Raw genomic sequence first — 53948 nt, 5'->3', positions numbered from 1 at the left:
AGGGGATTTTGGGGAATTTTGCAAAGGTCTCAGCTTTTTTAAAACTTCAAAATCTAGCTTTCCAAAACGCTAAAAAGGCATAACTTTTATACCCAGAAAATCAGAGATTTTCTGATGGTGTTTGATACAGGGTTTGGGGATTGGCTGTATCGGGGATTTCTGCCGGAGAGGATTGTGGTACTGCTACCGGTTCGGAAGTGGCGTTACTGTCCACCAAGTCGTCGATGTCGATGTTGTCGTCTTCGCTTTGAGGGAGTGTGCCGCCGGTTTGTTGGGAGCGGACTTTCATGTAAAGGTCGCGTGTGTAGCTGTATTTGTCGATGGCTGCGCCTTCGAGGCTGTCGGTCAGGTCGAGCAGTTCTTTACGGGTATTGATAGCTTGCAGGCCGGTTGTGCCCCAGCGTCCTGCTCTGGTGTGGAAGACGGCGTTTTTAACCGGATAGACGGTGGTAACAGCGTTACCGACGGTATCGCGTACGGTCGACGGGCCGAGTAGGGGGACAACGAAGTAGTTGCTGTTTTTCCAGCCCCATGAGGCGAAGGTGTCACCGAGTGTGTTTTTATTGCTGGGTACGCCGCCTGCACCGGCTACGTCGATTAAACCGCCAAGGCCGAAGGTGGTATTGATGCCGACGCGGACGAGGTCTTCGCTGGCGCGTTTGACGTCAAGGCGCAGCACATTGCTGCCGAAGCTGACGACATCGCGCAGGTTGTTGAAGAAGTTGCTCACGCCGGTACGCACCGGTTTGGGCGTTACTTTGCGATAACCGCGTGCGACGGGGGAAAGGACGTATTTGTCTGCTTTGTCGTTGAACTTGGAAACGGTACGGTTGTAGCCTTCGTAAGGGTCGGCCGGATTGCGTTCGGCAAGTGCGGGAGCGGAGGCTATGCTGATGAGGAGGCAGAGGGAGGCAGTGGTTTTTTTCATGATTGCAACCAGTCTTTGATTTCGTAAAGTTCGGCCAGTGCGCGGACGGAATCGGGAATGTTTTGAATGGTCGGTTTTTTGTCTGTCCGGCGCAGAGCGTTGAGCAGCAGGGAAACGCAGGCTGAATCTGCTTTGCCTACTTGGCTGAAGTCTATGCTGTCTGTTTCTTTCAGACGGCATTGTTGTTCGTAGCGCGCAAAGGCGGAGGCAGTCAGGGTTTTGACGGTAACGTCGCCGCTGATGTAGAGCGTGCCGTTGCGGATTTCTGTTTGCATGGTGTCTTTATGATGTAAGGCACCATGCCGTCTGAACATCAGGCGGCATGGCGCGGGGGTGGATTATTTACCGCCGTTTTTAGCTTTCAAGTCGGCAATCAGGCCGTCGATGCCTTTGGCTTTAATGGTTTCGCCGAATTGGTTGCGGTATACGGTAACCAAGCTTGCGCCTTCGACTGCAACATTGTATGCGCGGTATTTGTTGCCGCTTTGGTAGGTGGTGAAGTCCATGTTGACCGGTTTTTGGCCGGAAACGTTGATTTCGGCGCGGACAACGACTTCTTTACCGCCTTTGTTTACGACGGGGTTGTCTTTGATGTTGACCCTGGCGTTTTTGAATTTCAGCATGGTGCCGGAGTAGGTGCGGATCAGTAGGGTTTGGAACTCTTTGGTCAACGCTTGTTTTTGTGCGTCAGTCGCAGTGCGCCATGGGTTGCCGACGGCCAAAGCGGTCATGCGTTGGAAGTCGAAGTAAGGGATGGCGTAAGCTTCGGCTTTTTGGCGTGCGGTGTTGGCATCGCCGCTGTTGAGGATTTTCAGCACTTGAACGGAGTTTTCACGGACTTGGTTGACTGCGTCGGCAGGAGAGGCAAATGCCATGCTGATGCTCAATACGCCGATGCTCAATGCGCTGATGAAGGAAGTTTTTTTCATGGGAGTGTCCTGAATATTGGGTTGATATGTGTTTATTGTTTGTTTTGACCGGCAGATTCACTGTCTGCGTTTTTCTCGGCAAAGTTGGTCATGAATTTGCCGATAAGGTTTTCCAAAACCATGGCGGAGCTGGTGACGGTAATGGTGTCGCCTGCCGCCAAAGAATCAGTATCGCCGCCTTGTTGCAGGCCGATGTATTGTTCGCCCAACAATCCTGAAGTCAGAATTTGTGCGGAAACGTCGCTGCTGAAGTGATATTGGCTGTCCAGATTGAGGGCGACTTTGGCCTGATAGGATTTAGGGTCGAGCTGAATAGAGGCAACGCGGCCCACCAGTACGCCTGCGGATTTGACCGGAGCGTTGGTTTTCAAGCCGCCGATGTCGCTGAAATCGGCATAGACGGTGTAGGTTTGAGAGGATTTACCGAACGATTGTCCGCCGGCGGCGCGGAAGGCGAGAAAGCCGATAGCGGCCGCGCCCAGTAAGACAAACAGTCCTACCCAAAATTCCAAAGCATTTTTTTTCATGTGCTATTGTCCTTGTTTCATTCTTTTTAAGTGTCGTTTCAGACGGCCTTTAGTCGGTAAACATCCATGCGGTCAACATGAAGTCGACAGCGAGGATGGTCAGGGAGGAAGACACTACTGTGCGTGTACTGGCGCGTAAAATACCTTCGGAAGTCGGTACGCAGTGGAAGCCCTGATGTACGGCTATCAGCGTAACAGCTACGCCGAAAGTGGCGGATTTGATTAAGCCGTTGAGTACGTCGTAATGGAAAGTGATGTTGTTTTGCATTTGCGACCAGAAAATACCGCCGTCCAAACCCAGCCATTCGACACCGACCAAATACGCGCCGTAAATACCGGCAACGTTGAAAATCGAAGCCAGCAAAGGCATGGAAAACACGCCCGCCCAAAAGCGCGGCGCAACCACACGTGCAACAGGGTCGACTGCCATCACGTTCATTGCTTCAAGCTGCTCGGTGGTTTTCATCAAGCCGATTTCGCTGGTCATGGCACCGCCCGCGCTGCTGGCAAACAGAATGGCCGCCAATACGGGACCCAATTCGCGCAACAGGGAAGCGGCAACCATATAGCCTAAAATATCAGCGGATTTGAATTTTGCCAGCTGCGTATAGCCTTGCAAGCCCAATACCATGCCGACGAACAGGCCGGACACAGCAACAATCAGGACAGACAATACGCCTGCAAAGTAAACCTGGCGGATGCTCAGGCGCGGGCGGGTAAACGCCGTACCTGATTTGGCCAGGATCTGCAGGAAAAACAGCGTAATGCTGCCCAGCGATTGGATGAAGCCGAGGGTTTTTGCCCCGACGGAACGGATAAAATTCATAGGTTTCAGTTGATTGGTTAAATGGTTTTCAGACGGCCTTGATTGATTAAGTTTTAGATTGTTTGAAAGGTGGAGAGGAGTTTAGATTTTACCACCATAATATGCCGCTAGTTTATTTAGGCATTTGCGAACACAGGCTGATGTTTTAGGCATATTTTTTAGTTTTTCCGCAATAGGTGGTGAAACTTTATAATATGCCTTTACCAAAACCTTACCTAAAGTATTGGTTAAAAGTGTTTCATCACGGAAGCGGCGTAAGGCAATAACTTCTTCGGCGAATGAATCTCCATAAACTGCTGTAGCAATAAAGCAATTGCTAAAATTTTTATAGACACTGCCACAGTAGGGACAAATAGAATGGCTAATACTGCCTTTACGCATAATAATCCGTGGAGTCATTTTTTTGTTGCAAGTGTAGCAATTTACCCTTGGATCGTTTTCGTCACGTTTAGCTTGTTTCTCAGCCGCTCTTTTTTCTGATGCTTTTTCAGTAATAACGACAGTACCTGCAACCGGTCCTCGTTTGCTTGTACGTGCTTCAAAAGTAACGGCATCGCCGTTATGTGGCAACTCTGCCCCTTGAATATGTTTCACTGTGAAATAGTATTCTTTTCCTTCTTCAGAAACGATATATCCGTATCCTTTACTTTCAGAAAACCATTTAACTTTGCCGTTCATACAATGAGCCTTTAAGGTTTAGATTGCGTGATGACAGGCCGTCTGAACATCAGCCCAGCAAGTCTTGTTTTAAAGTCGTTTGCGCCGGATAGCGGTATGCGACAGGGCCGTCTGCCAAACCGCCGACAAACTGGCGTACCCAAGGCGAGTCGAGTTCGCGCATTTCTTCGGGCGAGCCGGAGAACATGATTTCGCCGTGTGCCAGGAAAATGACTTGATCGACGATTTCCAACGATTTTTCAATATCATGCGTTACCATGACGCTGGTTGAGCGCAGGGCCTTGTTGGCACGGCTGATGAGGTGGGCGATGACGCCCAGAGAAATCGGGTCGAGGCCGGTGAAAGGCTCGTCGTACAACATGATTTCAGGGTCGAGCGCAATCGTGCGTGCGAGGGCGACGCGGCGCGACATACCGCCGGAAAGCTCGGAAGGCATCAGGTTTTCAACACCGCGCAAACCGACTGCATTCAGTTTCAACACCACCAAATCGCGGATGACCGCTTCGGGCAAATCCGTCAGCTCGCGCATGGGGAAAGCGATGTTGTCGAAGACAGATAAGTCGGTGAACAATGCGCCATGTTGGAACAAAACGCCCATGCGGCGGCGGTGTTCGTACAGCTCCTGCGCCGAAAATGCGGCCAAATCGCGCCCTTCAATCAGCACTTTGCCCGATTGCGGGTGGATTTGACCCGTAATCAGGCGCATCAGCGTGGTTTTACCGCTGCCCGAACCACCCATTACGGCGGCGAAATTGCCTTGTGGAATGCTGAAGTTGATGTTGTTCAGAATAGGACGGTCGCCATATGCAAAGGCAACGTCTTTCATTTCGATGAAGGGTGTGGAACTCATGCAGGAGAAGGGTGTCGAAAAATGTATTTTAATTACGGGTATTGTAAAGGGTATTGGATATTCGGGCAATTTTCAGACGGCCTACGCTTAGGAATAACGGGTAAAAACGTGTGAAAGAATGCAGAAGCGTTGGTGATACGGTCGTTTTGTCGCGTGTTGTGTCAAACATACAGACAGCTGTGTAGGTATATAAAGAGGCGGGCAAACATGCCCGCCTTGTTTTTAATATTTCTGCAAACCTTCTACCTTGATTTCTTTGGCATTGGCATTGATGAAGGCTTGAGTCGCTTTCATCGTGGCTTGGATGCGCGGATCGTTCCAGCGCACGATTTGGTTGTTTTCATCGCGCTTGTCCGACCAGATAATCACGCCGTCGGTGTATTTTTTGCTGATTTCGAGCATTTTGCGCCAGCGGACGGGGTCGATGAACTGTTTGAAATAAGGACTGTTGGTGGCCGAATAATATTGCGGCCAAATGTAGCCGATGATTTTTTTGTTGGGAAAGCGTTGATGGATGTCGTTAACGGCGGTTTTCACGTCTTTTTCCCATTGCACCAAATCGGGGGAAGTGATGTAGAACACAGGATTGGCATAGTCGCTGATGGCGGCGGTGGGCGCACGGCGTTTGCTGACTTGCCGCCATTTGGCCAAGATGGTTTCGTTGTCAACGTTGGGGCGGTAGTGGCGGATGCCGTGCAGGTGTTCGGAAGGCATGCCGTAGTTGCTGATGACGGCGCGCGGGTTTTCTTCTCTGAAGATTTGGTACATCCGTGCGAAGTCGGTTCTCAATTCATCGGGTGTCAGCAGTTGGCCGTCTTTTTCGGCAAACCAGCTTTCGATGTCGGTGGAAATGGTGCGGTAGCCTTCACGGCGCGATTGCTTGGCCAATTCGCGGATGCGCTCTTCGTTGAGTACGCCGTGTTTGCGTTTGCCCGTTGGATCGGGTTTGACCAGCTCGCTTTCGTAAACCAAGAACACTTTGGAGAGTTTGTCGGCGGTCAGGTCGGGTTTGCCGACGTAGTCCATGCGGTCGTAGATAATGAAATCTTTGGCATGGGCGGAGAGGGCGGTCAATAAGAGGACGAGGGGCAAAAGGCGGTTGGGTTTCATATTTTTAGGCAGATAAGGGAAAAGGGCCATTGTACGGGAAGCGGTGTTAAAGTGAGTCAAAGGCCGTCTGAAAGGATAAAAGTTCTTTCAGACGGCCTTTGTTGGATTGGGGTATTCAGTTTTGAGGCTGGTGTGATTTACTGCGCTGCAGTTTTTTCCAGCAATAGGAAAGTCTCGGCTTTGTTGCGCGGTCTTGCGCCTTGCCACAAGGTTTGCCAGCCCGAAGGTGCGCCGATGTTGGCGGCTTGGCGGATGAGGCGGTAGCGGCAGGACGGGTTGTCGGTCGTGGTTTTAATATGGCTGTATTGTGTCCATGCGATTCGTGTGCGCTGGTCTTGGCCGTCGATGCTGATACATTCGAGGCCGTCTGAAAGTTTCTGTTTCAATTCGGAAGAAAGTGCGGCTTCCATTTGGTGAACCACCGGCGCATGGCTTTTGGCGGCGTTGAGCCACGGTAAAAACAGGGTCATCAGCAAGGCCCAGGCCAAGGTAACGCCGGCCGCCCAGTTGGTTACGGCTTGGCGGCCGCGGATGTTTTTACGCGTAATCGCCCAGAACCACAACGGGGTAAACAGCAGGGCGACGGCCATCGGAATCGGGTCGATGTCGGGGATGTAATATGGGCTGAAATAGGCAGCGCGTTCGGCCAGTTTGGCAGGCCAGCCGTAGTTCATGGCGAAGAAGCCCAGCCACAGGAACACGGCAATCAAACCAAATGCCATGATGCCGAACCAGTTGATAAATGCCGCTGCGCCGCGACGCAGGCCGTCCAGTTGTGCCGCGCCGAGCAGGGCGAGCGGCGGCAACAGCCAAACGAGGTTGTCTTGCAGGCGTTGCGGGTTGATGGCGAGCAGGGCTGTCATGACAACCAGCCACGACAGGCTCAGAATGCCCCAGTTTTTATCGTGGATACGCGTGCGGCTGAGCGTCCATGCCGCCAGCGGCCAAGCAGGCAGGGTAAACCACAGCAGGTTTTTCAGATAATAGGGTAGGTTGAAGGCCGTCTGAATCTGATGGAAGCCGCCGAATACGCCTAAGGAATAATGGTTGAACCAAATATCAAACCATTCTGGATTGGTTTTTGATAAAATCAGTGGATACAGAATCAGCAGGGGCAGGGAAACGACGATGGCGCCAATCAGGGTCAGCAGATAGCGTTTGCTCTGCCAAGTGGAATGGAACGACAGGGCAAGTGCCAAAAACATCATGGCCGAGGTCAGCAGGTAGCCTGAGGAAAGGGAGAGTAAAACCCAGCCGCTGCACAACAGCAAAATGGCGATAATGACACGGCGGCGTGCCAGTGAAAAGCCGCACAGAATCAATCCAAACGCGGCAAAAGTGGCCGACATGGGATTGAGGAAGTGGGCGATGGGCAGCAAACCGATGCTGCCGATAAGGATTAAGACAACGCTGCGGCCGTGGTGTCTGCCGAGAAAGTTGAAGCCGGCAAAACCGCAGGCGGTCAGTCCGATAGCGGTGAATACCACGCCGGCAAAACGCGCGGCATCATAGGTATCGGCCGCCCAAGGCGAAAACAGGGTTTGGAATGCGGTTGCCGCCCACAAAAAAGCAGGGGAGAGGGTGAAATCGGGTTGACCGAAGATTTGTGCAACCAACAGGCTGCCGCCGTTTTTCATGGACTCGGAGGCGGTAAAGAGGGAGGGTTCGGCAGGGTTCCACAAGTCATGCGAGAACACGCCCGGCCACAGCCAGGCAAAGGCCATCAGCAGCAGAAGCCATGGTTTTTCATGGGTTTTTTGGGGGCGGCGCGGATCGGGCGGTGTGTAAGTCAGCATGGAAGGTCAAAAAACGGTTGGTTTGAATAGCAATGGTACAGGGTTTGACGGGTTTGCGCGATATGCCGGACCGGAGAGCTTTGTAAAATAATGCTTACGGCTCGTTTTTGTCGGGTGTTTGGAATGATATGGCATTCGGTATGACGACAAAAAGTTCAGGCCGTCTGAAAGAAATATTTCAGACGGCCTGAATGCAAAAAAGACTGCACGAAGCAGTCTTTTTGACAAAGCGGCAATTAGCGTTTGAACAGGTTGCCGAATTTGTTGTTGAATTTGTCCACACGACCGGTAGTGTCGACGATTTTTTGAGTACCGGTGTAGAAAGGGTGGCACAGAGAGCAAACCTCAACGTTGAAGCTGTCTTTTTCCATTGCGGATTTGGTCACGAATTTGTTGCCGCAAGAGCAGGTAACGTTGATTTCGTGGTAGTTCGGGTGAATACCTTGTTTCATTTGATTTCCTTTCGATTAAGCGGGCACAGGGGTTTTGCCTGTACTTCAGTTAAGCGTGGAATTTTCGCTATTTTTGGCTGTTTCGTCAAGAGGATATTTTGTAGCAGGGCAGTTTCGCAACAGACAAGAACAGTTTAGAATAGACTCTCGAACCAAATATTATGCGGTCAGATTGTAATCTCACTGAAAAGAGGATGTAAAACCTCCTCTAGATGTGAAACTTTAAGAAGAATAATAGTCTGAATAATATTTACGCTTGTACGAACAGGAGACGGAATCAATGTGGAAAAGGATATTGACGTGCATTTTGCGTGTTTGGGGAGGAATGTTGCCTCCGTCTTATTGCAAACCATTCGGCCGGATTGCGCAAAAATTCCGTGCTGCTTTGGCTGCGTGCATTTCTCCAAACATCGGTAAAAACGTCAATATTGAAAAAGGCGGATACGTTTTTCCGGATACGGTAGTCGGCGATAATTCGGGTATCGGTGTAAATTGCGAAATCTGCCGCGGTTTGACCCTCGGCAAGAATGTGATGATGGGGCCGGAATGTCTGTTTTATTCGACCAACCACAAATTCAACCCTGAAACCCGCCGCTTTGAAGGTTATACAGACATCAGCCCGATTGTGATTGAAGATGATGTTTGGATTGGTCGACGTGCGATTATCATGGGTGGCGTTACCATCGGCAAGGGCGCGGTAATCGGCGCAGGTTCGGTGGTTACTAAAGATGTGCCGCCTTATTGCGTGGCTGCGGGCAATCCTGCGATTGTTCGGAAAAAACTGCTGGATGAGCAAGAGCTTGCAGCCGAATAGTGTGAACAAAATAGCAAAATAAAAGGCCGTCTGAAATTCAGACGGCCTTTTTTAATATTGATTAAGCGGCAATTTTTTCGCATTCTTTAATGCAAGCCAAGCAAGATTCGTAGCAGGCTTTGCATTCAGCGTGGTGGCCGGCGTGTTCTTTGCAGGCGGCAGCACATTGTTTGCAGGCTTCGATGCACACTTTTGCCAAAGACGGAGTCAGGCGTGAATTTTGGGCGGCAAGGTTTTGCAATGTGCTGCACAGTGCCAACATTTGGTTAGCGCCGGTTGCGCAGTCTTTCATGGAAGTATCGCCGGAGCTCAACAGGGCGATGCAGTGTGCCAGACAGATTTGACCGGCTTCAACGCAATGTGCGGCTGCTTTGCGCGCGGCTTCGTAGGCGCGCGGTGCAGAATGCGCGTGACCAGCATGACCAGCGTGGTGTGCATGGCCTGCATGGTCGTGAGCACGGGCAAAAGAAGCGGCGGCGGTGAGGGAAACAGCAGCAGCGCTGCCGATAAATTGACGACGGTTCATAAGATAGAGTCCTTTTTGTTTTGTAGAAATATCGGACGAATTATTTCATCCATTATTAAAAGGTTACCATGTTATTCGTTTTTAAACAACAGGCCGTCTGAAGGTATCGATAGCACGTTCAGACGACCTTGAAATGTCAAGGTTCCCGCGTCAGGTTGCAGCCGCTTTCCGTTCATGAATCAGTAAATTCAACAGGGCGGCCGCGCCTGCCAAGACTGCGTCGGCGTACCACATCCAGCCGTAATCGTTGAAGCGCGTGATGACGATGCCGCCGATGTACGAACCCAAAAAGCCGCCGATTTGATGGCTCAACATGGTTAACCCGAAGAGGGTGGCCAAGTAGCGTGTACCGAAAAGTTTGCCGGTAATGGCGGCGGTGGGGGCGACGGTTGCCAGCCAAGTAAAACCGAGTCCGGCGGCGAAAAGATAGAAGTTCAAATCGGTTTTAGGGGCGGCCAGATAAATCAATATCATGGCGACACGCGAAGCATATAAACCGAAGAGGACGTATTTGCCCAAAAATCTGCCGGTACACCAGCCTGAAAAAATACAGCCGGCGATGTTTGCCAAACCAATAATGGCAATGGAGGTCGAAGCGACCGTAGCGGGGAGGCCGCAAAGTGAAATTTCGGTCGGTAGGTGGGTAACCAAAAAGGCGATGTGAAAACCGCAGGTAAAGAAACCCAAATGCAGCAAGATATAGCTGCGGTTGGCGAAAGCCTTGCAGACGGCCTGCTTCAGGGTTTGGCCGCCGTTGTCGGTATGGACGGTGTGAGAAGCATGTTTGCCGCCGGCCAGCCACCAAGAAATCGGCAAAATCAAGATGGCAATGACTGCCCAAACATAAAATGTCCCCGCCCAGCCGACGTGGGGCAGGGCAATCAAACCTTGAACCAACGGCGCGAACAAAAATTGCCCTGCGGACCCGCCTGCATTGACCAGGCCGGAAGCCAAGCTGCGCCGATGAGGCGGCGTTTTGGCGGCGACCTGTCCCATAATGATGGAAAATCCGCCCGAACCCGTACCGAATGCCAACAATAAACCAATACTCAGTATCAGCCCCCAATAAGTCGGCATTTGCGGCACCATCAGACAGGCGGCAATCAACAGAACCGTACCGCCGGCTAAAACCTTAAACGCGCCGAAGCGGTCGGCTAACGCGCCGGACAAGGGTTGCGATATGCCCCACATCAATTGGAAAACGGCAATAATCAGGCTGAACTGGGTCATGCTCAATTCGGTCGAATTGACGACGGGCAGGACAAAAAGCCCTAAAGTCATCCTCATGCCGATGGTAATCAGCAGGATGGAGGCGGCAGCGGCAATCAGCAGCCACAAATTGGGTAATTTTGCAGAAGAATCGGTCATGATGTTTGTGTGTGTAAGGGGCAGGGAATAAAAGCTATTCCTGCCACTATATTATTTATTTGATTTCTCGGCGAGCCGATATATAAACGCGCGATTCTAGCATTGGGCGAGAAACGGCATAAATAACCGTTGGTTCTTTGGATATGGTAAAAAGTGATATGGCTTGAGGATGAATTGAGGATGAATCGGTCAAATATTCTTCGTTTGGTACTGACGGAGCAAGCAAATTGCCGTTGAATTTTCATTTGAGAACAAAGGCCGTCTGAAAAGTTTCAGACGGCCTTTGTTTGACTGACTTACATCAGATGATTTCCAGAATGAAATACTGACGCAGTTTTTCGTACACATTATTTTGTACGTTGATACAACCATTGGTTATGATGCGGTCGGCCACATGAGGGGAGGCGATGCGTTCCATGCGTCTTTCTTGTGGTTTGAGCGTCCATACCCTGTGTAATGCAAACAGAAAGTCATTTTCTTCTTTGAAGCCGATAACCTCGCCACCGTAACCCGGTTTGCTGGTCATCATCGGCGTCATATTGAATTTGCCTTTCGGCGTGGTCTTGCCAATCAGTACCGGATGGCACTGACCGTCATCGGCAAAGCAAAGCTCAGCCTTAGCTGTATTGACCACAACTTTTTTGCGTTGGATATAGTCGCTGACAGCATCGGCAGCGGCCAAAGAGTTCAGGCCTGCTGCCAAGGCTATACCTAATAGGATCCGTTTCAAATTTGTCCTTATTGACGGATGCGTTGAGGAGCTTCTTTAATGATCTCGCGGATGATCACTTGAGGCTCTTGTTTAGGTGTAGGTGCTGGAGGAGGACATACGGCATCTTTAGGGAATACTGGATTCCAGAAGAAGCTGCGTGCAAATTTGTCTTTGTCGAAGATCACTTTGTATTGGCAAGTAGTGATGCCTTCAACGCCGGAAGTGTTTTCAGGGTCAACACCTACGCCTGGGGTGTAGAAGTGGAACAGGTAGTCCCATTCACGCACGCCAACCATGCCTTCGTCGTAGTGAGGACGGCCGAGGATTTTGTAGATGTCGTCTTTGGTCAGGCCAGGACGCATTTGATCCAGCTCGTCAAAAGTCGGGAATGTACCGCGGTCTTTGTTGAAGGTCAGGGAGTAAGGTTTAGGGAAGCGTGGCTCGTCTGTAGTGCCTTCAGGAGTGATTTTGCTCTTAGTAGCACAGGCGGCCAGCAGGCCGGTAGCCAGCAGGACGAAGCCCACTTTTGCGATTTTTTTCATTTGATAATCCTTTTATTGATTTTACCAGCCGAACTTTTCAGACGGCCTGTTAGTGCCGGCAGCGAGTTTGCCGGTTTACCCAAATAATGTTGTGCTTCTTAAAGATGTACCCGACGGTTTGACAAACAGAACATCGGCACATTCCGGCAGGGCATTGCGCCTCATCTCCGTTGTATCCGCCTGAATCGGCAGAACCGTTCAGACGGCCTGACTGACATTTATTGTCACTTTGTAACAATTTCACTGCGAGTAAGGCTTGGGGTTTAGAGATTTCCGGTTTTCGATAAATCAGGTTTTATTGCGTAATACCTTGTTATCTTTGTGCTTTAGTTCTTTTTGGCATTTGCCGGAGATTAGGTACTTAATCTTTCGGGTGTTATCCCTGCAAATTGTATGCCAGTTTTCCTTTATACGCATAATCTGTGTATGCCAGAATGTTGGCTTTATACAACATTCATATTAACGAACCAGAAACGGATTGTACCTTTTCTCATGCCCGATAGTGGTCATGCGGCCGTGTCCGGCGATAACTTGCGTGATTTCGGGCAGGGTTAATAGTTTAGCGCAGATATTGTTTATGAGGTCATCATGATTGCCGCGCGGAAAATCTGTGCGACCAATGGTCTCATAAAATAAAACATCGCCTGCGACTAAAAGTCCGTTTTCGGCATTGTAAAAAACGACTTGGCCGGGAGTGTGGCCGGGAATGTGGAGGACTTGGAAGCTGTGATTGCCGACTTTGAGCGCTTCCCCTTCTTCCAGCCAGCGTGTCGGCGTGAATGACGGAGAAACGGGAAAACCGTATTGCGCCGTTGTTTGCGGAAGGGCTTGGAGCAGGAATTCGTCGTCTTTGTGCGGGCCAAGAACGGGTACGTCACAGGTTTTCAAAAGTTCAACCACGCCGCCTGCGTGGTCAAGATGGCCGTGGGTCAGCCAAATGGCGGTCAGCTTGAGGCCTTTGTTTTGGACTTGTTGCAATAAATAGGATACGTCGCCACCGACATCGGTCAAAACGGCTTCTTTGGTTTCATCATCCCAAATCAGCGTGCAGTTTTGACGGAAGGGGGTAACGGCGTTGATTTCAAATTGGAGTGCCATGGGTGTTCCTAGGGAATGCTTGTTTAATGTTGTTTACGGTTCAGACGGCCTTTTGCTATTATGTATATATAATAAAAAGCAAGTCTGGAAAAGTGTCTTATGAATAATGTAATGCGAACCATGATACCGATTTTTGCGGCTTCTTTCATCTCTGCGGCGTTTGGTGCAAATTTGTTGTTGGCGCAGGAATATAAAAATCAAGATATTGCCGGTTGGGCCATGAGTGAAAAGTTGGATGGCGTACGCGCGTATTGGGACGGCAGGCAGCTGGTCAGTCGTCAGGGTTATACGTTTACACCGCCCAAAGGTTTTACAGCAGGTTTTCCACCGTTTCCGATGGATGGCGAGTTGTACAGCGGACGAGGGCGGTTTGAGCAAATTTCCGCGACGGTGCGTTCTGCCTCGGGAAATTGGGACGGCATCCGTTTGCATGTTTTTGACGTGCCGCAGGCGCAGGGTAATCTGTATCAGCGGCTGGAAACGGCTTCGAAATGGCTGAAATCACACCCGTCGGCACGGTTTACGGTTATTCCGCAAGTCAAGGTGCGCGACAAACAGCATGCTTTGGATTTTTTGAAACAAGTCGAAGCGCTGGGTGGGGAAGGTGTGATGCTGCGTCAACCTGAAGCCCGTTATGCAGGCGGTAGAAATGGGCAGCTGTTGAAGCTGAAAAGTGAATATGATGATGAATGTACGGTGACGCGTCATTATGAGGGCAAAGGGCGCAATGTCGGGCGTTTGGGTGCGGTAGGATGCAAAAACCAATATGGCGAGTTTCGTATCGGCAGCGGTTTTAAGGATAAAGACCGCGACCATCCGCCGAAAATCGGTGCGCTGATTACTTACCGTTATCGTGGTTTTACGCAAAAGGGAACGCCGAAATTTGCAACATTTGTCAGGGTGCGCTCGGATCGATAAAACAAATGAAAGGCCGTCTGAAAATAGGTTTCAGACGGCCTTTTATATAGATGTTGTATAGCCTTTTATAAGGTTTTCCAATACATCAGGCAATTCGGCCAAGCTGTTGAGCATGGCGACATGGGGCATGGAGGAAAGCTGTTGGGCGGTATGTGCACCGGTGGTAACTGCGATGGCGCGGATTTTAGCGTTGGCGGCCATTTCTAGGTCGTGGGTGGTGTCGCCGACAACGACGGCCTCTTCCGGTTCAACACCCAGTCGGTCGCAGAGGGCGAGTACCATATCGGGCGCGGGTTTGGACGGATATTCGCCGGCGCAGGCGGTTTCCAGCCAAAAGGCTTGGGTGTCGGTTTGTGCGATGGCTTTGTCCAAGCCGCCTCGGCCTTTGCCGGTTGCTACTGCAAGCCAATAGCCTTGTTGTTTCAAGCGTTGCAGGCAGGGCAGGGCTTCGGGGAACAGGGTCATGTTGCGGTTGTTGGGATTGAGGTAGTGTGCGGCATAGGTCTCAATCAGGGTTTCCTGAACGTGTTCGCTGACGTTGTGGGCAAGGCGGCGGATGATGCCGGAGAGGCTGTATCCGATGAGCGGGCGGATTTGGTCGGCTTCGGGAACGGGCAGGCCGCAATCGGCAAAGCTTTGCTGAAAGGTGTGGATGATGGGGTTGGTGGTGTCGGCAAGTGTGCCGTCCCAGTCGAAAATAATGAGTTTGGGTTTCATGGGTTTCCTTTCAGACGGCCTTTTCCTGATTTTCCAGCATTAAAACAAATTGCGCCAATTCTTGCGGCAGGGGCGCTTTTAGGATCAGTTTTTCGCCGGTCAGCGGATGGGCGAGATGCAGCTCGGAGGCGTGCAGGAACATTCTTTTCAAACCGAGTTTTTGCAGGCGTTTGTTGGCTTGATAGTCGCCGTAGCGTTCGTCTCCGGCAATGGGGCAGTCTTGCGATTGCAGGTGGACGCGGATTTGGTGGGTGCGGCCGGTTTTCAGGGTGGCTTCGACAAAGATCAGGTCGGATAGGCCGACTTGGTGCAAAAGGCCGTCTGAAAAACGGTTTAACACGCGGAAGATGGTGTGGGCGGATTGGCCGTCTTCGCTGACGCGCACCATTTTTTCGCCTTGTGCGCCGGTGTATTTGAACAGGGGGAGCTTGACGTGGAAGCGGTCGTTCGGCAGTTTGCCCACGCCCAGTGCGAGATAGATTTTTTTCGGATGGTCGTTGCGGATGGCTTCGTGTAGTTTTACCAAGGCGCTGCGTTTTTTGGCAATCATCAAAAGGCCGCTGGTGTCTTTGTCGAGGCGGTGGACGAGTTCGAGATAACGCGCTTCGGGACGGGCGCGGCGGATTTGTTCGATGACGCCGAAGCTCACGCCGCTGCCGCCGTGGACGGCAACACCGGAAGGTTTGTTGATGACCAAAAGCGCATCGTCTTCGTAAACGATGTCAAACTCGCGCGCAGGCGCGGCCTGGCTTTCAGACGGCCTTTGTTTTTCGGCGATGCGTATCGGCGGAATGCGGACGGTATCGCCTGCCTGAATGCGGTTGTCGGGTTTGCAGCGTTTTTTGTTCAGCCGCACTTCGCCGGCGCGGATAATGCGGTGGATATGGCTTTTCGGGACGCCTTTGAGGATTTTTATCAGATAGTTATCAAGGCGTTGGCCTTCCTCGTGTTCGGCAACGGCAATCAGGCTGATTGAATCTTTGCGTATTGCGTGCATTTTCTCTATAATCCCAAACGTCCGTTTCGGGACCCGAACCTGCCGTCGCAGGCCGTCTGAAACGGATTTATTGTTAAAACGAGATTTTATATTAAAAACGCACTCCGCAAAGCATTTCCTTGTGTTTGTTCAAAGCCGGCAAACGCAATCCCGTAATTAAGTTTGAATTGAACCTGCCGTCCGGCCGGGCGTAAGACGCAGTCCGCGCAGCACCGTCCGAAATTACCGGCGCTACGATAATAAGAAGATGTAGGCTGCCTTATTTTGTCCGAAGCATCAGCATTCGGACGGCAGCGGAACCATCAACCTTTCCGCCGCATTGTTCTTTATTTCCTTCTTTATCCGAATCCGTCCGCACATGGCTTGAGTTCAAGCATGCAACCTTGCGGATTTCAAATCAAATACTGGTTACACGGGGATTTTCCCATCTTGCCTTTGAAGAGTGCCAACCGGACAGACAGGCCGTCTGAAAAAGATATTCACAAATCAAACGGCCGCTGTTCACGAGGTGACTATGAAAAGAATGTTATTCAACGCAACGCAGGCCGAAGAGCTGCGCGTTGCCATTGTCGATGGCCAAAACCTTTTGGACTTGGACATCGAAACGCTGGGCAAAGAACAGCGTAAAGGCAATATCTACAAAGGTATCATTACCCGCATCGAGCCGTCGCTGGAAGCGTGTTTCGTCGATTACGGAACCGACCGCCACGGCTTTTTGCCGTTTAAGGAAGTATCGCGTTCATATTTCCGCGACTACGAAGGCGGCAGGGCGCGTATTCAGGACGTGCTCAAAGAGGGCATGGAAGTTATCGTCCAAGTCGAAAAAGACGAGCGCGGCAACAAAGGCGCGGCGCTGACCACTTTCATCAGCCTGGCCGGCCGCTATTTGGTATTGATGCCGAACAACCCGCGCGGCGGCGGCGTATCCCGCCGTATCGAAGGCGAAGAGCGTCAAGAGTTGAAAGCCGCTATGGCCGAACTCGATATTCCAAACGGCATGAGTATCATTGCCCGTACTGCCGGCATCGGCCGCAGTGCGGAAGAGTTGGAATGGGACTTGAACTATCTCAAACAACTCTGGCAAGCCATTGAAGAAGCAGGCAAAGCACACCATGACCCTTACCTGCTCTTTATGGAAAGCTCGCTGCTGATTCGTGCAATTCGCGACTATTTCCGTCCCGATATCGGCGAGATTTTGGTGGATAATCAAGAAGTTTATGACCAAGTTGCCGAGTTCATGAGCTACGTCATGCCGAGCAATGTAGGCCGTCTGAAACTCTATCAAGACCACACGCCGCTGTTCTCCCGTTTCCAAATCGAACATCAAATCGAAAGCGCGTTCTCACGCAGCGTCAGTCTGCCTTCCGGCGGCGCGATTGTGATCGACCACACCGAAGCCCTGGTTTCCATCGACGTCAACTCTGCGCGTGCCACACGCGGCTCGGATATTGAAGACACCGCGTTCAAAACCAATATGGAAGCCGCCGAAGAGGTTGCCCGTCAAATGCGCCTGCGCGACTTGGGCGGTTTGGTCGTCATCGACTTCATCGACATGGAAAATCCGAAACACCAACGCGATGTTGAAAACGTCCTGCGCGACGCGCTCAAAAAAGACCGCGCCCGCGTGCAAATGGGCAAACTTTCGCGTTTCGGCCTTTTGGAATTGAGCCGTCAACGTTTGAAACCGGCTTTGGGCGAAAGCAGCCATGTCGCGTGTCCGCGCTGTGCCGGTACCGGCGTCATCCGCGGCATCGAATCCACCGCCCTGCACGTTTTGCGCATCATTCAAGAAGAAGCAATGAAAGACAACACTGGCGAAGTACACGCACAAGTGCCTGTCGATGTTGCTACCTTCCTGTTGAACGAAAAACGCGCCGAGCTGTTTGCGATGGAAGAACGTTTGGATGTCAACGTCGTCCTGATTCCAAACATCCACTTGGAAAATCCGCACTACGAAATCAACCGCATCCGCATTGATGACGTAGAAGAAGACGGCGAACCGAGCTACAAACGTGTCGCCGAGCCGGAAGAAGACGAATCCGCCAAACCTTTCGGCAGCGAAAAAGCCAAAGCTTCCCGTCCTGAGCCGGCTGTCAAAGGCGTACGTCATACCCAGCCAGCACCGACTGTCGCCCCTGAGAAAAAAGCCTCTTGGTGGGACAGCTTCAAAGCTTGGTTGAAACGCATTTTTGGCGGCAATACCGCAGCCGAAACCGCGCCTGTTGCCGAAGTGGCAGAAAAACGCACTTCGGGCAGCAACAATCGCAACAGCAATTCCGGCAACCGCCGCGCAAACAGCCGCCGTCAAAATCCACGCCGCAGCAACAAACACGACGGCAGCAAAGTCGAAGTGCGTGAAGTGAATGCCGAAGCTGCCGACAGCAAGTTTGAAGAAAACAAATCAAGCGAAAGCCGCAACGACGAGCGTAAAGACAATCGTCGCAACCGCAACCGTAACAACCGCCGCGATGATCGCAACAACGAGCGCAATCGTGTTGAGGAAGTGGTTGAAGACGTAAACGTTCAAGAAGTAGCTGCATTGGCTGAGATGCCGTCTGAAAACCAAGCGGAACAAAATGGCAATAAACGCCGCCGCAACAACGGCCGTAACGAGCGCAACCGTCATCAATCTGCGGAAAACCGTGTTGAGGACGCGAACATTCAAGCAGCCGATGGCGAACAGGCGCAAGTTGAAGCGGACGACAACGCCCGCAGCGAAGAGGGTGTGAAAAACAACGGCCGTCAAGGACGCGACCGCAACAACCGTCAGCGCAACAACCGCAACGACCGCCGTTCCAACAGCAAAAAACGCAATATTCCGTCTTCGGCAAAAATCGAGCAATACCTGAATATTACCGATACCGCCGACAAAGTCCTCTTTGCCGTAGCGCATGTTTTGGGTTTGAACGAAACGGTTGAAGCTGTAAATGCGACATTGTCTTCTGAAAGTGACCAAGCCGAGCCGCTGGTGATTGTGGTATCCGAGCCTGAAGTTACCAGCGCAGAGCCATTCGTATTTGCGATTGAAAGCGAAGACGAGCCTGCCGTAGCGCAAACTGAAAGCGCAGATGCCGAACAAGCCCTGCTTGCTTCTGCAGTCAGCAACGTTAAAGAAGCCATTTCTGCGGTATTGTCTCCGAATGGAACGGCTACTGTTGCACTGGTTGAAGTACCAACCGAAACTGTTGCCACACAAACTGAAGCCGTCGCTGAAGCAGCGCCTGTCGCAATCGTTGTGCCTGAGAGCTTGGGCGATTTGATCTTCGTTGAAACCGATCCGCAAGCCGTTGCCGCTTTTGCCGCGCAGCCACAACCTGAACCGGTCGCTAAAACACGCCGTTCGGATGTGCCTAAAGTAGAAGTGGAAGACGTAGCAGTTGAAATGATTTTGGTGGAAACACGCAAAGATTAAGATTGGTTTTATAGTTAAAAGCCCGATGTTGAACGCATCGGGCTTTTTTATTGGCAAGGAGTTGTGCTGCTCATTTTCTTTGTGTTTACCATGAGCGTTGCTTCATGGTTGAAAAGCAGGATAGCTTGCTGAAAAAGGGAAGGGCGTGATTCTTTCAATGGGAAGGGTTTAACGACAAATAGATTGATATGAGAAAAGGCCGTCTGAAATGGTTTCAGACGGCCTTGGTTTGTGTGTATGTTTAGGTATTGTGATTATTTTTTGTTCAGAGAGTCACGGATTTCGCGCAACAACAGAACTTCTTCGCTAGGCTCTGCTGGTGCTTCTTCAGCAGGAGCTTCGGTTTTTTTTACGGAGTTGATGGCTTTAACCACGCAGAAGATGGCAGCGGCGATGATCAGGAAGCTGATCACAGTGTTGATGAACAGACCAATGTTCAGGGTAACGGCACCGGCTGCTTGAGCGGCCGCCAGGCTGGCGTAACCAGCTTCAGGAGCGGCTTGTGCGCCGTCTTTCAGCGTGATGAACAGGTTGGAGAAATCAACGCCACCAATCAGCAGACCGATAGGAGGCATGATTACATCGTCAACCAATGATTTGACGATGCCGCTGAATGCTGTACCGACAACCATACCGACTGCGAGGTCGATCACGTTGCCACGCATAATAAATTCTTTAAATTCTGAAGCGATTGACATAATTAATCTCCTGTATGTGTTTGAGTCAAAATCAGATGTGATTCAATAAATCGGCAGGCATATTAACGCTTTATCGGTTAAGAAAAATTCATTAATGTTAAATTTTGTATTTTAGGCCAAAAATACCCTGCTTCTATGCCTTCTGTATGAAAAACAGGCCGTCTGAAAATTTTCTGTTACTTTTTTACACCACTTTTATCAGTAGCTAAGTATCAGATAACATGAATGTTATCTTTAGAATCAATGCTCTATCTTGCCTTTTAAATGAGATGGAATGATAACGTTATAATGTTAGTAACATAATGCGTCAAAGCATACGGTAATCATGTTTCCTACGTGTATTTGAATTTCAGGCGGCCTTATCGGTTATGCCATCATTCAAACCATAATGTAATGGCCATAAAAAACGCACTTTCATCATGAAAGTGCGTTTGGCGTAAAAACTGTTTAGTTCTCTTCGTCGTTCAGCGCGTTGATGCTGTAACCGCCGTCAACGTAGGTAATCTCGCCGGTGATGCCGGAGGCGAGGTCGGACAGCAGGAAGGCGGCTGTGTTGCCGACTTCTTCAGTGGTAACGTTGCGGCCCAATGGGTTGTGGGAAGCGACGTGGCCCAAGAGTTTGCTTAAATCGGCGATGCCGGAAGCGGCCAGGGTTTTGATCGGGCCTGCGGAGATGCCGTTGCAGCGGATGCCTTCTTTGCCCAGGCAGGCGGCGGTGAAGCGGATGCCGGCTTCAAGGCTGGCTTTGGCCATGCCCATAACGTTGTAGTTAGGAATGGCACGAACGGCGCCCAAGTAGCTCAGTGCAACGATTGCGGCGTTGCGGCCCTGCATCATCGGACGGGCGGCTTTGGCCAGCGCAGGCAGGCTGTATGCGGAGATTTCGTGAGCGGTGTTGAATGCTTCGCGGCTGATGCTGTCGAGGAAGTCGCCGCTCAAGGCTTCCTTGGGGGCAAACGCGATGGCGTGCACCAAACCGTCGAGGCCGTCCCAGTGTTTGCCCAAATCAACGAAAACTTGGTTGATTTCGTCATCGCTGGCAACGTCGCAGCGGAACACGAGTTCGGAGCCGAGTTCGGCCGCCATTTTACGGACGCGCTCTTCCAGTTTGTCGACAACATAAGTAAATGCCAATTCCGCGCCTTGTTCGCGGCAGGCTTTGGCGATGCCGTAAGCGATGGAACGCTCGGAGATCATGCCGGTAATCAGAATTTTTTTGCCTTGCAAAAAGCCCATTTTCTTATCCTTTAGCAGTGGTATTGCGGTTGCATTAAACTGCGCATTATAGCAAAAACCGCTGTTTCGGCATAGAAAAAAACGGATAACCCTTTGTCTTGCCTCAAATAGGGATAAGGTTTTCTGTCAAGGCCGTCTGAAACCTGACGGAACAGCGGCAAAACGTTATACTTGATAGTCTTAATGACCGATGTTTCAGGAGTGAACTATGCCCGAGCAAAACCGCATTCTCTGCCGAGAACTCAGCCTGTTGGCGTTTAACCGCCGTGTACTGGCTCAGGTGCAGGATACGAAAGTTCCTTTGTTGGAGCGTTTGCGTTTTTTGTGCATCGTGTCTTCCAATTTGGACGAATTTTTTGAAGTGCGCATGGCGTGGTTGAAACGCGAAAACAAATTGCGCCCGCATCAGCCGCTCGACAACGGCAAAACCGCGGCCGAAACCATCGAAGCGGTGGCAAAAGAGGCACAGGCCTTGATTCGCGAGCAGTACGATCTGTTTAACAAAGTATTGCAGCCTGCACTCAGTCGCGCCGGTATTCATTTTTATCGCCGCCACAAATGGACGGCCGCGCAGAAAAAATGGATCGAAAACTATTTCGACAACGAGCTGTTGCCCATTCTCACGCCCATCGGCCTTGATCCGTCACACCCGTTCCCGCGCCCGTTAAACAAATCGCTCAACTTCGCCGTCGAACTCGAAGGCACGGATGCGTTCGGCCGTCCGTCCGGTATGGCGATTGTACAGGCTCCGCGCATTTTGCCGCGCGTCGTCCCCATGCCGTCTGAAATTTGCGGCGGTGATGCAGGCTTTGTGTTCTTGTCTTCGATTTTGCACGCCCATGTCGGCAAACTCTTTCCCGGCATGAAGGTTAAAGACTGCCATCAGTTCCGCCTCACGCGCGACAGTGATTTGACGGTCGATGAAGAAGATTTGAAAAACCTGCGTGCCGCGATTCAAAACGAGTTGCACGACCGCGAATACGGCGACGGCGTGCGCTTGGAAGTGGCGGACACTTGTCCGGCGTATATTCACGACTTCCTGCTTGCCCAGTTCAAGCTGACTTCTGCCGAGCTGTATCAGGTCAAAGGGCCGGTCAATTTGGTGCGGCTCAATGCCGTTCCCGATTTGGTGGACAGGCCGGATTTGAAGTTCCCACCGCGCAATGCAGGCCGTCTGAAAGCCTTGCGCAAAAACGGCTCCGTATTCAAACTGGTCAAACAGTCGCCGATTTTGCTGCACCACCCGTATCAGTCTTTCGATCCGGTTGTCCAAATGATACGCGAAGCCGCTGCCGATCCGGATGTGTTGGCCGTTAAAATGACCATCTACCGCACCGGTAGCAATTCCGAGCTTGTACGCGCATTGATGAAGGCCGCACTGGCGGGTAAGCAGGTTACCGTCGTGGTCGAACTGATGGCGCGTTTTGACGAAGCCAACAACGTCAATTGGGCGAAGCAGCTGGAAGAGGCGGGTGCGCACGTCGTGTACGGCGTATTCGGCTACAAAGTCCACGCCAAAATGGCTTTGGTTATCCGTCGCGAAGACGGCGTGCTCAAGCGTTATGCCCACCTCGGTACCGGTAACTACCACCAAGGCACATCGCGCATTTACACCGACTTCGGCATCATCACTGCCGACGATCAGATTACTGCCGATGTGAACATTCTGTTTATGGAAATCACAGGCTTGGGCAAGCCAGGCCGTCTGAACAAGCTCTATCAAAGCCCGTTTACCCTGCACAAAATGGTCATCGACCGCATCAAGCAGGAAACCGAACACGCCAAAGCCGGCAAACCGGCGCGGATTACCGCCAAGATGAACTCCCTCATCGAGCCGAGCGTGATTGATGCGCTGTATCAAGCCAGCGCGGCAGGCGTGCAAATCGACCTGATTGTGCGCAGTATGTGTACTTTGCGCCCGGGTGTAAAAGGCTTGTCCGAAAACATCCGCGTCCGCTCCATCATCGACCGCCAACTCGAACACTCGCGCGTGTATTGCTTCCATAACAACGGCGCAGACGATACCTTTATCTCCAGCGCCGACTGGATGGGTCGCAACTTCTTCCGCCGCATTGAAGTCGCCACGCCGATTACCACGCCCGAACTCAAAGAACGCGTGATCCGCGAAGGTTTGGAAATGGCTTTGGAAGACAATACCCAGGCTTGGCTGATGCAGCCTGACGGCAGCTACGTCCGCACCCAGCCGCAAGACGGCGAGCCTGCGTTTGGTTTGCAGGAAGGTTTGTGGAAAATATACGGACGTTGAGTTGAATAATGTCTCAGGCCGTCTGAAATGCAGGTTTCAGACGGCCTTTTTTGATTTTGCCGTTATAATTCCGTTTCCCAATCTTTCAGACGGCCTTTTCCTATGAAATCTTACCCCGATTCCTATCTCCATTTTGAAAACCTCGAATCTCCCGAAACACAAAATTTCGCCGCCGCGGCGCATGCTGAAACGCGCGCCCGTTTTTTAGAAAACGACAAGGCGCGCGAATTGTCTGACGGTATTTTGGCGCAGTTGCAGGACACGCGGCAGATTCCGTTTTGTCAGGAACACCGCGCGCGGATGTACCATTTCCATCAGGACGCAGAATATCCGAAGGGCGTGTACCGCGTGTGTACCGCGGCGACTTACCGTTCCGGCTATCCCGAGTGGAAAATCCTGTTTTCGGTAGCGGATTTCGACGAATTGCTTGGCGACGATGTGTATTTGGGCGGCGTGTCGCACTTAGTGGAACAGCCCAACCGCGCGTTGTTAACACTGAGCAAATCGGGCGGCGATACGGCGTACACGCTGGAAGTGGATTTGGAAGCAGGGGAGTTGGTAGAAGGCGGTTTTCACTTTCCGGCAGGCAAAAACCATGTGTCGTGGCGCGATGAAAACAGCGTGTGGGTGTGTCCGGCTTGGGACGAACGCCAGTTGACCGAATCGGGCTATCCGCGCGAAGTGTGGCTGGTGGAGCGTGGTAAGAGTTTCGAGGAAAGCCTGCCGGTGTATCAAATTGCCGAAGACGGCATGATGGTGAACGCGTGGCGTTATCTCGATCCGCAGGGTTCGCCAATTGATTTGATTGAAGCGTCGGACGGTTTTTATACCAAGACGTATTTGCAGGTCTCAGCCGAAGGCGAGGCGAAACCGTTGAACCTGCCCAACGATTGCGACGTAGTCGGCTATTTGGCGGGACATCTTTTGCTGACGTTGCGTAAAGACTGGAACCGCGCGAACCAAAGCTATCCAAGCGGCGCGCTGGTAGCGGTGAAACTGAATCGGGGCGAACTCGGGGCGGCGCAGCTTTTGTTTGCGCCCGATGAAACGCAGGCATTGGAAAGCGTGGAAACGACCAAGCGTTTTGTCGTGGCGAGTCTGCTGGAAAACGTACAAGGCCGTCTGAAAGCATGGCGGTTTGCCGACGGCAAATGGCAGGAAGTCAAACTGCCGCGCCTGCCTTCGGGTGCATTGGAAATGACCGACCAACCGTGGGGCGGCGACGTGGTTTACCTTGCCGCCAGCGATTTCACTACGCCGCTGACGCTGTTTGCGCTGGATTTGAACGTGATGGAACTGACTGTCATGCGCCGTCAGCCGCAGCAGTTTGATTCAGACGGCATCAACGTGCAGCAGTTTTGGACGACTTCGGCCGACGGCGAGCGCATTCCTTATTTCCACGTCGGCAAAAACGCCACGCTCGATACGCCGACTTTGGTTTATGCCTATGGTGGTTTCGGCATTCCCGAATTGCCGCATTATCTGGGTAGTGTCGGCAAATATTGGCTGGAAGAGGGCAATGCCTTCGTTTTGGCGAACATCCGCGGCGGCGGCGAATTTGGCCCGCGCTGGCATCAAGCAGCGCAGGGAATCAGCAAACATAAAAGCGTTGATGATTTATTGGCAGTTGTGCGCGATTTGTCCGAACGCGGCATGAGTTCGCCCAAACACATCGGTTTGCAGGGCGGCAGCAACGGCGGCCTGATTACCGCCGCCGCCTTCGTGCGCGAGCCGCAAAGCATAGGTGCGTTGGTGTGCGAAGTACCGCTGACCGACATGATCCGCTATCCGCTGCTCTCCGCCGGCGCAAGCTGGACGGACGAATACGGCAATCCGCAAAAATACGAAGTCTGCAAACGCTGGCTGGGTGAATTGTCGCCGTATCACAATCTTTCAGACGACGTGCCATACCCGCCCGCACTCATCACTACCAGCCTCAGCGACGACCGCGTCCATCCCGCCCACGCGCTCAAGTTCTACGCCAAACTGCGCGAAACCTCCGCGCAATCGTGGCTCTACGCTCCGGACGGCGGCGGCCATACCGGCAACGGCACGCAACGCGAATCCGCCGATGAGCTTGCCTGCGTGTTGCTATTTTTGAAAGAGTTTTTGGGGTAGAAGCAAGCAGCAGAACTGACCGTTTTGTAAAGTTGAGAAACAAAATACTCTTGTTTCGGCAAGTGAAAAGAAGGCCGTCTGAAAAACGAATATTAAAGTTTTTCAGACGGCCTTCTTTTCTTTTAACTTTCAACATATCCCGATAAAATGGACACTTTGTAAGTGATCATTGATGGAAGACGCAATTATGGCAACCGAACCGAAAAATTATACACGATTTAGAAAATAATTTCAAACAAAACAATATATTAAAACTCAAACAAATCTTTCCCGAAGTCTTTTGCGAAGACCAAATCGACTTTGAGAAACTCAAACTCGTCCTTGGCGCAGAAAACCTTGCCGGTGTGGGCGAATGTTATCAACTCGATGCTGTAGAAACTAGTAGCGTTGTTTACAGTATTTCCAGGAGAATACTGAAACATGAACATGCACAAAAACACCCGTCTCACCCCGTCTCTGGATTTGGATATCCTCAACGGCATCATGCGCCAAGCCGTGTTGCAGCAGCTGCAAACCTACTTGGGCGCGGACACCATCATCGAAACACACATCACCCGCGATATGCTCGAACGCGCAGAAAAAATCCGCCTCTCCAACGCCTTGAGAGGCGTGTTTGAGGCGGATTTGGTGTACTAGGAACAATCAATGATTTCTCGGAAATGGATAAAGCCTGAAGGCGATTATTCGTTAGACGGTTTATCTGTCTGAGACGGTTTATCTGTCTGAGACTTGTGCGTTTGCAATATGCTCACTACCTTACCCTCATAACGCTGGCGTAACCACGCCTGCATCCGCTCGTAATCTTTGGCAGGTAGTGGCTGCTCCAATTCGAGAGAGACAACGACGATATCGTCATATGTATCTGTCTTCGGTTCTGCGTTTTTTTGGCTTTCAGACTGTTCGGAAACAGGCGTTGTTTGCGCTTTATCCCAAGCCAAGCCGCGTCCGACAACGATTTTTTCCGCTTCCGGATATTGGGCTTTTAATTCCTTGAGTACCGCTGCATCGTCGATATCGGAGGCTTTGCCTGCCAGTATGGTATCGATATAGGCCTGCTGCTCTTTCAGCTCATTTTGCTGCTGAACCGGGTTGTTTCGGCTTGCCAGCAATTCTTCGATTTTGGCATTGTTCCCTCCCGCATAGACCACGTTGACCTTCGGCTCTTTCACCCCCGACGCGTTAAGGCTTTTCACCAGTAAGGCGGAAATTTTCTCGGCATTGCCCGTTCCATTGACAATCAGACCGACTTTATTTTCTCTGTGGTTCAACATCTTACGCAGCACGAAAAAACCTTCCTGTTGCTGCGCAGTGGCAATGGCGGCATTGGCTCTGGTGTTGAAGATCTCCTGACGCACCAGTCCTGATGCCATATAGCCGCTCGGAATCATCACAGCCAACACGACGGCAGTAATAATGATGCTTTGCAACCGGCGTTTGGATTCCGTTACCAACCCCCTGCGCGGCAGCTTGAGCAGCTTGGAAAACAACAAGGTCGAAAAAGCGATGAACACGCAGTTGATGGCAAAAAGATATGAAGCACCGAGAAAGTAGTGCCAGTTGCCATGTGCCAGTCCGTAGCCCGCAGTACACAGGGGTGGCATCAATGCGGTAGCAATCGCCACACCCGGTATGGCATTGCCTCCTTCTTTTCGAGTCAGCGCCACAATACCCGCACTACCGCCGAAGAAGGCAATCAACACATCCCAAAGGGTCGGCTGAGTACGCGCCAAAAGCTCGCTTTGCGCCTCTTTAAGCGGGGTTAACAGGAAATACAACGTAGCGGTAATCAAGCTGATGACGACGAATATAATAATATTGCGCACGGCTTGACGGATCAGCGCAGTATCCCCTACCGCCAAACCGTAACCCATACCTACAATCGGCCCCATCAACGGCGAAATCAACATCGCGCCGATCACTACCGCCGTGCTGTTTACATTCAGACCGATACTCGCCACGGCAATGGCAAACATCAATACCCACATATTGGTTCCGGTCACCCGAGTATTGGCGCGGATGGTGGCATCGATCTTATCGGGATGAGCTTGGTCATGCGCAAGATTGAACACATCTTGCAACTTGGTCATGGCACCATTGTTTTCTTGTTTCTGCTTTTCTTGTATTTCCTGATTTTTACTTTCTTCCTGATCTTGCATATGCGTATCCTAAAGTTTTAATAGTTTATTTTAAACATCTAATTCATAAAGAATTTTTGAGTAATGAAATAATGCCTTGCCATTACGGCTAAATCTGACAGGCACACTTCCCGCAATTTATAATATATTAGCATACGTCCGCAAACTTTTCCTCCGTTAGATGAAGGAAGGGCAAAGTTGCCGTTACAGCAAGCCGTAACGTGGGCTTTACCCACGAGATGAATGCCAAAATGAAAGTCTATGTGACTGTTGTCGGATTTAGTTTTTGGATGGTGGATTTCGTGGGCAAAGCCCACGCTACTTGGGTTATCCCAAATCTGCCTTGATTGAATAAAAGGTCGTCTGAAAACGGGGAAATCAGTTTTCAGACGACCTTTCCGCTTATTAACTTATTGATACCAAAGAAAAACAAATTCCCGCTTGTAGGTTAAAATCAGCCTATGCTAATATGCGCAACAACAGGTTTTTCCAGAATAATCTGTGCTAAAATGTAGGATTAGATGGAAAACTCTATCCGAATTCGGTACAATACCGACGAATTATTTCCCTTAAACAACCTGCCGCAAGGCGAAAAGGAACGACTGACATGTCAAACATCGAACAACAAGTTAAAAAAATTGTTGCTGAACAACTGGGCGTAAACGAAGCCGAAGTGAAAAATGAATCTTCTTTCCAAGACGATTTGGGTGCTGACTCTCTGGACACCGTAGAACTGGTGATGGCTTTGGAAGAAGCTTTCGGCTGCGAAATCCCTGACGAAGACGCTGAAAAAATCACTACCGTACAATTGGCTATCGACTACATCAACGCCCACCAAGGCTAATCGGTCGCACCAAACATCCAGCCTCTGCTGCGCCATCGCAATAGAGGCTTTTACCTTATTATTAAACCCCTGAAATTTCAGACGGCATGAGTTTTGCCCATTCTCACGAAGAAAAAGAGCAAGGCTGCCGCGAAAATCCCGACAACCAACAGCGAGATTATCATGAGTCAGAGAAGAGTAGTCATCACAGGTCTTGGCCAAGTATCACCGGTCGGCAGCGACGTCGCCACCGCATGGAGCAATCTGCTCGCAGGCAAAAGCGGCATCGGACGGATTACCCGCTTTGACGCATCCGACATCAACAGCCAAATCGCCGGCGAAGTGCGCGATTTCGACATCGGCCAATACATCAGCGCGAAAGAAGCGCGCCGTATGGACGTGTTCATCCACTACGGTATCGCCGCGGCCCTGCAAGCCATCAATGATTCAGGCTTGGACGATTTGGAAACCCTCGACAAAGACCGCGTCGGTGTCAACATCGGCTCCGGTATCGGCGGCCTGCCGAGCATTGAAGCGACCGGTAAAGCCGTTATCGAAGGCGGCGCGCGCAAAATCAATCCTTTCTTTATCCCAGGCTCGCTGATTAACCTGATTTCCGGCCACGTAACCATCCTCAAAGGCTACCGCGGCCCGAGCTACGGCATGGTTTCTGCCTGTACAACCGGCGCACACTCCATCGGTGACTCTGCACGACTGATTAAATACGGCGACGCAGATGTGATGATTGCCGGCGGTGCAGAAGGCGCGATCAGCACTTTGGGCGTTGGCGGTTTTGCTGCCATGAAGGCACTTTCCACCCGCAACGACGATCCTGCTACCGCTTCCCGTCCGTGGGACAAAGGCCGTGACGGTTTCGTTATCGGCGAAGGCGCTGGCGTGCTGGTGTTGGAAGAATTGGAACACGCGAAAAAACGCGGTGCGAAAATTTACGCCGAAATCGTCGGCTTCGGTATGAGCTCCGATGCTTACCACATTACCGCGCCTAACGAAGAAGGCCCTGCATTGGCCGTTACCCGCGCCCTGAAAGATGCCGGCCTGAATCCTGAAGACGTAGATTACGTCAACGCACACGGTACATCGACTCCTTTGGGCGATACCAACGAAACTAAAGCCATCAAACGTGCTTTGGGCGATCATGCGCGCAAAGTCATCGTTAACTCCACCAAATCCATGACCGGCCACTTGCTTGGCGCAGCCGGCGGTGTGGAAGCGTTGTACAGCGTATTGGCAGTACACGAGCAAAAATCCCCACCGACCATCAATATCTTTGAACAAGACGTTGAAGCCGGTTGCGATCTGGACTACTGTGCCAACGAAGCGCGTGACGCGAAAATCGACGTTGCCATCTCCAATTCCTTCGGCTTTGGCGGTACCAACGGCACATTGGTATTCAAACGCTTTACAGGCTGATAGAAGGTTTTAAGTAGATTAAAAGGCCGTCTGAAACTGGTTTTCAGACGGCCTTTTTTATTTTGAAAGCTAAATATTCTTGATAATCTGTATCATTTGTATAAAAATACCGATTCCTATCAATATTGCCCGGATTTTATCGGGTAATCAACCCAATTACATTTTTATCAGGAGTCTGCAATGAAAACTATCCGTATTCTGGCATTGGCCGCCGCACTGGCCGCCGTGCCTGCATTTGCGTCTGATTTCGGCCATGAACAGGCATTGACCATAGACGGCAAGCCCGCCCATCTGGCAGAAACTTCAGCCCGTATTTTGGCAAACGAAACCCTGACTGCGCCGCAACTGGTCGAAGACATTACCGACGGATTGGGTTCGAAAAAAATTCCGGGCTATAAATTGATGATTATGGGCCGCACTTATTCGGTGGCAGCAGAAACCAAACCGCCGAAAGAGGGCCAAACTCAGTGGCGGGACAATACGTTCATTCATCGCGGCGTAAAACTGTTTGTCGGTATTCCGGTTAAAAACGGCAAGATGGATTTAGCGTCTGCCCGGTTGATTAATATCGGTGTGGTTGACGACAACGGTGGTGCTGCGCCTCATGATGAGGGTGAAAAAATCCGCCCCGTCGGCAAACAACTGATGTCTCCAGATACCAAAGTGGGAAATGTGAAACTCAATATTGCCAAACTGACGTTGCCAAATATGAAATTGGGCGAGACCAGTGGCGGAGGTGTGAAATTGGAAGCATCGGCAACATTGGACGGTAAGCCGATACAGACTAAAATCGACAGCACTTTCTCCCGCTTCTATTCCGCCAAACCAGTCGCTACACGGCCGTTTATGGCAGATGCACGGTTTGTGAAATAATTGAAAAGGCCGTCTGAAATCCAGTTTCAGACGGCCTTTTATTGATAAAACCGATTCAATACCGCATCATTTTGCTATCCACCTGCATTGCCCAAGCATCAATACCGCCTTGCAGGTTGTAGAGGTTTTCAAATCCGGCATCTTCCAAATACATTGCCGTGTGCAGGCTGCGGATGCCGTGGTGGCAGTAAACGACAATGGGCAAATCGTCGTCGGGCAGCTCGTTTTGACGCAGGGGGATGAGGTTCATCGGAATATGAATGGCAGCGGGCAGGGTGCAGATGGCGCGTTCTTCATCAGTGCGGACGTCGAGCAGGTGAAATGCGCGGCCTTCGTCCTGCCATTGCTTCAATTCAGTAGGCGAGAGTTGGATGATGTCGGTCATAAAGGTGGGGATAAAAGCATGAGGCCGTCTGAACTTTCAGACGGCCTGTTGTTTAAAAATCGAAATCGCCGAATGGATTGGCCGATTTGTCTTCCAAGTGTGCCACGACAGTGTCGAACAATACTTTTTCGGAAAACTCATTGCCGTTGCGCGTCAGCAAAAGCGCGCGTTGTACCGGTTTGCGACCGACGATGACCACCATGCGGCCGCCATCTTTCAATTGCTCTTTTAAGATTTCAGGTACGCTGTCTACTGCGCCGCCCACATAAATCGCATCAAAAGGAGCGCCTTGCGATGCTTCGGTCAGGCCGTTGTTTTGCACATAATCGACGTTGGCAAAGCCCAATTCGCCCAAAACTTTTTTGGCGCGTTGCTGCTGCTCGGCATCGATGTCGTCAGTGACGACTTTGCCGGCTAGTTTGGATAGCAGGGCGGTTGCATAGCCTGAGCCTGTACCGATTTCTAAGACGGTTTTGTCTTTTTTCAGTTTCAAACCCTGAGCCAGGCGGGCAACGACTTTGGGTTCCAACATCTTATGGCCGTTGGCCAGCGGCAGCTCCATATCCGCATAGGCCAAACCTTGAAAAGCCTCGCCGACAAAATGTTCGCGCTCGATCTCCTCCAAAGCATCCAAAATGTCGAAGTCCAAGACATCCCACGGACGAATCTGCTGTTCAACCATATTGAAACGCGCTTTTTCAAAGTCCATATTTGTGCTCCGTTCAATTCTTAATTTTATCGAAGCATACATTATAAATCCTTGTCGGAGAGTGTGCCATCTTTCAGACGGCCCAGAGGCTCGTTAATAATTGCCAAGCGCACATATATCCACTAAACTTTCACATTACACGACGCTACAGCAAGCAACAACCAACACACGGAGCAATAAAGATGTATCACCAAATCGGAATGTGGGACCAAAAATGGGTTATCGGCAACTGGAAAATGAACGGCCGACTCCAAAATAACAATGCGCTTATGCACCGCTTCCGTATCATGCCAACCGCAGAACGCGTGTTAATCGGCCTGGCCGCTCCGACCGTTTATCTGTTGCAACTGCACAACGCCATGCAGATTGTTTTGAACAACCGCATCTTGACCTGTGCGCAAGACGTGAGCCGTTTCCCGAATAACGGCGCGTACACCGGCGAAGTGTCCGCCGAAATGCTTGCCGACATCGGTACGGACATCGTCCTTATCGGCCATTCCGAGCGCAGCCTTTATTTCGGCGAGAAAAACGAAATCCAACGCCGCAAAATGGAAAACGTCCTCAACGTCGGCCTGATTCCATTGCTGTGTGTCGGCGAAAGCTTGGAAGAGCGCGAAGCCGGTAAAGAACACGAAGTCATTGCCCACCAGCTTTCCATCCTGCAAGGTTTGAACACCAAAAACATCGCCGTTGCCTACGAGCCGGTTTGGGCGATCGGTACAGGCAAAGTCGCCACCGTCGAACAAATCGCCGACATGCACGCATTTATCTACAAAGAAATCTTGTCTTTGTGCGGAAGCGATGTTAAAATCCGCGTTCTTTACGGCGGAAGTGTGAAAGCGGATAACGCAGCCGACATCTTCGCAGTACCTCATGTAGACGGCGCATTGGTCGGCGGCGCGTCATTATCATATGACTCCTTTACCGCCATCATCAACGCAGCACAAGCCTCGTAGAAAACATATGGAAGCCTTTAAAACCCTTATCTGGATCATTAATATTATTTCCGCTTTAGCCGTAATCGTGTTAGTATTGTTGCAACACGGTAAAGGTGCGGATGCCGGCGCAACGTTCGGTTCCGGCAGCGGTAGCGCGCAAGGCGTATTCGGTTCTGCCGGTAACGCCAACTTCCTCAGCCGCTCAACTGCCATTGCCGCAACATTTTTCTTTGCGACCTGCATGGCGATGGTGTATATTCACACCCACTCCAGTAAGCACGGTTTAGACTTCAGCGATGTGAAGCAGACCCAGCAAGCTCCTAAGCCTGCAACGCCTGCACAAAACAATACAACTCCTGTTGCACCGAATCCTCAGCAGCAGTAAGACAATTTGATTTATGCCGACATGGTGGAATTGGTAGACACGCTATCTTGAGGGGGTAGTGGCCGTAGGCTGTGCGAGTTCAAATCTCGCTGTCGGCACCACATTAGAAAATCTAACCGCTTTTTAGCGGTTATTTTTTCGTCTTGAGAATCTGCCTTTCATTTACCTTTAGGCTGAGACAGGGAAATACAATGAAGCGTTTGGTTGTCGGCATCAGCGGTGCCAGCGGTTTTCAGTATGGCGTGAAAGCTTTGCAGCTTTTGCGTGAGCATCAGGTAGAAACGCATTTGGTGGTTTCGCAAGGGGCGGAGATGACCCGCGCTTTGGAAACGGATTACACCAAAGAAGACGTTTATGCTTTGGCGGATGTCGTGCATTCCGTCCGTAATGTCGGGGCAAGTATTGCCAGCGGTTCGTTTTTGACGGATGGAATGTTGATTGCGCCGTGTTCAATGAAAACTTTGGCTTCGGTTGCTCATGGATTTGCCGATAATTTGCTCAGCCGTGCGGCGGATGTAACGTTGAAAGAGCGGCGCAAACTGGTGTTGATGGTGCGTGAAGCGCCGTTAAACTTAGCGCACATTGAAAACATGCGCCGCGTGACAGAGATGGGCGGCATTGTGTTTCCTCCCGTTCCGGCTTTATATCAGAAGCCCGAATCCATCGAAGATATGATTACACACAGTGTCTCTCATGCTTTGGACTTGTTCGGTATCATTCAAAACGATGTGCCGCGCTGGCAGGGCTGATATTTCAGACGGCCTGAGTATAAGTTACGACTGAGAAGGAAGATAAAAACCATGCAAACAATTCCTGCCAATATAGTGAAGTTTTTGAGCAATCATCATGTCGTCAGTATTGCTGCTGCGGAGGAGGGCGAAGTTTGGGCGGCTTGCTGTTTTTATGTGTTTGATGAGGCGAATGCTCGATTGATTGTGCTGACTTCTTTGAAAACGAAGCATGGCGGAATGATGAGCCGTTCTGCCAAAGTAGCCGGTACCATTGCCGGTCAACCTGACAGCATCGCAAAAATCAGTGGCATTCAGTTTGCGGCGACTGCCGCTTTGATTGAGGATGAAGCGGATTTGAAAGCGGCGCAGTCTTTGTATTACAAAGCGCATCCTGCTGCTCGAGTGATGAAAAGCGATGTTTGGGCATTGAATTTGGACAGTGTGAAATTCACTGACAATAAATTGGTATTCGCACAAAAAACGTACTGGAATCGCGAGGATTAAGAAAAGGCCGTCTGAAAGATGAAATTTCAGACGGCCTTTGGTAATGTTACAAATTAATCGTGTCCAAGATCGACAGTTTTTTCTTTGTGACGTGTATCGGGAACCAAAACAATTTTCTCGTCCACTTTACCGATGGCTTTCACGTCTTTGCCCGGATAGTCCAGCTGATGCAGGAAGTAGCGGATACAGTTCAAACGTGCACGTTTTTTGTCGTCGGAACGGATGATGACCCAAGGTGCGTCGCCGGTGTGGGTGTGGAAGAACATGGCGTTTTTGGCTTCGGTGTAGTCGTCCCAGCGGTCGAGCGACTGGATATCCACTGGAGACAGTTTCCAGTGTTTCAGCGGGTCGTCACGACGGGAGATGAAGCGACGGAGTTGTTCTTCACGGGATACGGAGAACCAGAATTTGAACAGATGGATGCCGCTGGCAACAAGCATACGTTCCAATTCAGGGGTTTGGCGCATGAAGAGCAAGTATTCGTTAGGTTCGCAGAAGCCCATTACGCGTTCTACGCCTGCACGGTTGTACCATGAGCGGTCGAAGAATACCATTTCGCCTGCGGTCGGCAGGTTTTGGATGTAGCGTTGGAAATACCATTGGCCGCGTTCGGTAGTGGTTGGTTTCTCCAAAGCAACCACGCGCGCGCCACGCGGATTCAGGTGTTCCATGAAGCGTTTAATGGTACCGCCTTTACCGGCTGCGTCGCGGCCTTCAAACAGGCTGACGATGCGCTGACCGGAATCTTTAACCCAGCTTTGTACTTTCAACAATTCGATTTGCAGCTTCTGTTTTTCTTTTTCGTAAACAGAGCGACGCATACGTTGTTTGTACGGATAGTTGGCAGGAAGCGGTGCGCTGCCGGAATCTTCGTCAGTGCCGCGTCCTTCGTGTTCCAAAACAGCCTTTTCGAATACTTGCAGCTGGTCTTGTTTCTCGCCCAGTTCAACATTCTCGAACGGTTCTAATTGGTGGTCTGCCATAAAGTCTCCTTATCGATTAAGTTTTAAATGATATGGTGTGGTATGACTTGATTTTACCTCTTTATGCTGTGTTAGCCTACATAAAATTACACATAAGCGATTTTTTCTGACTTGTTTGATAATTTTTGTAAAAACAGCGTATAATCAGCCTATTTGTATAATACATCATGCCTTATTTCGCCCTGTTCGACGATGCGTTAAGCGGTCGTGCAAAACTCTATCAAAATCATGTGGAAAGCTGCCTTTTTCATCATAACGAAATGGCGTCGTTGGATGATGTTTTGCAGGCAGGTTGGAAAAAAGGCCTGCATGCAGTGTTGTTTGCAGACTACGAATTCGGATTGCCACTGATGGATATTTCATCAGCGCACAGTGGCAATTTGCGTTTGCACTGGTTTGCTACTTGTTCCGAAATCGATGCCGAAAGCTGGCTGGCCAATCATTCAGACGGCCTTGAGCCAGGCATCTCCACTCCCCGATTCTCCGTATCTGAAGCCGATTATCTCGAGCATATCAACCAAATCCACGAAGCCATCCGCCGCGGCGATACCTATCAAATCAATTACACCGCACGCCTGCACCTGCAAACGTACGGCAATCCGATTCAGCTTTACCGCCGCTTGCGCCAGCCTGTGCCGTATGCCGTTTTGTCTTGTCTGCCCGACGAGGCAGGGCAGGACGCATGGACTTTGTGTTTTTCTCCCGAACTTTTCCTCAAAATCGATTCAGACGGCCTGATCACAACCGAGCCTATGAAAGGTACTGCGCCGATTCTTCATGATGGACAAGATGAACGCCGCGCCGTTGAATTGCAAAACGATCCTAAAAACCGCGCCGAAAATGTGATGATTGTCGATTTGTTGCGCAACGACCTCGGCAAAATCGCACAAACGGGCAAAGTACGCGTGCCTGAACCGTTTAAAGTTTCCCGTTTTGGCAGTGTTTGGCAGATGACCAGTGCCATCGAGGCGCAGGCGCTGCCTGATGTTTCGGTTGCCGATATTCTCCGTGCAGCCTTCCCATGCGGCAGTATTATCGGCGCGCCCAAACGAATGAGTATGCAGATTATTGAGTCCATTGAATCCGAACCGCGCGGTTTGTACACAGGCAGCATCGGCTTTTTGCATCCGTGCGATACGGGTTTGGGATTTGAAGGCGTATTTAATGTTGTGATTCGTACCTTATCTCTGAAACCGGTTTCAGACGGCCTTTATCAAGGCGTTTATGGAGTAGGTTCGGGGATTGTGATTGATAGCGATCCTGAAGCCGAATATCGCGAGTGTGGTTGGAAAGCGCGTTTCCTTAATGACTTGCGGCCTGATTTCGGTATTTTTGAAACCATGCGCGTGGAAGACAAACAATGCCGTTTGCTTGATTTGCATTTAGGCCGTCTGAACAGCTCGGCGCAAGCACTCAACCTGTCTTGGCCTCAAAATGCAATAGAGCAAATTCAACACTATATAGATGCGTTACCAAGTGGATTATTTAGAGTCAAAGCTGCTTTGTTTTCAGACGGCATTGAATTGAGCCATGCGGCTGTTTCTGAGTTGGATGGGCAGCAATACGTTATCTTGAGTGAACATACATTAAGCCAACGCGATTATCTACGCCGCTTCAAAACCACGCGCCGTGAAATTTTTGACCAAGCATGGAAAACGGCAGAAGGGCAGGGCGCATTTGACAGCCTGTTTTTCAATTCAGACGGCCTGTTGTTAGAGGGCGGAAGAGGCAATGTGTTCGTCAAATATCAAGGACAATGGCTCACTCCGTCTTTGGATTTGGATATTTTGAACGGGGTAATGCGCCAAGCGGTATTGAAGCAGCCGCAGCTATATTTAGGTGCGGATACGATAAGGGAAACACACATCACGCGTACCATGTTGGAAAACGCGGAAGAAATCCGCTTAAGCAACGCTTTAAGGGGCGTGTTTGCGGTTTCGTTCCGTAAATAAATGGCAATAGTCAAATCATTGTGATTCAAATTGTCGTAAAGCGGCAATATCCGATAGAATACGTCATTTCAACAATGAGGCCGTCTGAAAGGGAAAACAATATGGCAAAAGCAAGAGGTGGATTGGGACGCGGTTTGGATTCGCTGATTTCCAATGCAGTGGATAGCAGCAGTAGCGACCGCCTGACAACGGTTGCCATCGCCGATATTCAGCCCGGCCGTTATCAGGCGCGTGTGCAAATTGATGATGAAGCTTTGCAGGAATTGGCCGATTCCATTAAAGCGCAAGGCATTATCCAGCCGGTTATCGTACGCGAACGTGGGCTGTCTCAATATGAATTGATTGCCGGCGAACGCCGTTGGCGCGCTTCCCAGTTGGCCGGCTTGACCGAAATTCCCGTCGTCATCAAAACCATCAGCGACGAAACCGCGTTGGCCATGGGTTTGATTGAAAACCTGCAACGTGAAAACCTCAATCCGATTGAAGAAGCTCAAGGTTTGAAACGTCTCGCCGACGAATTTGGCCTGACTCATGAAACCATCGCAAAAGCCGTCGGTAAAAGCCGTAGTGCCATCTCCAACAGCCTGCGTCTGTTGAGCCTGCCTGAGCCGGTTCAGGAAATGCTTTATCAACGCCGTCTGGAAATGGGGCATGCCCGTGCGTTGCTGACCTTGCATGTGGTTGACCAATTGGAGTTGGCGCAAAAAGCCGTCAAAAACGGTTGGTCGGTACGCGAAGTAGAGCGCCGCAGCCAGTTGGCACATCAAAAAGCCAAGCCGGAAGCAACCAAAACCATCAGCCCGGATATCCGCCGTATTAATGATGCCCTGACCGAGCGTTTGGGTGTCAATGCCGAAGTCAAAACCAGCAATCAGAAAAAAGGAAAAATCGTACTGCATTTTGATACGCCGGAAACATTTGAATACCTGCTGAAACAGTTAGGCATTAATCAAGAGTTTTAACGGTTTTATAAACAGGCCGTCTGAAAAAAATTTTTCAGACGGCCTGAATTTTTGATAAAAGGACTGGTCGTACAGATGCTTACAATACAAATCAAAATCTTCTGTAAAATCTGTGTAGCAACATGTAATTTGTGTTAAACTCCGTTTCTGCAAAGATTTGTTTTATATGTGTTAATCATTTATCTGTGAAAGGTTCACAAAGATTAACATATTGCTTGACGTTAACAAACTTCTTGATTATATTAATTTACCTTGCGTTTTTGGGGTGTGAAGTACAATGAATCGGATAGTCCCATTGCAAGTAGTTGTATTGTTAATAATTTCAGTTGTTTGTGCGTTATTTTCCGGATTGCCCGGCTTCCTCTCTGCTTTGGCGGGAGGATTTTCGTACATTTTGCCTACCCTGGTTGCAGTTTTACTTTTAAAGTTTTCCCGACGAAATCCCGATCTGCAAAGTTCGATGTTTATCGGCGGAGAGGTTTTAAAAGTAATGCTGTCGCTGGTATCTATGTCGGTCGTTTTTGCGATATGGCATCAATCACTGGTATTTTACCCATTTTTATTGGCGTTTCTTGGCGTCAGTCATTTGGTTTTTTTGGTATTGTTGAGAGTGAAACACTATGGCAGGTGAAACTATGACCCCTACCGATTATATAACGCATCATTTGCAAAGTTTGACCAGTTTGTCGGACATGGAGCATGGTCAAGGTTTGGATAATATTGCTGATTTTTCATTTGTTAACCTTGATGCAATCTTTTTTGCCGTTCTGTTGGGCATAATCGGCAGCTTTCTTTTGTGGCGCGGTGCCAAGAAAGCAACGGCTGGTGTGCCCGGTCGTTTTCAGGCGGCTGTTGAGATTTTGTTCGAATTTGTGGATGATATGTGCAAAAGCATTATCCATAACGAACAATCGCGTAAAGCTGTTGCGCCTTTGGGTTTAGCCTTATTTGTCTGGATTTTCCTGATGAATGCCATGGATATGTTGCCGGTTGATTTGCTGCCGAAGGTATGGCAAGGCGTTACTGGTAATCATCACGCACTGTTGCGTGTCGTTCCGACCGCTGATTTGAATACCGCTTTGGCTTTAGCAGTCGGCGTATTGATGATCTGTATCTACTACAATATTAAAATCAAAGGTTTTGGTGGTTGGGTTCATGAACTTTTCAGTGCGCCTTTCGGCCCATGGCTTGCTCCGGCCAACTTTCTGTTGAACTTGGTAGAGTTCTTGTCCAAAACCGTATCCCACGGTATGCGGTTGTTTGGTAATATGTATGCCGGTGAGCTGGTGTTCCTGCTGATCGCTTTGTTGGGTGGTGCATGGGCATCAACCGGCAGTATCGAAACTTTGGATCCAATTTTATTTGGGTTCCACCTGATTGCCGGTTTGGCTTGGGCGATTTTCCATATTTTGGTTATCACTTTGCAGGCATTTATTTTCATGGCGTTGGCGTTCGTATATATCGGACAAGCGCATGATGCACACTAATCAAGTAGTTTAGTTTTTCTCAGTAGTTTTGTTTTTGTAGTTTAACCTTTATTTTTTAAGGAGTTTAAAATGGGTGGTTTGATTGCTATCGCATGTGGTTTGATCGTTGCATTGGGCGCATTGGGTGCCTCTATCGGTATCGCAATGGTTGGTTCTAAATACTTGGAATCTTCTGCTCGCCAACCTGAGCTGATCGGTCCTCTGCAAACCAAACTGTTCTTGATCGCTGGTCTGATTGATGCTGCATTCCTGATTGGTGTGGCTATTGCCCTGCTGTTTGCCTTCGTTAAACCATTTGCAGGTGTTTAATCAAAACGGAATGTTCTGTTGTGATACGGGCTCTAGCCTGTTTGATTAACACTAGTACGAAGGTTAAGTAACGTGAATATTAATGCAACCTTATTTGCGCAAATCCTAGTTTTCTTTGGCTTGGTTTGGTTTACGATGAAATTCGTATGGCCTCCGATTGCCAAAGCATTGGACGAGCGTGCTGCAAAAATCGCCGAGGGCTTGGCTGCTGCCGAGCGCGGCAAGAGCGATTTTGAGCAGGCAGAGAAAAAAGTTGCAGAACTTATGGCCGAAGGGCGTAATCAGGTAACCGAAATGGTTGCCAACGCCGAAAAACGTGCTGCAAAAATTGTAGAAGAAGCCAAAGAGCAAGCTTCTCATGAAGCGGCACGCATTGCAGCCCAAGCAAAAGCTGATGTAGAGCAAGAAGTTAACCGTGCACGCGAAGTGTTGCGCGAACAGGTCGCTTCATTGGCTGTTAAAGGTGCGGAATCTATCCTGCGTAAAGAAGTCGATGCTTCCAAACATGCAGATCTGCTCAGTGCCTTAAAACAGGAGCTGTAATCTTATGGCAGAGTTCGCAACGATTGCCAGACCTTATGCGAAAGCATTATTTAGTCTGGCTCAGGAAAAAAACCAAATCGAGTCTTGGTTGGGCGAACTGAAAGAACTCGCAGCGGTTGTTCAAGATGAGAAAGTCATTGCTTTCATCGAGCAACCGGAAACGGGAGCTTCCGAAAAAGCAGAAACGCTCAAAGGTCTTGTCGGTATCAAAAATGTCGAATTGGCAAATTTCATTACCGTTTTGGCCGAGCAAAAGCGTTTGCTGGTATTGCCGGAAATTTATGCCCAATATCAAGATTTGACCTTGATACACAACAATACGAAATCGGCAGTAATTTACAGCGCGTATGAACTCAGTTCTCAGCAGCTGGCCGATGTTACCGATATCCTGACAAAACGCTTCAACAGCAAATTGGATGTGGTAGCTAAAGTTGCCCCTGAATTAATCGGCGGCATCAAAGTAGAAGTGGGTGATCAGGTCTTGGATTTGTCCGTACAAGGCAAACTGAATGCTTTGTATGCGACTATGACAAATTAGGAGAGTTTTCATGCAGCTTAATCCTGCTGAAATTAGCGATTTGATTAAAGCCAAAATCGAAAATCTGTCCGTCAATGCAGAAGTGCGTACCCGTGGTACCGTTGTTTCTGTTACAGACGGCATTGTGCGCATTCATGGCTTGTCAGACGCGATGCAAGGTGAGATGCTCGAATTCCCCGGTAACACTTTCGGTCTGGCCATGAACTTGGAGCGTGACTCCGTTGGTGCCGTAGTGTTGGGTGAGTACGAACACATTAAAGAAGGCGATACAGTTACCTGTACCGGCCGTATTTTGGAAGTGCCGATCGGTCGCGAACTGGTTGGCCGTGTAGTTGATGCATTGGGTCGTCCTATCGATGGTAAAGGTCCAATCAACACAACATTGACTGCTCCAATCGAAAAAATTGCACCAGGTGTGATTGCGCGTAAATCGGTTGACCAACCAATGCAGACCGGCCTGAAGGCTATTGACTCTATGGTTCCGGTTGGTCGTGGCCAACGTGAGTTGATCATTGGTGACCGTCAAACCGGTAAAACTGCCGTAGCACTGGATGCCATCGTTAACCAAAAAGGTACAGGCGTTATCTGTATTTATGTGGCTATCGGTCAAAAAGCATCTTCTATTGCCAACGTAGTGCGCAAATTGGAAGAGCATGGCGCGATGGAACATACTATCGTGGTTGCTGCAACTGCTTCTGAAGCCGCTGCGCTGCAATACATCGCTCCTTACTCCGGTTGTACCATGGGTGAATTCTTCCGTGACCGTGGTGAAGATGCGTTGATCGTATACGATGACTTGTCTAAACAAGCTGTTGCATACCGTCAAATTTCCCTGCTGTTGCGCCGTCCTCCTGGCCGTGAAGCATATCCTGGCGACGTATTCTATCTGCACTCCCGTCTGTTGGAACGTGCGGCCCGCGTCAGCGAAAACGAAGTTGAAAAACTGACCAATGGCGAAGTAAAAGGCAAAACCGGTTCTCTGACTGCGTTGCCAATTATTGAAACCCAAGCCGGTGACGTATCAGCATTCGTACCAACCAACGTAATTTCGATTACAGACGGCCAAATCTTCTTGGAAACCGACTTGTTCAACGCCGGTATCCGTCCTGCAATCAATGCCGGTATTTCCGTATCGCGCGTGGGTGGTGCAGCACAAACCAAAGTCATCAAAAAACTGGGTGGCGGTATCCGTTTGGCGTTGGCACAGTACCGTGAATTGGCGGCGTTCTCGCAATTTGCTTCCGATTTGGACGAAGCAACACGCAAACAGCTGCAACACGGTGAAGTGGTTACTGAATTGATGAAACAAAAACAATTCAGCACATTGAACACTGCCGAAATGGCATTGACTTTGTGGGCGATCAACAACGGTTCTTACGCAGATGTTCCGGTATCCAAAGCCTTGGCTTTCGAAGCAGAATTCTTGAGTTTTGTACGTACGCAACATCCTGAGGTTCTGGAAGCGATTAATGCATCAGGCGCAATGTCTGACGAAAGCGAAAAAGCATTAACCGAAGCCATGAAATCTTTCAAATCTTCTTACGCTTACCAAGCATAAGTATTGAGATGAAAGGAGTCTGAAATGGCAGTCGGAAAAGAGATTCTCACCAAAATCCGTAGTGTTCAAAATACCCAAAAGATCACTAAAGCGATGCAAATGGTGTCGACCTCTAAAATGCGGAAGACTCAAGACCGGATGCGCTTAGCGCGTCCGTACGCCGAAAAAGTGCGTACAGTGATGAGCCATCTTGCACAGACCCATGCCGATCATGGTATCAAATTGTTGGAGCCGCACCGCGAAGTGCGTCGTGCCGGTTTCATTTTGATTACCTCGGATAAAGGTTTGTGCGGTGGCTTGAACGCAAACGTACTGAAAAAGTTTTTGGCGCAAGTTCAAGAGTATCAGGAACAAGGCATCGAAGTCGAAGTCGTGTGCCTGGGTAGTAAAGGTTTGGCTGCGTGCCAAAGCATCGGTTTGAATGTTATTGCCAGCGCAACCAATTTGGGCGATACCCCAAAAATGGAATTGCTGCTCGGACCTCTGACCGAAATCTTCCAACGTTATGAGAAGCATGAATTAGACCGTATCCATATGGTTTACTCACGTTTTGTCAATACAATGCGCCAAGAGCCGCGTATGGAAGTTTTGCTGCCTATCGGTGAAAACGTTATTGACGACGAAGCGGGTCATTCTTCATTTACTTGGGAATACCGCTACGAGCCGAGTCCTATCGCCGTATTGGAATATTTGGTTCGCCGCTATTTAGAGTCTGTGGTTTATCAGGCATTGAGCGACAACATGGCATCCGAACAAGCCGCGCGTATGGTAGCGATGAAAGCCGCAACCGACAACGCAGGCAATGCCATTAAAGAATTGCGCTTGGTGTACAACAAATCGCGTCAAGCTGCGATTACCACAGAATTGTCAGAAATTGTAGCAGGTGCAGCGGCAGTTTAATGCCGTCTGAAGCCTGAACAGGAAATTAGGATACGATAATGAGCCAAGGCAAAATCGTACAAGTTATTGGTGCGGTGGTTGACGTGGAATTCCCACGCGACGCTATCCCGCATGTTTACGATGCCCTGAAATTGGACGAGAACGGTCTGACTCTGGAAGTTCAACAGCTTCTGGGTGACGGCGTTGTCCGTACTATTGCAATGGGTAGTTCAGACGGCCTGAAACGCGGCATGTCTGTAAGCAATACTGGTGCGCCAATCACTGTGCCGGTAGGTAAAGGTACATTGGGTCGTATTGTCGACGTATTGGGTACGCCTGTTGATGAAGCAGGTCCGATCGATACCGACAAGAGCCGTGCCATTCACCAAACTGCTCCGAAATTCGACGAGTTGTCTTCAACTACTGAATTGTTGGAAACCGGTATTAAAGTGATCGACTTGCTGTGTCCGTTTGCTAAGGGCGGTAAAGTAGGTCTGTTCGGTGGTGCCGGTGTGGGCAAAACCGTGAACATGATGGAATTGATCAACAATATCGCCAAAGCGCACAGCGGTCTGTCCGTGTTCGCAGGTGTGGGTGAACGTACCCGTGAGGGTAACGACTTCTACCACGAGATGAAAGATTCCAACGTATTGGATAAAGTAGCCATGGTGTATGGCCAAATGAACGAACCTCCAGGCAACCGTCTGCGCGTTGCTTTGACCGGTTTGACTATGGCCGAATACTTCCGTGACGAAAAAGACGAAAACGGTAAAGGTCGCGACGTATTGTTCTTCGTTGACAACATCTACCGTTACACTCTGGCCGGTACCGAAGTATCTGCACTGTTGGGCCGTATGCCTTCTGCAGTGGGTTACCAACCGACATTGGCTGAAGAAATGGGTCGTTTGCAAGAGCGTATTACCTCTACCCAAACCGGTTCTATTACTTCCATCCAAGCCGTATATGTACCTGCGGATGACTTAACTGACCCGTCTCCAGCGACAACTTTCGCCCACTTGGACGCAACCGTCGTATTGAGCCGTGATATTGCATCTTTGGGTATTTACCCGGCAGTTGACCCGCTTGACTCTACTTCACGCCAATTGGATCCGATGGTATTGGGTCAAGAGCACTACGACGTAGCGCGCGGTGTACAGTCTACTCTGCAAAAATACAAAGAATTGCGCGACATTATTGCCATTCTGGGTATGGACGAATTGTCTGACGAAGACAAACTGACTGTGATGCGTGCCCGTAAAATCCAACGCTTCCTGTCTCAACCGTTCCACGTTGCCGAAGTATTTACCGGTTCTCCAGGCAAATACGTTCCATTGCGTGACACCATCGCCGGCTTTAAAGCCATCTTGAACGGCGAATACGACCATCTGCCTGAACAAGCGTTCTACATGGTAGGTGGCATTGAAGAAGCGGCTGAGAAAGCGAAAACCTTAAACTAAGGAGGCCGGCATGAGCACCATGCAAGTTGAAGTGGTTAGTAGCGAGCAAAACATTTATTCGGGCGAGGCCAGCTTTGTGGTGGTTCCGACCGTTCAAGGTGAGCTTGGTATTTATCCACGACACGAGCCGATTATGAGTTTGGTACGCCCCGGCGCATTGCGTTTGACTGTTCCGGGTGAAACTGAAGAAGTGCTGGTTGCCGTTTCCGGTGGCGTTTTAGAAGTGCAGCCTGACAAGATTACCGTATTGGCAGACGTTGCCGTCCGCAGTACAGAAATGGATCAGGCGCGTGCTGAAGCAGCTAAAAAAGCAGCCGAAACAGGTGTTTCTGAAGCCAGAGACGAAAAATCTTTGGCCGAAGCGCACAAAGCATTGGCAGCCGCCATTGCCCAGCTGAAAACTTTGGATTACCTTCGTTCGCAAAAAAACAAGTAATGTGGGTTCATCAAGAAAAAGCACAACGAAATGTTGTGCTTTTTTATTTTCGCGAAGATAAGTAGCTTGATATTAAAATACCGATAGACGAGTAGATGGCAAGCTTGAAATCGAAACGGTAGAATCAGTTTTTATGACTCAATTGTTGGCGAATCATTTTCAAAGTAGTTAGTCTTGTTATTTGGCTAAGAATGGCCCACTCAATCTTTTTTAACCACAAAAAGCAGGGTGGATAATTCCTAATTTATTGCAACCGCAACAGATCTGAATTGATCAGTATTGAAAATATTAGAATTTGCGGAAGCTCTTGTATAAACAAAAGGCCGTCTGAAACTTTTCAGACGGCCTTTAAATCATTATTACGGCATTCGTTTATGATTGGTCGATGGTTTTATCCAGTCCTTGGGTCAGACCGTTGATGTCGCCACCATTCAGTCCCAACTCTTTCAAGAGACCGTCAACCAACGGAGCTTGGCTGCGGTAGCGCAGGGCGCTGTTGACCATTTGGTCTGCAAGGCTGGCTTGTGTGGCTTGGCCGTCTGAAACACCTTCCGCACCGTTTGCACCACCGGCAAAGCCACCCAGACCATTGACTTGCAAGATTTTGATGTCTTCGATTTTTTCCATTGGGCGGACGGATTCGCGGATGATGTCAGGCAGATGTTTCAAGAGGGCAAGGCGGACTTGCATTTCAACCTGTTCAACGCTCAGGACGTTGGCAGCTTCATTCACAGCGCGGGTACCTTCTGCATCAACTTTGTATTGTTGCTCTTGCGCTTGTGCCAACAGAATTTTGGCATCGGCCTCACCTTTGGCTTGCAGGCGGTGTTTTTCGGCTTCGGCTTCGGCGGCGATACGCACGGCTTCAGCGCGGTCTTGTGCGGCTTGTTTTTCTGCTTCAGCGGCAACAGTGAGTGAAATCGCGTCTTTTTGCGCGGCTTCTTCGGCGGCAATCAATTCCACCGCTTTGGCACGCTCGGCGCGTTCGGTTTCGCGTACGGTAATCACGCTCTCTTCTTCGCGAACGGCGGCGGCGCGAGCTTTGTCGGCTTCGGCTTTGGCTTCAGATTCGGCACGCGATTTTTCGGCGACGGCGATGGCGCGGTCTTGTTCGGCAAGCTCGATGGCTTTGCGACGCTCGACCTCCGCCTGCTCGACGGCTTGGGCTTTGCGGATGTCTTCGTTTTTAATGTCGCGTTCGGCGGCGATGCGTTTCAAATCCACTTCGCGTTCGGCGGCGATTTTGGCTTCTTCCGCCTCGCGTTTTTTCTGCGCTTCCTGCTCGGCGATGCTGGCTTCCTGTTCGGCGCGGCGTACGGCGATTTCGCGTTCTTGTTCGAGTTTGGCGTATTCTTCTTCGCGCGAGATTTTCAGGCGTTGCTGCTCGGCTTCGAGATTTTTGGTTTTAATCGCCAAATCGGTGTCTTGTTCGATTTCATTGCGTTTTTTGCGGCGGCCTTCGATGGTTTCGGTCAGTTTGGTCAGACCTTCTGCGTCAAAAGCGTTTTGCGGGTTGAAAAATTCGAAGCTGGTTTGGTCGAGGCCGGTCAGGGAAACGGTTTCGAGTTCGAGGCCGTTTTTAAACAAGTCTTCGCTCACGACTTGTTGCACTTTCTGAACGAAATCAACACGTTTTTCGTGCAGCTCTTCCATCGCCATTTCGGCGGCGACGGCGCGCAGGGCATCGACGAATTTACCTTCGACAAGGTCTTTCAATTCGTCGGGCGACATGGTTTTCATACCCAGCGTTTGTGCGGCGGTGGCAATGCTTTCTGCGCTGGGTTTGACGCGGACGTAAAACTCTGCCATCACATCGACGCGCATCCGGTCGCGGGTAATCAACGCCTGCTGCGCCGCGCGGCGCACTTCGAGGCGCAATGTGTTCATGTTGACGGGGATGATTTCGTGCAGCACGGGCAGCACCATCGCTCCGCCGTTCATGATGACTTTTTCGCCGCCAAAACCGGTACGGACGAAGGAGACTTCTTTGCTGGCGCGGCGGTACAGGCGGGTGAGGATGAGGCCGAGTACGAACAGCGCGACGAGTATGACGCCGGCGATGATGCCGATGGAAACTAAGTTCATGGGTTTTCCTTTCTTGTTGTCGATATACCCTTGAGGGGCGTGGGTTCAGACGGTTTTTTTAGGGTTTGGGGTCGTCTGAAAAAGTTAAAAATTTGGGGTTTTAAAGGTAGGTCGGATTCTTGAATCCGACAATTTCGGTTATGTGCAATACGGCTGAAGCGGAACAATTCGTCGGATTCAAGAATCCGACTACCAAACTGAAAAGTTAAAATTCTTGATTTTCGGCTTCAGCTTCTTCCACTTCAGATACCTCGGTTTCAGACTTATTTGTTATTGTGGATAATGAATCTGATTCCTTAAGCATTTCATCTTGCAGCTTCATAAATTTCTCAGCCATGCGAACATTCATCCCAAATGACATAAAAATTATGGCATTTATTGCAAAAATAACTGAAGCTATAGTTAAAAATATTGCTACCCCAAATTTACTTCTAGCATAATACTCTATTGCATTTAACATAACATAAAATGCAACTGTACCAAAGAACGCATATATCAAAAGCCATAAAGTTAATTGAAATTTCCTTTTTATTGAACTATCTGCAGACTTTCTATAATCAAATCTTTTAGATTCTTTTGAATATTTAAGATAATAGAATCCTGAAGAAAAATATTTTAGAGTCTGACTCGGGTTATTCATACTCAAACAATAAGTAATCTCATCTGAATTAAATCTTCTTTCTCCGGAAATTAAGGCATAACCTTTTTCAATTAAAAAAGGATGTGGCTTCTTATTACTATTTTTTGCCTCCTCTATTAAATGTATTAATTCTTTTGCTTGTTCATATTCTTCTTTTCTTTTTGAGAATTTATTTGAAAACTTGAATCCTGAAAACAATTTTCGCAATATGGGATAAATAAATATTGATACTACAGCGGCAATTTCAGACATCCTGCTTAGCGGATCTCCCGAAAAAATATTTTTAATATCCTCAATTAAATTAATATCCATAAACACTCCCAATCATTACATAATCCCATCGGTCTCTATATGTTCAGACGGCCTTAGTCAACCAAGCTGCCGTTCGGATTTAAAATCGCCTTAAATGTATTTCCGTCCAACGACACCAGCAATACCGCATCGCCTTGTTTCAATACATTATCAGAGTCAGGCTCTACCATCACATAATGCTGTTGGCCGTAAGCATCTTTCACGCGCACCTGAGCCGCATTGCCTACCCGAGCTTCGCCCAACACCACCGTGCCGACACGGCCGATTAAACTTTCCTGTGAAACGGCAGTGGTTTCATCTTTCGGCATAATTTTGTACAAACCGCTAGCCGTTATGCGCACCAAGGGCAGGGAAAGAAACCAAACGATGACTGCTGCCAGCGTGCCATTCAGATAACTGCCGAATACAGTGGCAAAAGCCGTCTGAAACAGATAACCCGTCAATCCGTATACGGCAAGAAATACCACCATCAACATCAACACCGGTATACGTCCGACATACAGCCAGCTCAGGAAGCGCACGAATATGCCTGCGTCCGCCACATCCAATCCGACCTCGGCGTGCGCGGTTTCGGTCAGACTGTCGGGCAACAGGTTGTCCAACCAGTCGCTGATACCGCCTGCCAGCATGGAAATGACTTCCAACACACCGAGCAAAACCATCAGCGCAATGGCAATACCGAAGATTTCAGTTTCGGGAGCGTTGATTAAATTCCACATATTGCATTTCCTTATTTTTTTAATTTTCAGACGGCATATATTTTATTTTAAAGTTAAGCCGATTGGATATGGGTATTTTTATTAATTTGTCGTAACTGACAGGATTTTTCCCAATTCGGCATCTTTTTGTTATTGAGGTTTGTATGGTTTTCTTTTTTTCAGGCGGCCCCGTGAAGATAGAGGCCGTCTGAAACTGCGATTTTCTCACTATGGCTTATGATTTGGCTTTCAATGCCGCCAATCTTTCGGCAATGCGGTTGTTGCGGCTTAAGTCTTCCAGTTCTTTCAGTTTGGCCAACTGCGCCGCATCGGTGCTGCTGTGTACCGAGTTTTGGCGACCCATCACACGGTCGAAGGCATTGCCGCTTTTTTCGGCATCACGGGCAATGCGGTTGAGGTCGCTGCCGTTGCCACCGGCTGTTTTGCCTGTACCCATGCTTTGCTGTGCGGCACGCCAGTCTTGCAATTGCTGCTGCATCTCGCGTTTTTTCGCCTGCAGGGCGGCGATAAAGCCTTCGAGCTCTTTTTCTTGTGCGGCACAATCGGCAATGGTGTTTTCCAAGATGGGCAGACGCGCTTCGATGTCCATCTGTTCGGCGATACCCGCTTCGGCAAGGTCATCGCGACCGGCATCTACAGCGGCTTGCAGATTGGCATCGATGGCTTCGTGGCGGTTGCTTTCATCGGCCATTTTCTTAGCGGCAAGGTGTTTCTGCGCCAACACTTTGCCCAACTCAGCACGCACTTCATCTACTGCGCGCTCGATTTCACGGATGCTTTCGTTCATTACCGCTTCAGGCGCGAGGTTTTCCGCCGCATCAATCAGGGCATGAAAACCGCCACTCACCAGACGGCCTACTCGGCGGGATAGGGTTTCGCTCATTTGGATTTTCCTTTCACTAAAATGTGTTTGTTTCATTTGGTATGGTGGCAGCCTTAAACTTCATTTGCCTGCTGCACAATCTTTGCCAGTTTCAAAGTGTTTTCAAGCTGTTGCAATACCGTATCGTCGTATGCAGCGCCTTTGCCGGTTACGGCGAGTTGCAAGATGCTGTCCGTGAGGCGGACGATGCGCCACATCAGTTCGCGCTCGTATTTTTTCAAATCATCGAGGTCGGCTTCTTCGGGCAGGTCGGCGGCGAGTGTTGCGCCCAAGTCGGGAAGCTGTTCAAACAAGCGTGCCACGATATGTGAATGCACTCCGGCCTGCTTTTCTGCGTGCAAGATTTCGTGTTTTGCTGCTTGGAAAAATTGCTCCTGCGCCGTCAGCGCGGAGCCGTAATCGCGTGTCTGCGTATGCGCCAAGCGCGCCAGCTTGAGCAATTCGCGGATTTTTTCAGACGGCGTATTCGCACCTTCGATTTTGAGTTCGGCAATAAAATCAGCATCTTCCTGAGTGATGCGCACACTAATTGGGATACGGTTCGTTGCATTCATATTCGTTTGCTTTGGTTTGTATTCATTTGAATACAAATATACAAGATGGGATTCTTAGGCGCAATACCTGAAACCGTATATTTATGTAAACATCAGGTCGTCTGAAACTTGATTTTCGGTTTTCAGACGGCCTTTTCCTTTATAATCCGTACATTATTTCATATACACAGCAGGTTCTCCATGTCCAACAAACCCACACTCCTTCTCGTTGACGGCTCTTCTTATCTTTACCGCGCCTATCATGCCATGGGGCAGAATTTGTCCGCGCCCGACGGTGCGCCGACGGGGGCGATGTATGGCGTGTTGAACATGCTGCGCCGGCTGCGTGCGGATTATGTGCACGACTATTGCGCGGTGGTGTTTGATGCGAAGGGCAAAAATTTTCGCCACGAGATGTTTCCCGACTATAAGGCGACGCGCCCGCCGATGCCGGACGATTTGCGCCCACAGGCGGAAGCCTTGCCGGATTTGGTGCGGCTGATGGGCTGGCCGGTGCTGGTCATTCCGCAAGTCGAAGCGGACGACGTTATCGGCACTTTGGCTAAGATGGCTAGCGAAGCAGGGTGGAACGTGGTGGTGTCCACCGGCGATAAGGACATGGCGCAGTTGGTGAACGAGCGCGTGACGCTGGTGAACACGATGAGTGGCGAAACGCTGGATATTGAAGGCGTGAAGGAAAAATTCGGCGTACGTCCCGACCAAATCCGCGATTATCTTGCACTGATGGGCGACAAGGTGGACAACGTGCCGGGTGTGGAGAAATGCGGCCCGAAAACGGCGGTGAAGTGGTTGGAGGCCTATGGCTCGCTGGCTGGTGTGATGGAACACGCTGCGGAAATCAAAGGCAAGGTGGGCGAAAACCTGCAAGCCGCTTTGGGACAACTACCGCTGTCGTATGATTTGGTAACGATTAAAACCGATGTGGATTTGCACACCGAGCTTTCAGACGGCCTTGAAAGCCTGCGCCGCACTACGCCTAAATGGGCGCAGCTGGTTGTCGATTTCAAACGCTGGGGCTTCCGCACTTGGCTGAAAGAGGCAGAAAGCCGTATGCACGAAGCGGCTGACGGCGATTTGTTCGGCAGCGATACGATAGGCGAACAGGCGGCGTTGGATATGGAAACGTCGTCTGAAAGGCTACCTGAAAAAGCCGTTGCCCCCGAAAAGCTGGATTATCAAGCCGTTACCACCGAAGCGCAGTTTGCCGTCTTGTTGGACAAACTGTCGCAGGCGGACACCATCGGCATCGATACGGAAACCACGTCCCTAGACGCGATGAACGCCTCGCTGGTCGGCATCAGCATTGCGTTCCAAGCAGGCGAGGCGGTTTACATCCCCGTAGGACACAGCCTGACCGCCGCGCCCGAACAGCTTGATTTGCAAGATGTATTAGGCCGTCTGAAACCGCATTTGGAAAACCCCGCCCTGAAAAAAATCGGGCAAAACCTCAAATACGACCAACACGTTTTCGCCAACTACGACATCGCCCTGAACGGCATTGCCGGCGATTCCATGCTCGCTTCCTACATCATCGAGAGCCATCTCGGACACGGCTTGGACGAATTGTCCGAACGCTGGCTCGGCTTGGAAACCATTACTTACGAATCGTTGTGCGGCAAAGGCGCGAAGCAAATCAGTTTTGCCGATGTCGCCATCGGGCAGGCGACCGAGTACGCCGCCCAAGACGCCGATTTCGCCCTGCGTCTCGAAGCGCACTTGCGTGCTCAAATGGACGCCAAACAGCTTGAAATGTATGAAAAAATGGAGCTGCCCGTCGCGCAGGTATTGTTTGAAATGGAAAGCAACGGCGTACAAATCGACCGCGCCGAACTCGCCCGCCAAAGCGCAGAACTCGGCGCAGAGCTGATGAAGCTCGAACAAGAAGCCTACGCCGCCGCAGGCCAACCGTTCAACCTCAACTCGCCCAAACAGCTTCAAGAAATCCTGTTCGACAAAATGGGCATTCCAACAAAAGGACTGAAAAAAACCGCCAAAGGTGGCATTTCCACCAACGAAGCCGTGCTCGAACAGCTCGCGCCCGACTACCCCCTGCCCAAAATCATCCTGCAAAACCGCAGCCTGGCGAAACTCAAATCCACCTACACCGACAAACTGCCCGAAATGATTTCCCCCAAAGACGGCCGCGTGCATACCACCTACGCCCAAGCCGTCGCCATCACCGGCCGCCTCGCCAGCAACAACCCCAACCTGCAAAACATCCCCATCCGCACCGCCGAAGGCCGCCGCGTACGCCGCGCCTTCACCGCACCGCAAGGCAGCGTCATCGTTTCCGCCGACTACTCCCAAATCGAGCTGCGCATCATGGCACACCTTTCCGGTGACAAAACCCTCATCGCCGCGTTCCAAAACGGCGAAGACGTACACCGCCGCACCGCCGCCGAAGTATTCGGCATCGCCCCCGAAAACGTCTCGCCCGAACAACGCCGCTACGCCAAAACCATCAACTTCGGCCTCATTTACGGCATGGGCCAATACGGCCTCGCCAAATCGCTGGGCATAGACAACCTGTCCGCCAAAACCTTCATCGACCGCTACTTCGCCCGCTACCCCGGCGTTGCCGAATACATGCAGCGCACCAAAGAACAAGCCGCCGCCCAAGGCTTCGTCGAAACCCTGTTCGGCCGCCGCCTCTACCTGCCCGACATCCGCAACAAAAACGCCAACGCCCGCGCCGGAGCCGAACGCGCCGCCATCAACGCCCCCATGCAAGGCACCGCCTCCGACCTCATCAAACGCGCCATGATAGACGTGTCCCGTTGGTTGTATTCCGATGGCCTGAAAACCAAACTGATTATGCAGGTGCATGACGAACTGGTGTTGGAAGTCCCCAAAACCGAACTGGATTTAGTCAAAGAAAAACTGCCGCAGATTATGGCAAAAGTGGACGAAGGGATGTTGAACGTGCCGCTGGTGGCTGAGGTTGGCGTGGGGATGAATTGGGAAGAGGCGCATTGAGATGAATGATGCATTGAAAAATATTGATACATACATCAAGTTTTATGAAGCAATCAAATCAATTCAATCTGATATTAAAAAACTTAAAGATGATAGAATTAATTTGGATAGTAGAATTATTGCTATTAAAATAGATAATTTAAAGAAAGGTATTTCAGATATTCAAAGGAACACCTATAATAAGGGGTTAAAATATGACATTTATCAATGTAAAAAACATTTAAATCAAAATTTAAATAAAAT

General features: G+C 50.1%; 55 protein-coding genes, 1 tRNA gene and 1 pseudogene (1 of these 57 running past the window's edge). 28 read left to right on the top strand and 29 right to left on the bottom strand.

The features are described from left to right. Positions 1–100 precede the first annotated feature (100 nt). The 10 genes from HMPREF2700_RS10320 to rpmE form a co-directional block, all read right to left on the bottom strand. Positions 101–928 (bottom strand): MlaA family lipoprotein, encoded by an 828-nt coding sequence (locus HMPREF2700_RS10320; protein WP_070591923.1) that lies wholly within the window; start codon positions 926–928, stop codon positions 101–103. After that, positions 925–1203, bottom strand: coding sequence for an STAS domain-containing protein (locus HMPREF2700_RS10315; RefSeq protein WP_036493932.1), 279 nt, complete (start codon positions 1201–1203; stop codon positions 925–927). The genes HMPREF2700_RS10320 and HMPREF2700_RS10315 overlap by 4 nt, the downstream gene beginning before the upstream one ends. Before the next feature lie 63 nt (positions 1204–1266). Further along, entirely contained in the window at positions 1267–1857 is a 591-nt protein-coding gene (locus HMPREF2700_RS10310) for an MlaC/ttg2D family ABC transporter substrate-binding protein (protein WP_070591922.1), read from the bottom strand. Between the two features lie 32 nt (positions 1858–1889). Further along, positions 1890–2384 carry an outer membrane lipid asymmetry maintenance protein MlaD gene (mlaD, locus tag HMPREF2700_RS10305; RefSeq protein ID WP_070591920.1) on the bottom strand — a complete coding sequence of 165 codons (495 nt, stop codon included), beginning with the start codon at positions 2382–2384 and terminating at the stop codon, positions 1890–1892. Positions 2385–2433: 49 nt separating this feature from the next. Beyond that, the gene (mlaE, locus tag HMPREF2700_RS10300) at positions 2434–3210 is read right to left on the bottom strand and encodes a lipid asymmetry maintenance ABC transporter permease subunit MlaE (protein WP_070591919.1); all 777 of its coding nucleotides are present in this window, start codon (positions 3208–3210) and stop codon (positions 2434–2436) included. Positions 3211–3291: 81 nt separating this feature from the next. Further along, entirely contained in the window at positions 3292–3888 is a 597-nt protein-coding gene (locus HMPREF2700_RS10295) for a cold shock domain-containing protein (RefSeq protein WP_070591917.1), read from the bottom strand. Between the two features lie 49 nt (positions 3889–3937). Further along, positions 3938–4738: an ABC transporter ATP-binding protein gene (locus tag HMPREF2700_RS10290; protein ID WP_049323595.1), complete on the bottom strand. Its 801-nt coding sequence runs from the start codon at positions 4736–4738 to the stop codon at positions 3938–3940. A 222-nt stretch (positions 4739–4960) separates the two neighbouring features. Continuing rightward, complete coding sequence (locus HMPREF2700_RS10285) at positions 4961–5848, bottom strand: hypothetical protein (protein ID WP_283129707.1); 888 nt, start codon at positions 5846–5848, stop codon at positions 4961–4963. 137 nt (positions 5849–5985) lie between these two features. After that, positions 5986–7644, bottom strand: coding sequence for an ArnT family glycosyltransferase (locus tag HMPREF2700_RS10280; protein WP_070591914.1), 1659 nt, complete (start codon positions 7642–7644; stop codon positions 5986–5988). A gap of 236 nt (positions 7645–7880) precedes the next feature. Next, positions 7881–8096: a 50S ribosomal protein L31 gene (rpmE, locus tag HMPREF2700_RS10275; protein ID WP_003681847.1), complete on the bottom strand. Its 216-nt coding sequence runs from the start codon at positions 8094–8096 to the stop codon at positions 7881–7883. Between the two features lie 280 nt (positions 8097–8376). Between rpmE and HMPREF2700_RS10270 the strand changes: the two genes are divergently transcribed. Next, entirely contained in the window at positions 8377–8910 is a 534-nt protein-coding gene (locus HMPREF2700_RS10270) for an acyltransferase (protein ID WP_070591913.1), read from the top strand. A 61-nt stretch (positions 8911–8971) separates the two neighbouring features. On the opposite strand, the gene HMPREF2700_RS10265 is transcribed toward HMPREF2700_RS10270, so the two are convergent. From HMPREF2700_RS10265 to HMPREF2700_RS10245, 5 genes are all read right to left on the bottom strand, one after another. After that, on the bottom strand, positions 8972–9436 hold the full coding sequence (locus HMPREF2700_RS10265; RefSeq protein ID WP_070591911.1) for a four-helix bundle copper-binding protein: 465 nt from the start codon (positions 9434–9436) through the stop codon (positions 8972–8974). 150 nt (positions 9437–9586) lie between these two features. After that, positions 9587–10804, bottom strand: coding sequence for an MFS transporter (locus HMPREF2700_RS10260; RefSeq protein ID WP_070591909.1), 1218 nt, complete (start codon positions 10802–10804; stop codon positions 9587–9589). 301 nt (positions 10805–11105) lie between these two features. Next, entirely contained in the window at positions 11106–11534 is a 429-nt protein-coding gene (locus HMPREF2700_RS10255; RefSeq protein ID WP_049332858.1) for a hypothetical protein, read from the bottom strand. 8 nt (positions 11535–11542) lie between these two features. Then, entirely contained in the window at positions 11543–12058 is a 516-nt protein-coding gene (locus HMPREF2700_RS10250; protein WP_070587953.1) for an outer membrane protein assembly factor BamE, read from the bottom strand. 459 nt (positions 12059–12517) lie between these two features. Next, positions 12518–13156: an MBL fold metallo-hydrolase gene (locus HMPREF2700_RS10245; protein WP_070591908.1), complete on the bottom strand. Its 639-nt coding sequence runs from the start codon at positions 13154–13156 to the stop codon at positions 12518–12520. Positions 13157–13267: 111 nt separating this feature from the next. Between HMPREF2700_RS10245 and HMPREF2700_RS10240 the strand changes: the two genes are divergently transcribed. Further along, on the top strand, positions 13268–14074 hold the full coding sequence (locus tag HMPREF2700_RS10240; protein ID WP_070591906.1) for a DNA ligase: 807 nt from the start codon (positions 13268–13270) through the stop codon (positions 14072–14074). Between the two features lie 42 nt (positions 14075–14116). On the opposite strand, the gene HMPREF2700_RS10235 is transcribed toward HMPREF2700_RS10240, so the two are convergent. Then, positions 14117–14791, bottom strand: coding sequence for an HAD-IA family hydrolase (locus HMPREF2700_RS10235; protein ID WP_070591905.1), 675 nt, complete (start codon positions 14789–14791; stop codon positions 14117–14119). Between the two features lie 10 nt (positions 14792–14801). After that, a complete protein-coding gene (locus tag HMPREF2700_RS10230; RefSeq protein ID WP_070591903.1) occupies positions 14802–15788 on the bottom strand; it encodes an RluA family pseudouridine synthase in 987 nt (328 codons plus the stop codon). A 514-nt stretch (positions 15789–16302) separates the two neighbouring features. Here HMPREF2700_RS10230 and HMPREF2700_RS10225 point away from each other — a divergent pair. Continuing rightward, positions 16303–19200 (top strand): Rne/Rng family ribonuclease, encoded by a 2898-nt coding sequence (locus HMPREF2700_RS10225; RefSeq protein WP_070591902.1) that lies wholly within the window; start codon positions 16303–16305, stop codon positions 19198–19200. 254 nt (positions 19201–19454) lie between these two features. Here HMPREF2700_RS10225 and mscL read toward each other — a convergent pair whose 3' ends face one another. Both mscL and fabI read right to left on the bottom strand, forming a co-directional pair. Then, positions 19455–19898: a large conductance mechanosensitive channel protein MscL gene (gene mscL, locus HMPREF2700_RS10220; RefSeq protein ID WP_070591900.1), complete on the bottom strand. Its 444-nt coding sequence runs from the start codon at positions 19896–19898 to the stop codon at positions 19455–19457. Between the two features lie 447 nt (positions 19899–20345). After that, a complete protein-coding gene (fabI, locus tag HMPREF2700_RS10215) occupies positions 20346–21134 on the bottom strand; it encodes an enoyl-ACP reductase FabI (protein ID WP_049335828.1) in 789 nt (262 codons plus the stop codon). Between the two features lie 208 nt (positions 21135–21342). Here fabI and ppk1 point away from each other — a divergent pair, with 208 nt between their 5' ends. Both ppk1 and HMPREF2700_RS10205 read left to right on the top strand, forming a co-directional pair. Then, positions 21343–23400, top strand: coding sequence for a polyphosphate kinase 1 (gene ppk1, locus HMPREF2700_RS10210; RefSeq protein ID WP_070591899.1), 2058 nt, complete (start codon positions 21343–21345; stop codon positions 23398–23400). Between the two features lie 102 nt (positions 23401–23502). Then, entirely contained in the window at positions 23503–25518 is a 2016-nt protein-coding gene (locus tag HMPREF2700_RS10205) for a prolyl oligopeptidase family serine peptidase (RefSeq protein WP_070591897.1), read from the top strand. A gap of 248 nt (positions 25519–25766) precedes the next feature. Here HMPREF2700_RS10205 and HMPREF2700_RS10200 read toward each other — a convergent pair whose 3' ends face one another. Next, positions 25767–25940: a DNA topoisomerase gene (locus HMPREF2700_RS10200; RefSeq protein ID WP_079454256.1), complete on the bottom strand. Its 174-nt coding sequence runs from the start codon at positions 25938–25940 to the stop codon at positions 25767–25769. Positions 25941–25962: 22 nt separating this feature from the next. Between HMPREF2700_RS10200 and HMPREF2700_RS10195 the strand changes: the two are divergent. Beyond that, positions 25963–26154: pseudogene (locus HMPREF2700_RS10195) on the top strand (aminotransferase class IV); the annotation flags it as partial. Between the two features lie 44 nt (positions 26155–26198). Here HMPREF2700_RS10195 and HMPREF2700_RS10190 read toward each other — a convergent pair. After that, positions 26199–27674, bottom strand: a complete 1476-nt coding sequence (locus HMPREF2700_RS10190) for a DUF389 domain-containing protein (protein ID WP_070591895.1) — start codon at positions 27672–27674, stop codon at positions 26199–26201. Positions 27675–27874: 200 nt separating this feature from the next. Here HMPREF2700_RS10190 and HMPREF2700_RS12045 point away from each other — a divergent pair, with 200 nt between their 5' ends. From HMPREF2700_RS12045 to HMPREF2700_RS10175, 4 genes are all read left to right on the top strand, one after another. Further along, the gene (locus tag HMPREF2700_RS12045) at positions 27875–28000 is read left to right on the top strand and encodes a hypothetical protein (RefSeq protein ID WP_283129706.1); all 126 of its coding nucleotides are present in this window, start codon (positions 27875–27877) and stop codon (positions 27998–28000) included. A gap of 260 nt (positions 28001–28260) precedes the next feature. After that, a complete protein-coding gene (gene acpP / locus HMPREF2700_RS10185) occupies positions 28261–28497 on the top strand; it encodes an acyl carrier protein (protein ID WP_003679644.1) in 237 nt (78 codons plus the stop codon). Between the two features lie 162 nt (positions 28498–28659). After that, positions 28660–29907, top strand: a complete 1248-nt coding sequence (fabF, locus tag HMPREF2700_RS10180) for a beta-ketoacyl-ACP synthase II (RefSeq protein WP_070591894.1) — start codon at positions 28660–28662, stop codon at positions 29905–29907. Between the two features lie 180 nt (positions 29908–30087). After that, positions 30088–30780: a hypothetical protein gene (locus tag HMPREF2700_RS10175; RefSeq protein ID WP_070591892.1), complete on the top strand. Its 693-nt coding sequence runs from the start codon at positions 30088–30090 to the stop codon at positions 30778–30780. 55 nt (positions 30781–30835) lie between these two features. Here HMPREF2700_RS10175 and HMPREF2700_RS10170 read toward each other — a convergent pair whose 3' ends face one another. Beyond that, positions 30836–31165 (bottom strand): rhodanese-like domain-containing protein, encoded by a 330-nt coding sequence (locus HMPREF2700_RS10170; protein WP_003679997.1) that lies wholly within the window; start codon positions 31163–31165, stop codon positions 30836–30838. Between the two features lie 52 nt (positions 31166–31217). Continuing rightward, complete coding sequence (locus HMPREF2700_RS10165) at positions 31218–31874, bottom strand: protein-L-isoaspartate O-methyltransferase family protein (protein WP_070591891.1); 657 nt, start codon at positions 31872–31874, stop codon at positions 31218–31220. Positions 31875–32056: 182 nt separating this feature from the next. Between HMPREF2700_RS10165 and tpiA the strand changes: the two genes are divergently transcribed. The 5 genes from tpiA to HMPREF2700_RS10140 all read left to right on the top strand — a co-directional run bounded on the left by tpiA (position 32057) and on the right by HMPREF2700_RS10140 (position 34432). Beyond that, positions 32057–32830, top strand: a complete 774-nt coding sequence (tpiA, locus tag HMPREF2700_RS10160) for a triose-phosphate isomerase (RefSeq protein WP_004464448.1) — start codon at positions 32057–32059, stop codon at positions 32828–32830. Positions 32831–32837: 7 nt separating this feature from the next. Beyond that, a complete protein-coding gene (gene secG, locus HMPREF2700_RS10155; protein ID WP_003683944.1) occupies positions 32838–33197 on the top strand; it encodes a preprotein translocase subunit SecG in 360 nt (119 codons plus the stop codon). Positions 33198–33212: 15 nt separating this feature from the next. Further along, positions 33213–33298 (top strand) — tRNA-Leu (locus HMPREF2700_RS10150). Positions 33299–33388: 90 nt separating this feature from the next. Beyond that, positions 33389–33946 (top strand): UbiX family flavin prenyltransferase, encoded by a 558-nt coding sequence (locus HMPREF2700_RS10145; RefSeq protein WP_004464450.1) that lies wholly within the window; start codon positions 33389–33391, stop codon positions 33944–33946. A gap of 51 nt (positions 33947–33997) precedes the next feature. After that, entirely contained in the window at positions 33998–34432 is a 435-nt protein-coding gene (locus HMPREF2700_RS10140; RefSeq protein WP_070591890.1) for a PNPOx family protein, read from the top strand. 53 nt (positions 34433–34485) lie between these two features. Here HMPREF2700_RS10140 and ppk2 read toward each other — a convergent pair whose 3' ends face one another. Further along, positions 34486–35415, bottom strand: a complete 930-nt coding sequence (gene ppk2, locus HMPREF2700_RS10135; RefSeq protein ID WP_049344984.1) for a polyphosphate kinase 2 — start codon at positions 35413–35415, stop codon at positions 34486–34488. A gap of 167 nt (positions 35416–35582) precedes the next feature. Between ppk2 and HMPREF2700_RS10130 the strand changes: the two genes are divergently transcribed. From HMPREF2700_RS10130 to HMPREF2700_RS10085, 11 genes are all read left to right on the top strand, one after another. Beyond that, entirely contained in the window at positions 35583–37367 is a 1785-nt protein-coding gene (locus HMPREF2700_RS10130; RefSeq protein WP_070591888.1) for a bifunctional chorismate-binding protein/class IV aminotransferase, read from the top strand. 101 nt (positions 37368–37468) lie between these two features. Continuing rightward, positions 37469–38329, top strand: a complete 861-nt coding sequence (locus HMPREF2700_RS10125; protein ID WP_070591887.1) for a ParB/RepB/Spo0J family partition protein — start codon at positions 37469–37471, stop codon at positions 38327–38329. 277 nt (positions 38330–38606) lie between these two features. Then, positions 38607–38960, top strand: a complete 354-nt coding sequence (locus HMPREF2700_RS11545) for an ATP synthase subunit I (RefSeq protein WP_083303989.1) — start codon at positions 38607–38609, stop codon at positions 38958–38960. Beyond that, positions 38950–39816 carry a F0F1 ATP synthase subunit A gene (gene atpB / locus HMPREF2700_RS10120; protein ID WP_070591885.1) on the top strand — a complete coding sequence of 289 codons (867 nt, stop codon included), beginning with the start codon at positions 38950–38952 and terminating at the stop codon, positions 39814–39816. The genes HMPREF2700_RS11545 and atpB overlap by 11 nt, the downstream gene beginning before the upstream one ends. A 69-nt stretch (positions 39817–39885) precedes the next feature. Beyond that, positions 39886–40125, top strand: coding sequence for a F0F1 ATP synthase subunit C (atpE, locus tag HMPREF2700_RS10115; protein ID WP_070591884.1), 240 nt, complete (start codon positions 39886–39888; stop codon positions 40123–40125). Between the two features lie 72 nt (positions 40126–40197). Continuing rightward, positions 40198–40668 carry a F0F1 ATP synthase subunit B gene (locus HMPREF2700_RS10110; RefSeq protein ID WP_003708446.1) on the top strand — a complete coding sequence of 157 codons (471 nt, stop codon included), beginning with the start codon at positions 40198–40200 and terminating at the stop codon, positions 40666–40668. 4 nt (positions 40669–40672) lie between these two features. After that, complete coding sequence (locus HMPREF2700_RS10105) at positions 40673–41206, top strand: F0F1 ATP synthase subunit delta (RefSeq protein WP_004519004.1); 534 nt, start codon at positions 40673–40675, stop codon at positions 41204–41206. A 10-nt stretch (positions 41207–41216) separates the two neighbouring features. Next, entirely contained in the window at positions 41217–42764 is a 1548-nt protein-coding gene (atpA, locus tag HMPREF2700_RS10100) for a F0F1 ATP synthase subunit alpha (RefSeq protein ID WP_003676111.1), read from the top strand. 24 nt (positions 42765–42788) lie between these two features. Then, complete coding sequence (gene atpG, locus HMPREF2700_RS10095; protein WP_063076779.1) at positions 42789–43664, top strand: F0F1 ATP synthase subunit gamma; 876 nt, start codon at positions 42789–42791, stop codon at positions 43662–43664. 38 nt (positions 43665–43702) lie between these two features. Then, positions 43703–45100 carry a F0F1 ATP synthase subunit beta gene (atpD, locus tag HMPREF2700_RS10090; RefSeq protein WP_063076780.1) on the top strand — a complete coding sequence of 466 codons (1398 nt, stop codon included), beginning with the start codon at positions 43703–43705 and terminating at the stop codon, positions 45098–45100. Positions 45101–45110: 10 nt separating this feature from the next. Further along, positions 45111–45536: a F0F1 ATP synthase subunit epsilon gene (locus HMPREF2700_RS10085; protein ID WP_070591882.1), complete on the top strand. Its 426-nt coding sequence runs from the start codon at positions 45111–45113 to the stop codon at positions 45534–45536. Positions 45537–45908: 372 nt separating this feature from the next. Here HMPREF2700_RS10085 and HMPREF2700_RS10080 read toward each other — a convergent pair whose 3' ends face one another. From HMPREF2700_RS10080 to HMPREF2700_RS10060, 5 genes are all read right to left on the bottom strand, one after another. Continuing rightward, the gene (locus HMPREF2700_RS10080) at positions 45909–47621 is read right to left on the bottom strand and encodes a flotillin family protein (protein WP_070591881.1); all 1713 of its coding nucleotides are present in this window, start codon (positions 47619–47621) and stop codon (positions 45909–45911) included. Positions 47622–47826: 205 nt separating this feature from the next. Next, positions 47827–48573: a hypothetical protein gene (locus HMPREF2700_RS10075; RefSeq protein WP_070591879.1), complete on the bottom strand. Its 747-nt coding sequence runs from the start codon at positions 48571–48573 to the stop codon at positions 47827–47829. A 53-nt stretch (positions 48574–48626) separates the two neighbouring features. After that, the gene (locus HMPREF2700_RS10070) at positions 48627–49292 is read right to left on the bottom strand and encodes a YqiJ family protein (protein ID WP_070591877.1); all 666 of its coding nucleotides are present in this window, start codon (positions 49290–49292) and stop codon (positions 48627–48629) included. Positions 49293–49506: 214 nt separating this feature from the next. Further along, positions 49507–50175, bottom strand: a complete 669-nt coding sequence (locus HMPREF2700_RS10065; protein ID WP_063076784.1) for a PspA/IM30 family protein — start codon at positions 50173–50175, stop codon at positions 49507–49509. 53 nt (positions 50176–50228) lie between these two features. Beyond that, complete coding sequence (locus HMPREF2700_RS10060; RefSeq protein WP_063076785.1) at positions 50229–50729, bottom strand: hypothetical protein; 501 nt, start codon at positions 50727–50729, stop codon at positions 50229–50231. Positions 50730–50909: 180 nt separating this feature from the next. Between HMPREF2700_RS10060 and polA the strand changes: the two genes are divergently transcribed. Both polA and HMPREF2700_RS10050 read left to right on the top strand, forming a co-directional pair. Continuing rightward, positions 50910–53705 (top strand): DNA polymerase I, encoded by a 2796-nt coding sequence (gene polA, locus HMPREF2700_RS10055; protein WP_070591876.1) that lies wholly within the window; start codon positions 50910–50912, stop codon positions 53703–53705. Between the two features lies 1 nt (position 53706). After that, positions 53707–53948: the start of an MFS transporter gene (locus HMPREF2700_RS10050; RefSeq protein ID WP_070591874.1), read on the top strand. 1183 nt of this gene lie beyond the right edge of the window; the window shows 242 of its 1425 coding nt (coding positions 1–242); its start codon is at positions 53707–53709; its stop codon lies beyond the right edge, outside the window.

The sequence above is a fragment of the Neisseria sp. HMSC068C04 genome (genome assembly GCF_001810105.1).
Lineage (GTDB): Bacteria > Pseudomonadota > Gammaproteobacteria > Burkholderiales > Neisseriaceae > Neisseria > Neisseria flavescens_B.
Note: the sequence above shows the minus strand (reverse complement) of the source record. Positions and strands in the feature narration are given on the sequence as shown.

Coding starts and splice junctions, on each gene's coding strand:
- HMPREF2700_RS10320 (WP_070591923.1), bottom strand. CDS start 928: ATGAAAAAAACCACTGCCTCCCTCTGCCTCCTCATCAGCATAGCCTCC.
- HMPREF2700_RS10315 (WP_036493932.1), bottom strand. CDS start 1,203: ATGCAAACAGAAATCCGCAACGGCACGCTCTACATCAGCGGCGACGTT.
- HMPREF2700_RS10310 (WP_070591922.1), bottom strand. CDS start 1,857: ATGAAAAAAACTTCCTTCATCAGCGCATTGAGCATCGGCGTATTGAGC.
- mlaD (WP_070591920.1), bottom strand. CDS start 2,384: ATGAAAAAAAATGCTTTGGAATTTTGGGTAGGACTGTTTGTCTTACTG.
- mlaE (WP_070591919.1), bottom strand. CDS start 3,210: ATGAATTTTATCCGTTCCGTCGGGGCAAAAACCCTCGGCTTCATCCAA.
- HMPREF2700_RS10295 (WP_070591917.1), bottom strand. CDS start 3,888: ATGAACGGCAAAGTTAAATGGTTTTCTGAAAGTAAAGGATACGGATAT.
- HMPREF2700_RS10290 (WP_049323595.1), bottom strand. CDS start 4,738: ATGAGTTCCACACCCTTCATCGAAATGAAAGACGTTGCCTTTGCATAT.
- HMPREF2700_RS10285 (WP_283129707.1), bottom strand. CDS start 5,848: ATGAAACCCAACCGCCTTTTGCCCCTCGTCCTCTTATTGACCGCCCTC.
- HMPREF2700_RS10280 (WP_070591914.1), bottom strand. CDS start 7,644: ATGCTGACTTACACACCGCCCGATCCGCGCCGCCCCCAAAAAACCCAT.
- rpmE (WP_003681847.1), bottom strand. CDS start 8,096: ATGAAACAAGGTATTCACCCGAACTACCACGAAATCAACGTTACCTGC.
- HMPREF2700_RS10270 (WP_070591913.1), top strand. CDS start 8,377: ATGTGGAAAAGGATATTGACGTGCATTTTGCGTGTTTGGGGAGGAATG.
- HMPREF2700_RS10265 (WP_070591911.1), bottom strand. CDS start 9,436: ATGAACCGTCGTCAATTTATCGGCAGCGCTGCTGCTGTTTCCCTCACC.
- HMPREF2700_RS10260 (WP_070591909.1), bottom strand. CDS start 10,804: ATGACCGATTCTTCTGCAAAATTACCCAATTTGTGGCTGCTGATTGCC.
- HMPREF2700_RS10250 (WP_070587953.1), bottom strand. CDS start 12,058: ATGAAAAAAATCGCAAAAGTGGGCTTCGTCCTGCTGGCTACCGGCCTG.
- HMPREF2700_RS10245 (WP_070591908.1), bottom strand. CDS start 13,156: ATGGCACTCCAATTTGAAATCAACGCCGTTACCCCCTTCCGTCAAAAC.
- HMPREF2700_RS10240 (WP_070591906.1), top strand. CDS start 13,268: ATGCGAACCATGATACCGATTTTTGCGGCTTCTTTCATCTCTGCGGCG.
- HMPREF2700_RS10235 (WP_070591905.1), bottom strand. CDS start 14,791: ATGAAACCCAAACTCATTATTTTCGACTGGGACGGCACACTTGCCGAC.
- HMPREF2700_RS10230 (WP_070591903.1), bottom strand. CDS start 15,788: ATGCACGCAATACGCAAAGATTCAATCAGCCTGATTGCCGTTGCCGAA.
- HMPREF2700_RS10225 (WP_070591902.1), top strand. CDS start 16,303: ATGAAAAGAATGTTATTCAACGCAACGCAGGCCGAAGAGCTGCGCGTT.
- mscL (WP_070591900.1), bottom strand. CDS start 19,898: ATGTCAATCGCTTCAGAATTTAAAGAATTTATTATGCGTGGCAACGTG.
- fabI (WP_049335828.1), bottom strand. CDS start 21,134: ATGGGCTTTTTGCAAGGCAAAAAAATTCTGATTACCGGCATGATCTCC.
- ppk1 (WP_070591899.1), top strand. CDS start 21,343: ATGCCCGAGCAAAACCGCATTCTCTGCCGAGAACTCAGCCTGTTGGCG.
- HMPREF2700_RS10205 (WP_070591897.1), top strand. CDS start 23,503: ATGAAATCTTACCCCGATTCCTATCTCCATTTTGAAAACCTCGAATCT.
- HMPREF2700_RS10200 (WP_079454256.1), bottom strand. CDS start 25,940: ATGTTTCAGTATTCTCCTGGAAATACTGTAAACAACGCTACTAGTTTC.
- HMPREF2700_RS10190 (WP_070591895.1), bottom strand. CDS start 27,674: ATGCAAGATCAGGAAGAAAGTAAAAATCAGGAAATACAAGAAAAGCAG.
- acpP (WP_003679644.1), top strand. CDS start 28,261: ATGTCAAACATCGAACAACAAGTTAAAAAAATTGTTGCTGAACAACTG.
- fabF (WP_070591894.1), top strand. CDS start 28,660: ATGAGTCAGAGAAGAGTAGTCATCACAGGTCTTGGCCAAGTATCACCG.
- HMPREF2700_RS10175 (WP_070591892.1), top strand. CDS start 30,088: ATGAAAACTATCCGTATTCTGGCATTGGCCGCCGCACTGGCCGCCGTG.
- HMPREF2700_RS10170 (WP_003679997.1), bottom strand. CDS start 31,165: ATGACCGACATCATCCAACTCTCGCCTACTGAATTGAAGCAATGGCAG.
- HMPREF2700_RS10165 (WP_070591891.1), bottom strand. CDS start 31,874: ATGGACTTTGAAAAAGCGCGTTTCAATATGGTTGAACAGCAGATTCGT.
- tpiA (WP_004464448.1), top strand. CDS start 32,057: ATGTATCACCAAATCGGAATGTGGGACCAAAAATGGGTTATCGGCAAC.
- secG (WP_003683944.1), top strand. CDS start 32,838: ATGGAAGCCTTTAAAACCCTTATCTGGATCATTAATATTATTTCCGCT.
- HMPREF2700_RS10145 (WP_004464450.1), top strand. CDS start 33,389: ATGAAGCGTTTGGTTGTCGGCATCAGCGGTGCCAGCGGTTTTCAGTAT.
- HMPREF2700_RS10140 (WP_070591890.1), top strand. CDS start 33,998: ATGCAAACAATTCCTGCCAATATAGTGAAGTTTTTGAGCAATCATCAT.
- ppk2 (WP_049344984.1), bottom strand. CDS start 35,415: ATGGCAGACCACCAATTAGAACCGTTCGAGAATGTTGAACTGGGCGAG.
- HMPREF2700_RS10130 (WP_070591888.1), top strand. CDS start 35,583: ATGCCTTATTTCGCCCTGTTCGACGATGCGTTAAGCGGTCGTGCAAAA.
- HMPREF2700_RS10125 (WP_070591887.1), top strand. CDS start 37,469: ATGGCAAAAGCAAGAGGTGGATTGGGACGCGGTTTGGATTCGCTGATT.
- HMPREF2700_RS11545 (WP_083303989.1), top strand. CDS start 38,607: ATGAATCGGATAGTCCCATTGCAAGTAGTTGTATTGTTAATAATTTCA.
- atpB (WP_070591885.1), top strand. CDS start 38,950: ATGGCAGGTGAAACTATGACCCCTACCGATTATATAACGCATCATTTG.
- atpE (WP_070591884.1), top strand. CDS start 39,886: ATGGGTGGTTTGATTGCTATCGCATGTGGTTTGATCGTTGCATTGGGC.
- HMPREF2700_RS10105 (WP_004519004.1), top strand. CDS start 40,673: ATGGCAGAGTTCGCAACGATTGCCAGACCTTATGCGAAAGCATTATTT.
- atpA (WP_003676111.1), top strand. CDS start 41,217: ATGCAGCTTAATCCTGCTGAAATTAGCGATTTGATTAAAGCCAAAATC.
- atpG (WP_063076779.1), top strand. CDS start 42,789: ATGGCAGTCGGAAAAGAGATTCTCACCAAAATCCGTAGTGTTCAAAAT.
- atpD (WP_063076780.1), top strand. CDS start 43,703: ATGAGCCAAGGCAAAATCGTACAAGTTATTGGTGCGGTGGTTGACGTG.
- HMPREF2700_RS10085 (WP_070591882.1), top strand. CDS start 45,111: ATGAGCACCATGCAAGTTGAAGTGGTTAGTAGCGAGCAAAACATTTAT.
- HMPREF2700_RS10080 (WP_070591881.1), bottom strand. CDS start 47,621: ATGAACTTAGTTTCCATCGGCATCATCGCCGGCGTCATACTCGTCGCG.
- HMPREF2700_RS10075 (WP_070591879.1), bottom strand. CDS start 48,573: ATGGATATTAATTTAATTGAGGATATTAAAAATATTTTTTCGGGAGAT.
- HMPREF2700_RS10070 (WP_070591877.1), bottom strand. CDS start 49,292: ATGTGGAATTTAATCAACGCTCCCGAAACTGAAATCTTCGGTATTGCC.
- HMPREF2700_RS10065 (WP_063076784.1), bottom strand. CDS start 50,175: ATGAGCGAAACCCTATCCCGCCGAGTAGGCCGTCTGGTGAGTGGCGGT.
- HMPREF2700_RS10060 (WP_063076785.1), bottom strand. CDS start 50,729: ATGAATGCAACGAACCGTATCCCAATTAGTGTGCGCATCACTCAGGAA.
- polA (WP_070591876.1), top strand. CDS start 50,910: ATGTCCAACAAACCCACACTCCTTCTCGTTGACGGCTCTTCTTATCTT.